This window comes from Microbacterium sp. CCNWLW41, from assembly GCF_037083505.1.
Genome location: NZ_JBAOJP010000008.1, coordinates 114176 through 171307, shown reverse-complemented (window position 1 = coordinate 171307; position 57132 = coordinate 114176). Strand labels below are relative to the sequence as shown.

53 protein-coding genes and 1 riboswitch (2 of these 54 only partly in view) are annotated in these 57132 nt (G+C 71.0%); of the genes, 24 read left to right on the top strand and 29 right to left on the bottom strand.

Annotation, left to right across the window (positions count from 1 at the left end; genetic code table 11):
• The 4 genes from V6R91_RS25425 to V6R91_RS25410 form a co-directional block, all read right to left on the bottom strand.
• On the bottom strand, positions 1 to 141 hold the 5' portion of the coding sequence (locus V6R91_RS25425; RefSeq protein WP_219086152.1) for a response regulator transcription factor. 525 nt of this gene lie to the left of the window's left edge; only the first 141 of its 666 coding nucleotides appear in the window; the start codon lies at positions 139 to 141; its stop codon lies off the left edge, out of view.
• Between the two features lie 34 nt (positions 142 to 175).
• The gene (locus tag V6R91_RS25420) at positions 176 to 787 is read right to left on the bottom strand and encodes a hypothetical protein (RefSeq protein WP_336397552.1); all 612 of its coding nucleotides are present in this window, start codon (positions 785 to 787) and stop codon (positions 176 to 178) included.
• A gap of 298 nt (positions 788 to 1085) precedes the next feature.
• Positions 1086 to 2216, bottom strand: coding sequence for a hypothetical protein (locus tag V6R91_RS25415; protein ID WP_336397551.1), 1131 nt, complete (start codon positions 2214 to 2216; stop codon positions 1086 to 1088).
• A gap of 214 nt (positions 2217 to 2430) precedes the next feature.
• On the bottom strand, positions 2431 to 3711 hold the full coding sequence (locus V6R91_RS25410; protein WP_336397550.1) for a class I SAM-dependent RNA methyltransferase: 1281 nt from the start codon (positions 3709 to 3711) through the stop codon (positions 2431 to 2433).
• 87 nt (positions 3712 to 3798) lie between these two features.
• On the opposite strand from V6R91_RS25410, the gene V6R91_RS25405 reads away from it, so the two are divergent.
• On the top strand, positions 3799 to 4449 hold the full coding sequence (locus V6R91_RS25405; RefSeq protein ID WP_067248787.1) for a Maf family protein: 651 nt from the start codon (positions 3799 to 3801) through the stop codon (positions 4447 to 4449).
• A gap of 105 nt (positions 4450 to 4554) precedes the next feature.
• Positions 4555 to 6327, top strand: coding sequence for an acetyl/propionyl/methylcrotonyl-CoA carboxylase subunit alpha (locus V6R91_RS25400; RefSeq protein WP_336397549.1), 1773 nt, complete (start codon positions 4555 to 4557; stop codon positions 6325 to 6327).
• A gap of 33 nt (positions 6328 to 6360) precedes the next feature.
• Here V6R91_RS25400 and V6R91_RS25395 read toward each other — a convergent pair whose 3' ends face one another.
• Positions 6361 to 7203: a hypothetical protein gene (locus V6R91_RS25395; RefSeq protein WP_336397548.1), complete on the bottom strand. Its 843-nt coding sequence runs from the start codon at positions 7201 to 7203 to the stop codon at positions 6361 to 6363.
• Between the two features lie 83 nt (positions 7204 to 7286).
• Entirely contained in the window at positions 7287 to 8726 is a 1440-nt protein-coding gene (locus V6R91_RS25390; RefSeq protein WP_219085095.1) for an NAD(P)H-quinone dehydrogenase, read from the bottom strand.
• 106 nt (positions 8727 to 8832) lie between these two features.
• Here V6R91_RS25390 and V6R91_RS25385 point away from each other — a divergent pair, with 106 nt between their 5' ends.
• Both V6R91_RS25385 and V6R91_RS25380 read left to right on the top strand, forming a co-directional pair.
• Entirely contained in the window at positions 8833 to 9663 is an 831-nt protein-coding gene (locus V6R91_RS25385; RefSeq protein ID WP_336397547.1) for a purine-nucleoside phosphorylase, read from the top strand.
• Positions 9660 to 11351, top strand: coding sequence for a phospho-sugar mutase (locus V6R91_RS25380; RefSeq protein WP_336397546.1), 1692 nt, complete (start codon positions 9660 to 9662; stop codon positions 11349 to 11351). The genes V6R91_RS25385 and V6R91_RS25380 overlap by 4 nt, the downstream gene beginning before the upstream one ends.
• A gap of 76 nt (positions 11352 to 11427) precedes the next feature.
• On the opposite strand, the gene V6R91_RS25375 is transcribed toward V6R91_RS25380, so the two are convergent.
• On the bottom strand, positions 11428 to 12387 hold the full coding sequence (locus V6R91_RS25375; protein ID WP_336397545.1) for a type IV toxin-antitoxin system AbiEi family antitoxin domain-containing protein: 960 nt from the start codon (positions 12385 to 12387) through the stop codon (positions 11428 to 11430).
• Positions 12388 to 12685: 298 nt separating this feature from the next.
• Here V6R91_RS25375 and V6R91_RS25370 point away from each other — a divergent pair, with 298 nt between their 5' ends.
• Positions 12686 to 13276, top strand: a complete 591-nt coding sequence (locus V6R91_RS25370; RefSeq protein ID WP_336397544.1) for a GNAT family N-acetyltransferase — start codon at positions 12686 to 12688, stop codon at positions 13274 to 13276.
• 43 nt (positions 13277 to 13319) lie between these two features.
• Complete coding sequence (locus V6R91_RS25365) at positions 13320 to 14042, top strand: TSUP family transporter (protein WP_271061985.1); 723 nt, start codon at positions 13320 to 13322, stop codon at positions 14040 to 14042.
• Between the two features lie 78 nt (positions 14043 to 14120).
• On the opposite strand, the gene V6R91_RS25360 is transcribed toward V6R91_RS25365, so the two are convergent.
• From V6R91_RS25360 to V6R91_RS25310, 11 genes are all read right to left on the bottom strand, one after another.
• Positions 14121 to 15353, bottom strand: a complete 1233-nt coding sequence (locus V6R91_RS25360; protein ID WP_219085090.1) for a Gfo/Idh/MocA family protein — start codon at positions 15351 to 15353, stop codon at positions 14121 to 14123.
• Between the two features lie 29 nt (positions 15354 to 15382).
• The gene (locus tag V6R91_RS25355; RefSeq protein ID WP_336397543.1) at positions 15383 to 17593 is read right to left on the bottom strand and encodes an FAD-dependent oxidoreductase; all 2211 of its coding nucleotides are present in this window, start codon (positions 17591 to 17593) and stop codon (positions 15383 to 15385) included.
• Positions 17594 to 17624: 31 nt separating this feature from the next.
• Positions 17625 to 19967, bottom strand: coding sequence for a hypothetical protein (locus V6R91_RS25350; protein WP_336397542.1), 2343 nt, complete (start codon positions 19965 to 19967; stop codon positions 17625 to 17627).
• A 79-nt stretch (positions 19968 to 20046) separates the two neighbouring features.
• A complete protein-coding gene (locus tag V6R91_RS25345; protein WP_336397541.1) occupies positions 20047 to 20916 on the bottom strand; it encodes a carbohydrate ABC transporter permease in 870 nt (289 codons plus the stop codon).
• On the bottom strand, positions 20916 to 21863 hold the full coding sequence (locus tag V6R91_RS25340; RefSeq protein WP_336397540.1) for a carbohydrate ABC transporter permease: 948 nt from the start codon (positions 21861 to 21863) through the stop codon (positions 20916 to 20918). Before V6R91_RS25340 ends, V6R91_RS25345 begins: the two co-directional genes overlap by 1 nt.
• On the bottom strand, positions 21860 to 23239 hold the full coding sequence (locus V6R91_RS25335; protein ID WP_336397539.1) for an ABC transporter substrate-binding protein: 1380 nt from the start codon (positions 23237 to 23239) through the stop codon (positions 21860 to 21862). The genes V6R91_RS25340 and V6R91_RS25335 overlap by 4 nt, the downstream gene beginning before the upstream one ends.
• Positions 23240 to 23273: 34 nt before the next feature.
• Positions 23274 to 24257 carry a LacI family DNA-binding transcriptional regulator gene (locus tag V6R91_RS25330; protein ID WP_336397538.1) on the bottom strand — a complete coding sequence of 328 codons (984 nt, stop codon included), beginning with the start codon at positions 24255 to 24257 and terminating at the stop codon, positions 23274 to 23276.
• A gap of 216 nt (positions 24258 to 24473) precedes the next feature.
• Entirely contained in the window at positions 24474 to 25346 is an 873-nt protein-coding gene (locus V6R91_RS25325) for a carbohydrate kinase family protein (RefSeq protein WP_336397537.1), read from the bottom strand.
• 17 nt (positions 25347 to 25363) lie between these two features.
• Complete coding sequence (locus V6R91_RS25320; protein ID WP_067246110.1) at positions 25364 to 25843, bottom strand: Lrp/AsnC family transcriptional regulator; 480 nt, start codon at positions 25841 to 25843, stop codon at positions 25364 to 25366.
• A gap of 29 nt (positions 25844 to 25872) precedes the next feature.
• Complete coding sequence (locus V6R91_RS25315) at positions 25873 to 27342, bottom strand: aldehyde dehydrogenase family protein (protein ID WP_336397536.1); 1470 nt, start codon at positions 27340 to 27342, stop codon at positions 25873 to 25875.
• A 38-nt stretch (positions 27343 to 27380) separates the two neighbouring features.
• On the bottom strand, positions 27381 to 28820 hold the full coding sequence (locus V6R91_RS25310; RefSeq protein WP_271060034.1) for an APC family permease: 1440 nt from the start codon (positions 28818 to 28820) through the stop codon (positions 27381 to 27383).
• Positions 28821 to 29010: 190 nt separating this feature from the next.
• On the opposite strand from V6R91_RS25310, the gene V6R91_RS25305 reads away from it, so the two are divergent.
• Positions 29011 to 30426, top strand: a complete 1416-nt coding sequence (locus V6R91_RS25305; RefSeq protein ID WP_271060035.1) for an NAD(P)/FAD-dependent oxidoreductase — start codon at positions 29011 to 29013, stop codon at positions 30424 to 30426.
• Between the two features lie 28 nt (positions 30427 to 30454).
• On the opposite strand, the gene V6R91_RS25300 is transcribed toward V6R91_RS25305, so the two are convergent.
• From V6R91_RS25300 to V6R91_RS25255, 10 genes are all read right to left on the bottom strand, one after another.
• On the bottom strand, positions 30455 to 30775 hold the full coding sequence (locus V6R91_RS25300; RefSeq protein ID WP_271060036.1) for a DMT family transporter: 321 nt from the start codon (positions 30773 to 30775) through the stop codon (positions 30455 to 30457).
• Positions 30772 to 31149: a DMT family transporter gene (locus V6R91_RS25295; RefSeq protein WP_271060037.1), complete on the bottom strand. Its 378-nt coding sequence runs from the start codon at positions 31147 to 31149 to the stop codon at positions 30772 to 30774. The genes V6R91_RS25300 and V6R91_RS25295 overlap by 4 nt, the downstream gene beginning before the upstream one ends.
• A 19-nt stretch (positions 31150 to 31168) precedes the next feature.
• Positions 31169 to 32299: an adenosine deaminase gene (locus V6R91_RS25290; RefSeq protein WP_336397535.1), complete on the bottom strand. Its 1131-nt coding sequence runs from the start codon at positions 32297 to 32299 to the stop codon at positions 31169 to 31171.
• Between the two features lie 127 nt (positions 32300 to 32426).
• Positions 32427 to 33719 carry a thymidine phosphorylase gene (locus V6R91_RS25285; RefSeq protein ID WP_336397534.1) on the bottom strand — a complete coding sequence of 431 codons (1293 nt, stop codon included), beginning with the start codon at positions 33717 to 33719 and terminating at the stop codon, positions 32427 to 32429.
• A complete protein-coding gene (locus V6R91_RS25280; RefSeq protein WP_219085079.1) occupies positions 33716 to 34114 on the bottom strand; it encodes a cytidine deaminase in 399 nt (132 codons plus the stop codon). The genes V6R91_RS25285 and V6R91_RS25280 overlap by 4 nt, the downstream gene beginning before the upstream one ends.
• A gap of 8 nt (positions 34115 to 34122) precedes the next feature.
• Complete coding sequence (locus tag V6R91_RS25275) at positions 34123 to 35397, bottom strand: ABC transporter permease (protein WP_336397533.1); 1275 nt, start codon at positions 35395 to 35397, stop codon at positions 34123 to 34125.
• Complete coding sequence (locus V6R91_RS25270) at positions 35394 to 36656, bottom strand: ABC transporter permease (RefSeq protein ID WP_174522530.1); 1263 nt, start codon at positions 36654 to 36656, stop codon at positions 35394 to 35396. The genes V6R91_RS25275 and V6R91_RS25270 overlap by 4 nt, the downstream gene beginning before the upstream one ends.
• A complete protein-coding gene (locus V6R91_RS25265; RefSeq protein ID WP_067246078.1) occupies positions 36653 to 38167 on the bottom strand; it encodes an ABC transporter ATP-binding protein in 1515 nt (504 codons plus the stop codon). The genes V6R91_RS25270 and V6R91_RS25265 overlap by 4 nt, the downstream gene beginning before the upstream one ends.
• 105 nt (positions 38168 to 38272) lie before the next feature.
• The gene (locus V6R91_RS25260) at positions 38273 to 39358 is read right to left on the bottom strand and encodes a BMP family lipoprotein (RefSeq protein ID WP_217996220.1); all 1086 of its coding nucleotides are present in this window, start codon (positions 39356 to 39358) and stop codon (positions 38273 to 38275) included.
• 186 nt (positions 39359 to 39544) lie between these two features.
• Positions 39545 to 40660 (bottom strand): mannose-1-phosphate guanylyltransferase, encoded by a 1116-nt coding sequence (locus V6R91_RS25255; protein ID WP_336397532.1) that lies wholly within the window; start codon positions 40658 to 40660, stop codon positions 39545 to 39547.
• Between the two features lie 168 nt (positions 40661 to 40828).
• Between V6R91_RS25255 and sdhC the strand changes: the two genes are divergently transcribed.
• From sdhC to trpS, 8 genes are all read left to right on the top strand, one after another.
• Complete coding sequence (gene sdhC / locus V6R91_RS25250) at positions 40829 to 41266, top strand: succinate dehydrogenase, cytochrome b556 subunit (protein WP_084344533.1); 438 nt, start codon at positions 40829 to 40831, stop codon at positions 41264 to 41266.
• Positions 41266 to 41715, top strand: a complete 450-nt coding sequence (locus V6R91_RS25245) for a succinate dehydrogenase hydrophobic membrane anchor subunit (RefSeq protein ID WP_067246070.1) — start codon at positions 41266 to 41268, stop codon at positions 41713 to 41715. The genes sdhC and V6R91_RS25245 overlap by 1 nt, the downstream gene beginning before the upstream one ends.
• Before the next feature lie 38 nt (positions 41716 to 41753).
• Positions 41754 to 43580 carry a succinate dehydrogenase flavoprotein subunit gene (gene sdhA / locus V6R91_RS25240; protein ID WP_336397531.1) on the top strand — a complete coding sequence of 609 codons (1827 nt, stop codon included), beginning with the start codon at positions 41754 to 41756 and terminating at the stop codon, positions 43578 to 43580.
• A complete protein-coding gene (locus V6R91_RS25235) occupies positions 43580 to 44341 on the top strand; it encodes a succinate dehydrogenase iron-sulfur subunit (RefSeq protein ID WP_067246065.1) in 762 nt (253 codons plus the stop codon). The genes sdhA and V6R91_RS25235 overlap by 1 nt, the downstream gene beginning before the upstream one ends.
• A gap of 48 nt (positions 44342 to 44389) precedes the next feature.
• Positions 44390 to 45586 carry a YihY/virulence factor BrkB family protein gene (locus tag V6R91_RS25230; protein ID WP_336397530.1) on the top strand — a complete coding sequence of 399 codons (1197 nt, stop codon included), beginning with the start codon at positions 44390 to 44392 and terminating at the stop codon, positions 45584 to 45586.
• 49 nt (positions 45587 to 45635) lie between these two features.
• The gene (locus V6R91_RS25225) at positions 45636 to 46475 is read left to right on the top strand and encodes an exodeoxyribonuclease III (protein WP_336397529.1); all 840 of its coding nucleotides are present in this window, start codon (positions 45636 to 45638) and stop codon (positions 46473 to 46475) included.
• Positions 46476 to 46629: 154 nt separating this feature from the next.
• Positions 46630 to 47178 carry a hypothetical protein gene (locus tag V6R91_RS25220; protein WP_271060044.1) on the top strand — a complete coding sequence of 183 codons (549 nt, stop codon included), beginning with the start codon at positions 46630 to 46632 and terminating at the stop codon, positions 47176 to 47178.
• Positions 47179 to 47278: 100 nt separating this feature from the next.
• The gene (trpS, locus tag V6R91_RS25215) at positions 47279 to 48283 is read left to right on the top strand and encodes a tryptophan--tRNA ligase (RefSeq protein WP_336397528.1); all 1005 of its coding nucleotides are present in this window, start codon (positions 47279 to 47281) and stop codon (positions 48281 to 48283) included.
• A gap of 30 nt (positions 48284 to 48313) precedes the next feature.
• Here the strand turns inward: trpS and V6R91_RS25210 are convergent, their stop codons facing one another.
• The gene (locus V6R91_RS25210; protein WP_336397527.1) at positions 48314 to 48973 is read right to left on the bottom strand and encodes a TetR/AcrR family transcriptional regulator; all 660 of its coding nucleotides are present in this window, start codon (positions 48971 to 48973) and stop codon (positions 48314 to 48316) included.
• A 72-nt stretch (positions 48974 to 49045) separates the two neighbouring features.
• On the opposite strand from V6R91_RS25210, the gene V6R91_RS25205 reads away from it, so the two are divergent.
• From V6R91_RS25205 to V6R91_RS25165, 9 genes are all read left to right on the top strand, one after another.
• On the top strand, positions 49046 to 49915 hold the full coding sequence (locus V6R91_RS25205) for an oxygenase MpaB family protein (protein WP_336397526.1): 870 nt from the start codon (positions 49046 to 49048) through the stop codon (positions 49913 to 49915).
• Between the two features lie 48 nt (positions 49916 to 49963).
• Positions 49964 to 50533, top strand: coding sequence for a GNAT family N-acetyltransferase (locus V6R91_RS25200; RefSeq protein ID WP_219085071.1), 570 nt, complete (start codon positions 49964 to 49966; stop codon positions 50531 to 50533).
• A 54-nt stretch (positions 50534 to 50587) separates the two neighbouring features.
• A complete protein-coding gene (locus V6R91_RS25195; protein WP_336397525.1) occupies positions 50588 to 51463 on the top strand; it encodes an Fpg/Nei family DNA glycosylase in 876 nt (291 codons plus the stop codon).
• Between the two features lie 68 nt (positions 51464 to 51531).
• Positions 51532 to 51684: riboswitch (FMN riboswitch) on the top strand.
• A 55-nt stretch (positions 51685 to 51739) separates the two neighbouring features.
• Entirely contained in the window at positions 51740 to 52789 is a 1050-nt protein-coding gene (gene ribD / locus V6R91_RS25190) for a bifunctional diaminohydroxyphosphoribosylaminopyrimidine deaminase/5-amino-6-(5-phosphoribosylamino)uracil reductase RibD (RefSeq protein ID WP_336397524.1), read from the top strand.
• Positions 52789 to 53460 (top strand): riboflavin synthase, encoded by a 672-nt coding sequence (locus V6R91_RS25185; RefSeq protein ID WP_336397523.1) that lies wholly within the window; start codon positions 52789 to 52791, stop codon positions 53458 to 53460. Before ribD ends, V6R91_RS25185 begins: the two co-directional genes overlap by 1 nt.
• Entirely contained in the window at positions 53457 to 54758 is a 1302-nt protein-coding gene (gene ribA, locus V6R91_RS25180) for a GTP cyclohydrolase II (RefSeq protein WP_336397522.1), read from the top strand. The genes V6R91_RS25185 and ribA overlap by 4 nt, the downstream gene beginning before the upstream one ends.
• Positions 54755 to 55231, top strand: a complete 477-nt coding sequence (gene ribH, locus V6R91_RS25175; RefSeq protein ID WP_271060050.1) for a 6,7-dimethyl-8-ribityllumazine synthase — start codon at positions 54755 to 54757, stop codon at positions 55229 to 55231. The genes ribA and ribH overlap by 4 nt, the downstream gene beginning before the upstream one ends.
• A gap of 47 nt (positions 55232 to 55278) precedes the next feature.
• On the top strand, positions 55279 to 55632 hold the full coding sequence (locus V6R91_RS25170; protein ID WP_271060051.1) for a hypothetical protein: 354 nt from the start codon (positions 55279 to 55281) through the stop codon (positions 55630 to 55632).
• 163 nt (positions 55633 to 55795) lie between these two features.
• Positions 55796 to 57132, top strand: partial view of an MFS transporter gene (locus V6R91_RS25165; RefSeq protein ID WP_271060052.1) — the 5' portion only. 118 nt of this gene lie beyond the right edge of the window; 1337 of the gene's 1455 nt are visible here — the first part of the coding sequence; it begins with the start codon at positions 55796 to 55798; the stop codon falls past the right edge of the window.

Here is a 57132-nt window from a genome sequence, read left to right as displayed (position 1 = left end):
CAGCCCGATCCGACGCCGGGCGTCGAGGTACTCCCCGACGCCGGCACCCGTGAAGAGGACCTCGAAGTCGGCCGCTTCGAGGGCGGCCGTGAGCCCGAGACGAACCGACTCGTGGTCGTCGATCAGGGCGACGCTGCTCATGCCTTCAGCCTACCGAGGCGACCGCGCCACGACGTCACCGCGCGCCGTACCTCCTCCTCTCGTCCTTGCCCGCACCTTCGCGGGGATCGACGGACAGTGATCGCTCGATGGCGCGTCGCCGCACCGCGACCGCCCCCTCTGCCACGCCCCAACCGATCCCTGCGACAGCGAGCAAGCCGGCAAGGCCCCAGGAGACAAGGAGAGAGAGTGCCCCGGAGGAGAAGATCATCGCGTAGGCATGGCTTTCCGCGACGGCGAGCGTGAGGAGAACAGGAATCCCGAGGAACGTCACGCCCGACGCGACGATGAACGCCCGCGCGGCTACGCGTCGGACGCCCTTTCGAGGAAGGAGAAGGTAGACGGCGCAGACGAATCCCGCCACGATGAGGACGGCGATCACGCCGCCGAGTGCCAGCCAGGTCGCGAGCCACCCGAGCACCTCACGGTCGGCTGAGGGGGGTCCGCAACTGGTCGCCATCGGCGCGAACGTCCACCGGAAGTCATCGTCAGGCGGTCCTGTGCACCTGTTGTTCCGGAACGAGACGTACCCGAACGCCGAGCCCACCATGCAGACGTAGAGCCCGCCCACGAGCGCTATCCACCCGGCCACGACCACCGGGAAGAAGAATCGTGCTGAGATTCTCATCGGATCGCACCTCGGCGAGACGCGACGATCCTCTCGACCGCGGCCCAAAAGACACCCACGACGACCAGGGTGAGCGCGACGCCCCAGGAAAGGACGAACCCGACGAATCCCTCGTAGACGCCGCGGAGGAGGCCCGATTCGAGGCCCCATGCCAGGATGACCGCCCCACCCGCGATCATTCCGCCGACGGCCACAATGAGGAAACCCGCCCCGCAAGCGTTCCAAGCCCCGAGGAGGCAGCGCGCGGTAGCGACACGCAAGCAGATGGCCCAGAACACTTGCTTGTGGAGCCGCACAACTACTGGGTGCACGACCAAAGCTGAGCCGGGGAGTCACCGTAATTCGGCGAGTACCAGCAGAGCGAAGGCGCCTTCCGACCGTTGACGCTGTTGAGCACCATCCGATTCTCCGAGCGACCGGGGCCTGGATACGTGCCCGGCGCCACACCCATGCAGTCCATCAACGGCATGTTCGGATACCTTTCACAATGCGTCCGACTCACGGGCTGCACGATCGCACCAAGGACGCTCTGCACGTCATCCCCCTTCTTCGGGTACATCGCCAGGGCGAGCTGGTTCGTCCCGGCAGTGCTATGAGGCATCGCCCGGGGGAACGCCATACCCACGGCGATTGTGCTCACGGTGCAGGGGTCGGACAGGTCGTTGAAGTCGCCATAGAGCCCCAGCCCGTTCGGCGCGACGATCTGGGAATCTCCACTGATGACCCACGCGAACCAGCTGAAGGGCCGAGTCGAAGCAGCGGCCCAGTCCTTATACGAAGGCATCGTCGTGCCGCAGTACGGGCGCTTTCCGTACAACGTCGGCGGTGGCCCCTGGTGAGGGCGCGCCTTCGTATAGAAGTCGAACTGGAACTCCATGCCCCAATGATCTGCCATGCGGGTCGGAGAAGCGAAGGGGTTGGTCCCATACCAGTTGTATTTCGCCCGGATAGCGAGATTGGTGCCAGAAGGCGTGACCATCGCTTCCGCGGTTGTGGGCTGCCACGTCTCATTCACGGCGAGCGGACCCACCTCGCCCGGCGCCTCGCTTTCGGTGGATGCCGGAGAGAGACCCTCCGACATCACTACCGGGTCGCCCGGCGGCGCGACATAGACCGGAAGCTCGGCCCCGAGGTGAGCGTCAGCGAACGGGCCGACCTCCGGTGCCCGCTTCGCGTGATCGGCGCTGTCCACGTAAGCGCCGACGACTTCCGGCGCCGTCCCCGTCGCCGCAGCGATCTCGGCCAGGAAGTCCTCCGCGCTGAGCCCCGCGTCCAGCCAGAAGTCCCCAGCGATGGAGGAACTCTCGAACCGATACCCCTCGACCCTGATCCCGTCGCCATCCGTGACGGTCAAAGCCGACTCGAGCGAGACGGGATGAGCGAACTCGAGCTCGACATAGGTCTCCTCCGCCTGATCATCTTGCTCCACCGCGGCATTGGCCGGTGACGACAGACTGGATCCCAGAAGGACCCCTACTGCCACCGTGATCGCCCCGAGCTTCCCGCATGTCATTTGCACCCCATGCTCCTTTGCATAGAGGGACCCGCGTGACGCAGTTCGGTCCCCGTGATGCCGACACTAGAGGCGGATCATCTTCCGGCACAAGCGAAATTTTGTGCATTGCATGCCAGATGGACTGAGGTCAGCGAGCGTCGACGGTCGGCACCAGGCGGGCGACGACCTCGAAATGGTGGGAGTTGGGGAACAGGTCGAACGCGCGGAGGTCCTCGACGTCGTAGCCGCGCGCGCGGAAGGTGCCGAGGTCCCGGGCGAAGGCGACCGGATCGCACGCCACGTACACGACCGCCGACGGCGCGAGCGCGACGACGTCCTCCACCACGGCCCGCCCGGCACCGGAGCGGGGCGGGTCCAGGACCACGGTCCCGCCGGCGTGCGCGCGCGCCGCGGTCTCGTCCCGGCGACGGTCCGCGAGGAAGCGATCGACCCGCGCGGTGATCGCTTCGGCGCCGAGATCGCCGAGGTTCTCGCGGGCGTGCGCGGTCGCGCGCGCACTCGACTCCACCGTCGTGATCGTCTTCGCGCCGAGACGACCGAGGGTGGCGGCGAAGAGCCCGACGCCGCCGTAGAGGTCGAGGTGGGCGGAGTCCGGGTCCACCCGGTCGGCGAGCAGGTCCGCGACGGCGGCGTCCAGCGTGTCGGCCGCCTCGGGATGCACCTGCCAGAAGCCGTCGGCGTCCACGCGGAACTCACGCCCCGCTGCTCGTTCGACGAGCACCTCGGGGACAGGACGCGGAGCGCGCGGGGCACGACGGCGCGCGCCCTTCCCCGCGGCCCCTTCTCGGGCGGCGGCGGCCTTCCGGAGGATCCGGACCTGCCCGTCCGACGCCTCGACCAGCTCGACGCGGCCCTCACCCCGGGCACGCAGGATCCGTGCGGCCGCGGCGATCGACGGGCGGGCCAGCGGCAGGTCCTCGACGGGGACGATCCGGTGGCTGCGCGCGGCATAGGGCCCGACATGGCCGTCGGCATCGGCGTGCAGCGTGACGCGCGTCCGCCAGCCGCCGTCGTGGTCGGAGACGGCGGCGACCTCGGGCGCATCGACCCCGCCGCCCGCGAAGCGATCGAGCGCTTCGGCGAGCACCTGGCGCTTGAGGGCGCGCTGACGCCGCGGGACGATGTGACCGAACTCCGCGCCGCCCGGGCGCGCCTCCGGATCCCGGTCGATCGACGCCTCCGCCCACAGATGCGGCCGGCGGTCCGACGACGACTCCAGGACCTCCACGGCGACCGCCCGCCAGAACGCCGGCTTGGAGGCATCCGTCACCCGGGCCCGCACGCGCTCGCCCGGGATCGCGTCGGCGACGAAGACCACACGCCCGTCATGGCGGGCGACACTCACCCCGCCATGGGCGATGCCGGTCACGTCGAGGTCGAGCAGGTCGCCGGAGTCCGCGGAAGTCACCTCCCGATGATCCCACGCCGACCGCGCGGGCGGCGGCCCGCGGCAGCGTCGCCGGCACCGTGGTCGCTCCCCGGCTAGCGTGGTCGCATGCGCGTCTGCCTCGCCTCCACCTCCCCCGCCCGCCTCGCCCTCCTCCGCCAGAGCGGCATCGAGCCGCTCGCCCTCGCGCCGGACGTCGACGAGGAGGCGGTCGCGGCGGACGAGGAGGCCCGCCGCGGGACTCCGCTCAGCCCGGCCGAGCTCGTCCTCCTCCTCGGGCGCGCCAAGGCCGCCGACGTCGTGGCCCGCGTGCGCCGGGAGCAGCCGGACTTCGACGGGATCGTCATCGGCGGCGACTCCATGTTCGAGATCGACGGACGCGTGTACGGCAAGCCGCACACCGCAGAGGCGGCCACCGAGCGGTGGGCCGGGATGCGCGGCCGCACCGGTGTGCTGCACTCGGGACACGGCGTCTTCCGTGTGCGCCCCGGCGCGGATCCCGTCGAGGCCCACGCGGTCGCGGAGGCGTCCGTCTCCTTCGCCGCCGACGTGTCGGACGAGGAGATCGCCGCGTACGTCGCGTCCGGGGAGCCGCTGCACGTGGCGGGCGCCTTCACGGTCGACAGCCTCGGGGGCGCCTTCATCGAGCGCGTCGAGGGCGACCCGTCGACCGTCGTCGGCATGTCCCTGTCCACCCTGCGACGCCTCGTCGGCGAGCTCGGGGTGACCTGGACCGACCTCTGGAACCGGACGGCCTGACACCGTCCCCCTGCGGAACGCTCGGAGGGAGACGACTACGACTCCGCGCGATTCTTGTGGAGGGTCGTCAAAAATATCGGACGTGCTCTCGCTAGGCTGACATCCATGCCTGAAATCGCCAAGGTGCTCGTCGCCAACCGCGGCGAGATCGCCGTCCGCATCATCCGTGCTGCGCGCGACTCCGGTCTCTCCTCCGTCGCCGTGTACGCGGACCAGGACCGCGATGCGCTGCACACCCGGCTCGCCGACGAGGCGTACGCCCTGGGGGGCGCCACCAGCGCCGAGACCTACCTGCAGATCGACAAGATCCTCTCCGTGGCCCGGCGCGCCGGCGCCGACGCCGTGCACCCGGGGTACGGGTTCCTCGCCGAGAACGCCGACTTCGCCCGTGCCGTGATCGGCGCCGGGCTGACCTGGATCGGCCCGTCCCCCGAGGCGATCGAGGCCCTGGGCGACAAGGTCACCGCCCGCCACGTCGCCGAGAAGGTCGGCGCCCCGCTCGCCCCCGGGACGCCGGGACCGGTCGAGAGCGCGGAGGAGGTCGTCTCCTTCGCGAAGGAGCACGGCCTTCCCATCGCCATCAAGGCCGCCTACGGCGGCGGCGGCCGGGGCCTGAAGGTCGCCCGCGAGCTCGACGAGGTGGCCGAGCTGTTCGAGTCCGCCACGCGCGAGGCCGTGGCCGCGTTCGGACGCGGCGAGTGCTTCGTGGAGAAGTACCTCGACAAGCCGCGCCACGTCGAGACGCAGTGCCTCGCCGACGCGCAGGGCAACGTCGTCGTCATCTCCACCCGGGACTGCTCGCTGCAGCGACGCCACCAGAAGCTCGTGGAGGAGGCTCCCGCGCCGTTCCTCACCGAGGAGCAGAACCGGGCGCTCTACGAGGCGTCCAAGGCGATCCTCCGCGAGGTCGGCTACGTCGGAGCCGGCACGTGCGAGTTCCTCATCGGCGCCGACGGCACGGTCTCCTTCCTGGAGGTCAACACCCGCCTGCAGGTCGAGCACCCCGTCTCCGAGGAGATCACCGGGATCGACCTCGTCCGCGAGCAGTTCCGCATCGCGGCGGGCGGCACCATCGACTACGACGACCCGCAGCCGCAGGGTCACTCCCTGGAGTTCCGGATCAACGGCGAGGACCCCGGCCGCGGCTTCCTCCCCCAGCCGGGCCCGATCCACGTCTTCAAGACGTTCGGCGGGCCGGGCGTGCGCCTGGACTCCGGCGTGACCGCGGGAGACGAGGTCTCCGGCGCGTTCGACTCGCTGCTCGCGAAGATCATCGTCACCGGCAAGGACCGTGCGGAGGCGCTGGAGCGCGCCCGCCGCGCCCTCGACGAGTTCGAGGTGTCGGGGCTTCCCACTGTTCTCCCCTTCCACCGCAAGGTCGTGCACGATCCCGCGTTCACGGCGGAGGACGGCAGGTTCGGCGTCTACACGCGCTGGATCGAGACCGAGTTCGTCAACGACATCCCCGCCTGGGACGGCGAGCTCAGCGACCCCGCGGCCGCCCCTGCACGCCACACGGTCGTCGTCGAGGTCGGCGGCAAGCGCCTGGAGGTCAGCCTCCCCGACCGCGTCGCCGCCGCGGCCGCCACAGCGGCCGGCGCCCGCCCCGCGGCGGTCCCGCCCTCGCGGCGCAGCCACGCGACGAGCGTCGCGGCGGGCGCGTCCGGGGACGCGGTGAAGTCTCCCATGCAGGCGACCGTCGTGAAGGTCGCCGTCGAGGACGGTCAGTCCGTCGTCAAGGGCGACCTCGTGGTCGTGCTCGAGGCGATGAAGATGGAGCAGCCCCTGCAGGCGCACAAGGACGGGGTCATCGGCAACATCAACGCCGCTCCCGGCGAGACCGTGTCCGCCGGGCACCGCCTGCTCACGATCGACTGACGCGCAGTCGCGGCCCCGGCCCGGCTGCGCGGCTCAGCGCCGCCCGCGACCCTGAGCGCCGGCCCAGGCGTTCCAGGCGACGAGCCTGCGCTGGCCGAAGGTCGTGCCGAGCTCCGTCCGTTCCTCGGGACGGGCGCGGTAGTGGGTCAGCACACCCCACACGACCCAGGGATGGACGCGGAGTCCCGCCGGGGTGAGCATCAGCACGCCCGGCATCTCGCCCTCGGTGCGCGCTGCGTCGATCCGCAGCTCGATCAGCGGCGCCGGCGGGGTGCGGGAACGGCTCGACTCGATCCGCCGCGGCGTGATCTCCGAGATCGCGTCCCACGGCACGTACAGCGGGTCGCCGAGCCGGATGAGGGCGATGCCCGACGGTCCGACGGCCAGCCCCACGGGTCGCCGCCCGAAGGACCCGAGCCGATGCTGTGCGAGCGTGCTGCGCACCGCCGCCACGAGGAACAGCGCGGCCATCGGCACCGTGACGACGAGTGTCAGCAAGGCGCTGTCACGGCCGCCCAGGGCGATGAAGATCGCCGCCGGCACCGCCGCGACCAGCACCAGGGCGAGCACCCAGAACATGATCAGCAGCGGCAGCCCGACGCGGCGCTGCCGGAGGAAGTGGACCCACGAGTCCGGGGGCGCCTGCTCCGCCTCGGTCAGGACGACCGCGTTGACGAACTCCGGCTCGCCGCGGCCGAACGGGCGACGAAGCCCCAGGACGAGGACCGCCGCTCCGATCAGCGCGAACGCGAACGGGCTGAGCGCGGCCATCCCCGCCTCCGTGACGCCCGGCAGCATCGCGAGGGACACGCCGAGCATCGCCGCACCGCCCACGACGAGGAACGGCGACCGGCCGCGGGCCGCCGGCCCCCACACGCGCGGCCAGACGACCGGGATCGGCTCCCCCCGACGCCTTGCCTCCGCGGACGGGCCCGGAACGGCCGACGGGGCCGGCGTCGTCACGAGATGTTGACGAGGTGCATCGCCCGGGTGGCGTCGGTGATGCTGCCCGACAGGGACGGGTAGGCGGCGAAGACGCGCGAGACCTGGTCGACGTTGAGGCGCCGCTCCACGGCGAGCGCGATCGGGTAGATGAGCTCGGACGCCTTGGGTGCGACGATCACGCCGCCGATGACGGTGCCCGACCCCTTGCGGGCGATGATCTTGACGAAGCCGTCCTTGATGCCCATCATCTTCGCGCGCGGGTTCGCAGCCAGCGGCAGCTTGAAGGCGATCCCGTCAGCGGCGCCGTCCTCGACGTCCTTCTCGGAGAAGCCGACGGTCGCGATCTCGGGGGCGGTGAAGATGTTCGCCGTGATCTTCCGCTGCTCGAGCGGGATCACGATGTCGCCGAGCGCATGGAAGACGGCGGTGCGCCCCTGCATGGACGCGACCGACGCGAGCGGGAAGAAGTTCGTGCAGTCGCCCACGGCGTAGATGTTCGGGACCGAGGTGCGGGCGACGCGGTTGACCCGGACGTGCCCGGACTCGGTGAGCTCGACGCCCGCCTCCTCCAGCCCCACCCCGGTGGTGTTCGGGATCGACCCCACGGCCATCAGGCAGTGACTGCCCTCGACCACACGTCCGTCGGAGAGTGTGACGACGACGCCGTCGTCCGTGCGCTCGACCCGGTCCGCGCGCGACTTGGACAGCACCTGCATGCCGCCTCGCTTGAACACCTTCTCCAGCACCTTCGCGGCGTCCTGGTCCTCGCCGGGAAGGACCTGGTCGCGGCTGGAGACGAGAGTGACCTTCGCCCCCAGGTTCATGTAGGCCGACGCGAACTCCGCGCCCGTGACGCCCGAGCCGACGACGATGAGGTGCTCCGGGAGCGCCTTCATGCCGTAGAGCTGGGTCCACGTGAGGATCCGCTCGCCGTCCGGCTTGGCGGAGTCGAGCTCGCGCGGGGACGCCCCGACGGCGACGACGAGCGTGTCCGCCTCGACGCGGTCGAAGTCCGTGCCGTCCGGGCTCGTGGACACCACGATCGCCCGCGGGCCGTCCAGCCGCCCGTGGCCGGAGAGGATGCGCACCCCGGCGTCGACCAGGGCCGAGCGCATGTCGTCCGACTGCTGGCGCGCGAGGGTCAGCAGTCGGTTGTTCACCGCGGCGAGGTTGATCGCGATCTGCGGCTTGAGGGGCTTGCCCTCGGCGCCCTTGGCGTAGAACTGCACGCCCAGGTCCGTCGCCTCCGAGATGGCGACCGCGGCGTCGGCCGTGGCGATGAGGCTCTTCGACGGCACGACGTCGGTGAGGACCGCCGATCCGCCCACGCCGACCCGCTCGACCAGCGTCACCTCGGCTCCGAGCTGCGCGGCGGCCAGCGCCGCCTCGTATCCGCCGGGACCGCCGCCGAGGACGGCGACGCTCTGCCTGTTCGCGAAGGGTGTCGAGGACATGCCCCCATTCTTCCCCACTCCTGCGCGCCGGCGCGCACGATCCCCGCCCGCATGCTCATCCGCGCCCGACCGCGCTCGAACGGGCACGGGGACCTAAAGTGATTGCATGGCTGACTGGAACAACCCCCTCGACGACCCCGCCGCGGACCCCTTCGCGATCGCCGCGGAGGCCGCCGCCGACCTGCACCGGCTGACCGGCGTCGAGAAGCACGACATCGCCGTCACCCTCGGCTCCGGCTGGGGCAAGGCCGCGGAGCTCATCGGCGAGACCGTCGCCACGATCCCCGCCACCGAGGTCACCGGCTTCTCCCGGCCCGCGCTGGAGGGCCATGTCGGAACGCTGCGCAGCATCCGCACCCCCGCCGGGAAGCACGTGCTGGTGATCGGCGCGCGCACCCACTACTACGAAGGCCACGGCGTCCGCCGGGTGGTGCACAGCGTGCGCACCGCCGCCGCCGCGGGCGCGGCCACGATGGTGCTGACCAACGGCGCCGGAGGCATCCGCGAGACCTGGCGCGCCGGACAGCCCGTCCTGATCAGCGACCACATCAACCTCACCGCCGACTCACCGCTCGAGGGCGCGACCTTCGTCGACCTCACCGACCTGTACTCGCGGCGTCTGCGCGACGTCGCCCGCTCGATCGACCCGAGCCTCGATGAGGGCGTGTACTGCCAGTTCCGCGGGCCCCATTACGAGACGCCCGCCGAGGTGCAGATGGCGAAGACGATCGGGGGTCACATCGTCGGCATGTCCACCGCGCTCGAGGCCATCGCCGCGCGCGAGGCCGGCATGGAGATCCTCGGCTTCTCACTCATCACGAACCTCGCCGCGGGCATCCAGACGACGCCGCTCAGCCACGCGGAGGTGATCGAGGCCGGACGAGAGGCCGAGCCGGTGATCTCCTCCCTTCTGGCCCGCGTGATCGGAGCGCTGTGAGCGCCGCGGCCGACCGCCTGGCCCAGGCGCGGGCGTGGCTGCGACAGGACCCGGACCCGGAGACGCGCGACGAGCTGGCGGGCCTGATCACCCGGGCGGGGTCGGGCGACGAGGCGGCGATCGCGGAGCTGGACGACCGATTCGGATCGCGACTCGCCTTCGGGACGGCGGGCCTGCGCGGCGAGCTCGCCGCGGGCAGCAACCGCATGAACCGCGTCCTCGTGGCCCAGGCCGCGGCCGGCTTCGCGGCGTTCCTCCTCGAGCGCTCCCCCGGATCCGCCCCGACCGTCGTCATCGGCTACGACGGTCGGCGCAACTCCCGTGTCTTCGCCCAGGACTCGGCCGAGATCTTCGCCGGCGCCGGTCTGCGGGCGATCCTGCTCCCGCGGCTTCTGCCGACCCCCGTCCTGGCCTTCGCGGTGCGGCACCTCGGCGCCGACGCCGGAGTGATGGTCACCGCCAGCCACAACCCGCCGAACGACAACGGCTACAAGGTCTATCTCGGCGGCGAGGATCACGGCTCCCAGATCGTCTCCCCCGCGGACGCGCAGATCGCCGCGCACATCCAGCGCGTCGCCGACGAGGGCGACGTGCGGGAGATCCCCCGCTCTTCCGCGTACGAGACGGCGGGCGAGGAGGTGCTGGACGCCTACGTGTCCGCCACCGCCGCCGTGGCGCCCGCCCCTGCCGGCGCCGGCGGGATGCGCTGGGTCTACACGGCCATGCACGGGGTGGGCTGGGAGACGGTCGAGCGGGTGCTCGCCGCCGCCGGCTACCCCGCCCCGTCGACGGTGGCCGCGCAGCTGCGACCGGATCCGACCTTCCGCACCGTGTCGTTCCCCAACCCCGAGGAGCCGGGGGCCATGGATCTGTCCTTCGCCCGCGCGCGCGAGACCGGGGCGGAGCTGGTGATCGCGAACGATCCCGACGCGGACCGCCTAGCGGTGGCCGTCCCGGATCCGTCCGCGCCCGGCGGGTGGCGTCGCCTGTCCGGCAACGACGTCGGCCTGCTGCTGGGCTGGCGGGCCGCCCGCGCCGCCCGGGACACCCGCGTCGAGGGGACCGCGAGCGCGTCGCTCGCCTGCTCGCTGGTGTCGTCGCCGGGGCTCGGTGCGATCGCCGAGCGCTACGGCCTCGACTTCCACGAGACGCTCACCGGCTTCAAGTGGATCTCCCGTGCCCCCGGGATCGCCTTCGGGTTCGAGGAGGCGCTCGGCTACCTCGTGAACCCGGACACCGTGCGGGACAAGGACGGGATCTCCGCGGCCGTCGCCCTGCTCGGGCTCGCCGCGGAGGCTCGCGGGCGAGGCGCGACCCTCGCCGACCTCCTCGACGAGCTCGCCGCGGAGATCGGCCACTACGCGAGCGACCAGGTCTCCATCCGGGTGGAGGACCTCTCGCTCATCGGCCGGATCATGTCCGCCCTGCGCGCCGACCCGCCCGCCGCGTTCGGGAGCGCGGTCGTCGCGTCCGCCGAGGACCTCCTGACCGCCGGCGACGGCGGCCCCGCCGGCGACGTGCTGCGCTACCGCCTGGCGGACGGCTCCCGCGTGATCGTGCGACCCAGCGGCACCGAGCCGAAGCTCAAGGTGTACATCGACGCCCGTGCGGAGTCGGCCGAGGCGGCGCGGACCGCCGTCGGCGCCCTCGCCGACGCCGTCCGGGAGCTGCTCGCCCGGTTGAGCTGAGTTCCGGTTCGGGGTCCGATTCGGTGCGAGAACGCCCCGACACGGGCCCCGACCCCCGGAAATCCGCCCCGAAACGTCACGGGGCGGCGATCCCGAACGCGGCCAACCGCGCGCCGAGGTGACGCGCCGTCCTCACGTGTGGCCATCCCCATCGAGCGAACCGACGCTGCGTGGTCCCACGGATCCAGTCCTCGCGCTGCTTCTCCTCGTCGAGCACCGCATCCGCCGCCCTCCCCGCCTGCATCCGACCGTCGACGTACTTGATCGCACCGTCGAACTCGCCCCACGCATCGGCCTCCTCGATCCCGAAGTCGACGAAGAAGCGGCTTCCCGGACGCGGCCCGACGACCTCGACCTGAAGCCGGATCCGGCGGAATCCGATCTCCGCGAGCCGGATGCGGCTGACGCTCTCACCGGGGAGCTGGGCGCGGCCGTCGGCGAAGGCGAGGACGCGACGCGCCCGTGCCCGCCCGTGAGCCGAGCGCTCCGCGATCTGCTCCGCCGCGCGGCGGAGACGACGCGACCGCTCAGGATCGTGACCGTGGTTACGCAGCTCGGCGACCCGGCGCAGCGCGGCGTCCGCGACGACGACCGCCTGCTCGTACGAGGCGGTGCGAGCCACATCGGCGACGGTGCGGGCCAGCGAGGTGCAGCGGACGCCGTGCACGGTCTCGAGCTCTCCCGCGGACAGCTCGCCGCGGTGCCGGATCGTCCCGCGCCCCGCGCCCGGTCGCTCCGGTCCCAATGTCACGTGGACGCGCTCCGGGTCCGGTCGCAGCAGTGGCAGGCCGTGCAGCGCCGCCGCGCTCTCATGGGACACGACGACGCCGTCCGACGAGCCCTGGACGAGAGCGACGGCGCGCGCGGCCACGCGGTCCTCCGGGGTCGCGGCGTCCCAGTCGTCGTCTCGGACATACACACCCGGCCGGATCCGGATCAGCGCTCCGTCGACGGACGGAGAGCGGAAGAGGTCGCCGACCGCACGGACGTCGGCGAGGGCGGCACGCGGGTACAGAGGAGGGATCACGAGAGGCATGCCAGCCATCCTCGGGACGCGCTCCTCCTCGTTCCCCGCACTGCACGCGATCCGTGGATCCCTCCCGATCCTTCCTCGCCTGTGGAGGACGAGCCCCCGGCCGATTCCGGGGTCCGGATCTGCGGTTCGGGGCTCATTTCGGGGGCGTGTCGCCCTGAGAAGGACCCCGAACCCCCAGGGAGGACCCCAAACACTGCGAGGGGCGGAGGGGCGAGGGGAGGGGCGGAGGGGGCGAGGGGTGGGGCGGGGCGAGGGGTGGGGCGGGACGGGGTGAGGGTGGGGCCGATACGCTCGGAGGATGGACTTCGTCACCTCCGTCACCCTCCAGAACGACCTCGTCCGGCTGGAGCCGCTGAGCGACGCGAACGCCGAGGAGCTCGCCGCGGCGGCGGCCGACGCGGTCCATCCCTGGTACACGCTCGTGCCCTCCGCCGAGGAGGTCCCGGCCGAGATCGCCCGGCGCCTCGCAGAGCATGCCGCGGGACGCATGAATCCGTTCGCGATCCGCCGCATCGCCACGGGACGACTGGTCGGGATGACGACGTACTGCAGCATCGACCAGCCGAACCGACGCGTCGAGATCGGCTACACGTGGCTCACCCGTTCCGCCCAGGGCACCGAGGTCAACGCCGCCGCGAAGCGCCTGCTCCTCCAGCACGCGTTCGAGGCCTGCGACGCCATCTCCGTCCAGCTCTTCACCCACGCGATGAACGGTCCCTCGCGCGCGGCGATCGAGCGGCTGGGCGCGAAGCTCGACGGCATCCTGCGCAGCCACCGCATCATGGCGGACGGATCCCTCCGCGACACCGCGGTGTACTCGATCCTCCCCCACGAGTGGCCCGCGGTCCGCAGCGGCCTGGACGCGCGCCTCGCCCGGCACCGCGCATGATCGGTCGCGCTCGCCTCGCCGCGCTCCGGCGACGCCGATCCCGATGATCCTTGCCCTCACGGCCGGCTCCACGCTGCTCGCCGGCGTTATCCAGCGCATCACCGGCCTCGGCTTCGCCCTCGTCCTCATCGGGCCCGCGGTGCTGGTCTACGGGCCCCTGGACGGGGTCACCCTCACGGTCCTGCTCGCCGTCGTCGCCTCGCTCTGCGCGCTGCCGCAGGCGTGGAAGGACGTGGACTGGCGACGCACGTCGGGTCTGCTCGTGGCGGGCATGCTCGTGGCGCCCCTCGGGGCGCTGACCGCCGGTGTCCTCCCGGAGCCGGCGTTGCTGCTGCTGATCGCGGCGATGGCGGTATTCGCGCTGGTCGCGCATCGCATCCGTGCGCTCGCGCCGGCACTGCGCGGACGCCGCGGCGGGGTCGTCGCAGGGGCGGCCGCCGGCTACATGCACGCGTCCAGCGGGCTGTCGGGTCCGCCGCTGGCGGCCTACGCCGTCGGCGACGGGTGGGGCCAAACCCGCTTCGCCGCCAGCGCACAGGTGATCTTCGTCGGCTACGGGACGCTCTCGGTGCTGCTGCGGGGGCTGCCGCCGCAGCCGATCCCCGAGGTCGTCCTGCTCGCGGCGTGCACGGCCGTCGGGATCCTGCTCGGCACCCTGCTCACGCGCAGCGTTCCGCCGCGCATCGCCCGCATCGCGATGCTCGCCTGCGCCTGGGCGGGAGCCGGAGTCGTCCTGGTGCGCGCGGTGCTTTCGATGCTCGCGTAGCCCGCGGCGCTCTTCGCGGATCGGCCTCGCCCTGGCCCTGCCTCGTCGCCCGCGCCGCGACGAGGCAGGGCCGGGGGGTCAGGCCGTCTCCGGGACCCGCTCCGGCGGCGACAGCACCGCGGGAGCGTCGCCGAAGTCGCGGATCGGGAGGCGTTCGCCGCCGCGCAGCGCCGACTCGTGAGCGACGATGCCGGGCAGCGTGTAGCGGGCCGCGACCCACGCGTTCACCGCGGGCATGGTGCCCGTGTCCACCGCGACGGCGAAGTCGTCGACGAGGAAGTGATGGGACCCCTCGTGACCGTTCGGTGCGCCGTCGAACTCCGCCGGCAGGCGGGATCGGTCGTGCACCGGTGCGCTGCCGGAGACGAAGGCGGCGCGCAGCGACGGCGAGACGTTGGCGAGTGCCGGATCGTCCTCCGACAGCGACGCATGGACCTCGAGCAGTTCCGAGACGTCGGTCACGGTCTCCTTGTCCTGCCACAGCGACACGGTCGCGAGCTGCTCGAAGGATCCCTCCGTCCCGAAGAAGCGGAACCGGGACTCGCGGATCGGCGACGGATAGCCGACCCGGCGCATCTCGTTCGTGCGCATGACGCCGCCGTCGGAGAGCTCGAACAGCGCCGAGGCGTTCGAGAAGTCGTTGCCGAACATGCTCACCCCGCGGTCGAACACGCCGTCCCCGCGGTCGTCGCGGACCCCGATGCAGCTCACCGAGACGGCGTGGACCGGGAGGACGCCGAGCACGCCGCCGATCGCGTGGGTGGGGTACAGCATGGGCGGGTAGCTCGCCGTCGCCCGCCACTGCTCGCCGCCGCTGTACTTGTAGGCGTCGTAGAAGCCGAGGTCCATGTCGTGGACGTAGTCCCCCTCCGCGTAGAAGACCCGCCCGAACGCCCCGTCCGCGAACTGGCGTCGCGCGTACACGGTCGCCGGGTTGTAGTGGCTGGTCTCCCCCATCATGTAGGTCAGCCCGGTCCGGCGCACCGCGTCGATGATCGCCTCGATCTCGGCCTCGCTGATCGCCATGGGCACGGCGGAGTACACGTGCTTCCCGGCCTCCAGCGCCTGCACGACGAGCGGCCCGTGGGTCCACCGCTGGGTGAAGATCGCCACGGCGTCCACGTCGCTCGCGAGCAGGTCCTCGAAGGTGGGGACGCTGCCGGCGAGGCCCAGGCGGGCGACCAGCTCCGCGGAGCGCTCCGGGAGCAGATCGGTGACGAGGATGTCGCCGACCCGCGGGTGCAGCTGGAACAGCTTCGCGAACTGGCCGGCGAACTGGCCGGCTCCGACGATGCCGAGAGAGAACGTCATTTCCTGATCTTTCCTTTCCGATGACCGTCTCACGCGAAGGCGCGGACGGCGACGATGCGGGCATGCGGGTCGCCGGCGGTGGCCCGCACGACGATGCGGAGGGCGGCGACAGGACCGTGTCCTCCGAGGTCGTGGATCCGCCGGCGGCGGCGGTTGTCGACGACCTCGTCGACGACGACCCAGCCGTCCGCGACCCGCGCCTCCACGCGGTAGTCGCGCACGAGCGTGAGCATGACCTCCTGGGGCGTCCGGTGGTGATGGAGGTTGATGAGGTCCTCGTTCGGGTCGTCGTCGAAGAGGATCTCGACGCGCCGCGGGGAGACCGGCTCCTCCCATGCGATCGTGAGCGCGGGCTCCGGGTCGCCCGCGTCGGCGGCCCACGCGTGGGGTCCGGCGAACGGCCGCAGAAGGCCGTCGGCGACACGCTCGGGCGCGAAGACGTCTCCCGCCGGGGCGTCGATGCAGAACCCGCCCCGCCCGAACGGACGGTCCGACCACTCGCGCAGCCGCTGCGGGCGCTCGTGGCGGGGGTCGAGCTCCTTCCACGTGAACGACAGCGTCCCCGGCGCGCGCTCGGCGGCGACGTGGACGCCGAGCCCCGGGTGGGCGTGCAGCACCACGAACACGTTCGCGTCCCGCGGCGCGCCCTCCAGCTCCAGGGACACCTCGGCCTCCTCCCCTGCGGGGACCTCCGCCGTCCGCGTCGCGAGCGCCTCGACGGGCACGTAGTTCTGCCCGCGGCCCGTGGAGTGGACCGTGTAGGTCAACGTGGTCGGCTCCGGCGCACGGAGCCGGATCCGCACCGGTTCCTCGGATCCCGTCGGGGGAAGGACGAAGCCGGCGTCGACGTCGAGGGCGTGCACGCGGATCGACGGCCCCGTGCGGAGGCGCTCGATCCGGCTCGTCGCCGAGATCCGCCCCGCCCGGACGAGGTCGCCCTCGCCGTCGTCCGCGAGGCCGAAGACCGAGCCGTCCGCGCGGAGAAGTCGCTGCTGGAGCGCCGGCGCGGGCACCTCGCGCGGCGAGACGCCCCGCTCGACGGCGAGCGCCGCCGCGGTCCCCGCCGCCTGCCCGATCGTGGCGCACGTCGCCATGACGCGCGTCGAGCCGAAGGCCACGTGCGAGGCGGAGATGTCGCGCCCGGCCATCAGCATGTTCTCGACGTTGCGCGAGTACAGCGAGCGGTACGGGATCGGGTAGATGCCGTCGGCGTAGGCCTGCTTGGCCCCGGCCTCGGTCGCGTACATGCCGCCGGGCGGGTGGAGGTCGATGGACCAGCCGCCGAACGCCACCTGGTCCGGCTGGTCCCGCTGACCGACGATGTCGTTCTGCGTCAGGACGTAGTCGCCGACGAAGCGCCGGTACTCGCGCTTGCCCGGGATCGACCCGACCCACTCCAGCGTCATGGTCTCCGCGTCGAAGCGGCCGGAGTTCTTGATGTGATCCCAGATGCCGTAGATCACCGACCACAGCTCGTCCCGGATCGCCTCGTTCTCGGTCACGGTGTCCAGCTCTCCGCCGAACTCGATCCACCAGTAGGCGCATCCGTCGTCGCCGGCGCGGATGATGCGGTTGTCCGGGATCGGGGTGGTGGTGATGTCCTTGGCGAAGGCGGGCGGGATGAAGCGGACGGGTTCGCCGGCGTCCTTCGTGTAGAACAGGAGCGTGCTCCCGAGCGTGATCGTGTCGGCGGTCCCCGGCGCCCACGGCTCGCCGTACTCCGCCCGCGCCTCCCGGCCGATCCGGTGCTCGGCGCCGGCGAGCGCCCCCACGAGACCGTCGCCGGTGGCGTCGATGAAGACGTCGCTGCGGAACTCGGTGAGGAGCTCGGATCCCATCGTCCACCCCGTGACGGCGTCGATGCGCCGATGGTCCGGCTCCCCGCTCGCCGTCACGAGACGCACATCGGTGTTCAGGTGCAGGGAGATGTTCGGCTCGGCACGCACCGTCTCCAGGATCAGCGCGTCCCACAGGTAGGGGTTGCCCTGGGGGTTGCGATACTGGTTCTCCACGAAGAGCTCGCCCATGATCCCGCCCTCCCGTGCGAAGTGGTTGTAGCCGTGCGCCGTGGCGCCGACCACCCACACCCGCACCTCGGACGACGAGTTCCCGCCCAGCACCGGCCGGTTGGTGATCAGGGCCACCGTCCGCCCCTCCCGGGCCGCCGCGACCGCGGCGCACACACCCGCGAGGCCGCCGCCGATCACCGTGAGGTCGGTCCGGCTCGTGCGCTCCTGCATCGTGTCTCCTGTCCTCTCCTGCGCCGTCGGCTCAGTCCTCGGTCGCGTCGCAGTCGCGGACGAGACCCCACACCAGCAGCGGCGCCCCGTCGAGCACGAGCGTGACGTGCCCCTGCTCCACCGGGATGCTCCGCTCCTGGCCGATCACGTCGATCACGCGGACCTCCTGCCCGGTGGCGGCCAGCCGCACCGGCGTCTTCGTCTGCCACGTGTCGATCCACGGCTCGGGGGACGCGTAGTCCGATCCCGCCCCGTGGTCGGCGTTGAGGACGTACCCGTCCTTCCGCGACCAGAGGACGGCCAGGTGGTCGCCGCCCTCGCCGGCGAACGACAGGCCGCGCAGGTCCGCGTCGGCGAACTCCAGCCGGCGCAGGAAGCTCGTGCGGTCGAACTGGCGCGCGGCCGTCGCGTAGGCCAGCAGCGACGCCTTGGGCGAGGTGTCGCGGTTCATCAGGCCGTAGTGGAACTCGGGGTTCGCGGGGTCGGCTTCCTGCGGGTGGTGCACGGTCGTGTCGTGCAGCTGGTACCAGTTGACGCCGTTGACCCCCTCGGACAACGCCAGCGCGAACGTCAGGACGACGTTCTCCGCCGCGTGCCGATGCGTGTCGTGCCACCAGGAGTTGGGCTTCGTGCACGCGTACGCCTCGGTCAGCCACAGCTCCTTCCCGCCGCCCTGCTCCGCGATCAGGCGCTTGGCCTCCTGCACGGAGCCGAGGAAGTTCCAGTAGAGCCCGTTCGCACCCGGGTCCCAGTCCTCCACGGGCGGGGCGAAGTCGGGCGTGAAGTTCCCGCGTCCGGGGTGGATCGCGAGACCGTCGATGAGGTCCCATCCCCCGGCGTCGATGAAGTTGCGCAGCCACACCACGTCCATCCCACCCGTGCCGGCGTTGAGCACCTTCATGTCTGATCCGGCGGCTGTCAGCGCGTCGACGGCGGGCCGGAGCCCCTGAGCCACGTACTCCGCGGCCTTGAGCCCCTGCATCCAGGGACTGTTGACCTCGTTGCCCACCTCGAACCACTGGGCGCCGGAGGCGATGGCGCTCGCGACGTTGGTCGCCGCCCACGCCTGGCCCTCCGCCGGGGTGCCGTCGATCGGGATGCGTCCGAGCTGCGTGTTGTGATCGATCCCGGCCGCGTCCAGCACCGCGGGATCCATGCCCTCGGTGTAGCCCATCGCGTTCCCCGGCTCGTAGGCGATGCGGACGCGGCGGACGCCGATCCGCTGCATGAGGGCGACGAGGTCCGCCGCGCTGGGCACGTGCAGCCACGGGTAGTTCGCGATGCCGAACACGCTCTCGGCGCCCGCGAGGTAGGTGAACGGCGGCAGCACGGCAAGGGTCGTCCGCGCGAAGGAGCTCCCCTGGGCCGACTCGGCCACCGCCTCCACGAAGGCGATCCCCGAGGCCAGCGGCACGGCGAAGTCGGCATCGACGACGCCGCCCGGATCCACGGTGAACGACTGCGTGGTCGAGGTGAGCGTGCGCCCCTCGAAGTCCCGGGCGGTGAGCGTGATCGCGACGGAGGACGCCGCGGTCGTCCCGTTGCACGCCTGGGTGTGCACGGTCAGCGGAGCCGCGCCGTCGTCCCAGATGTTGAAGGGCCGATCGGTCCACAGCTCCACGCCGGTGGGACGGGCGGCGGCGATCGTCCGCGCGGCGCCGGGTCGGACGTCCGCGAGCACGAGCGACGCGGTCGTCACCGCGGTGCCCGCGGCGTCCAGAGTCCCGGGAGCGTGCACCCAGGAGGCGCTCGTGTACCGCGGGTCCGTCTGCTCCAGCCCGAGGTACGCGCGGGTGGCGGCGAACGTCTCCTGGTACACGCCGCCGTCGGCGACCTCGAAGGGGATCCCCGCCGCGGGGCGCGTCCAGCGGTTCAGGGGCGTGTAATGCTCGTCGTCGGTGTTGCCCACCAGCGTCCGGTTGATCATGAACCCGCTCGGCAGGAGCGTCGCCGGGCCGGTGACCTCCCACCGGAGGTTCGCCCGGCGTGCGGTGACGTCGACGGTCCCGACGACGGTGATCGCGGCGGCAGCGGCGGCCATGCGGTAGGCGAGCCGCAGGCCCGGGCGCCCGTCGGGGAGCGTGATCTCGGTGACCGTCGCCCCGTAGGTGCGCTGCTGGCCGAGTGCGGAGTCCTTCACCATCACGTGGGTGATCCGGATCCGCTCACTGCCGCCCTCCTCCATGAAGGACAGAGTGCCGTCCGCGGCGGCCTCCACCCGGATCCCCGGGGCCGTCAGCGTGAACGCGGCCGCGGCGCGGGCGGGCGAAGCGTTCAGCGCCGAGATCGGGACGATGAGTCCGGCCAGCCCGATCGCGGTGCCGGTGAGGACAGCGCGGCGGGAGACGGTCAGGGACGTCGTCGGCTCTGCCATGTCTTGCTCCTTCGTTCGTCGTTCGTGCGTCGTCGGTCGTGCGGGTCGTGCGGAAGAGGGGTGTGCGCTCGCTCGGGGGTCAGCCCTTGAGGCCGGTGAAGCCCAGGCCCGCGACGATCTGCCTCTGGAAGAACAGGAACAGCACCACCGGCGGGAGCAGGGCCATGAGCATGGTCGCGATGAGGACGTCCTGCGGCGCCTGCGGCGCGAGGTTGACCAACGCGACGCTGATCGGCTGACGCGAGGGCTCGGTGAGCACCACGAGCGGCCAGATGAAGTCCTTCCACGCGTGGGTGATGGCCAGCAGGCTCACCACGGCGAGGATCGGACGGCTCAGCGGCATCGCGATCCGCCACAGGATCGTCCACGTGCTCGCCCCGTCCACGCGCGCCGCCTCGAACAGCTCCCGCGGCAGCGTGTCGAAGAAGTTCTTCGCCAGCAGCACGTTGAAGGCGTTCGCCCCGGCGGGCAGCCAGATCGCCCAGTACGTGTTCGCGAGGTTCACGTGCAGCAGCGGAAGGTCGACCACCGTCATGAAGAGACTCACCATGGAGACCGTGTACGGCACGAACATGGTGGCGAGGATCGCTGCGTACACGACGCCGCCGAAGCGCGGGCGGAGCACCGACAGCGCATATCCCGCGGTGACGGCGACGATGAGCTGGACGGCCCAGGAGCCGATCACGACCCACAGCGTGTTCATCAGGTAGGAGCCGACCTGGAGCTGGCCCAGGGCGATCCCGAAGTTCTCCCAGCGCGGGTCCTGCGGCCAGAGGGCGAGCGGGTCCGCCGCCATCTCGGCCGGGGAGGTCAGGGCGCCCTTGAGCATCCAGAACAGCGGGCCGATCCCGAAGAGGACGAGCAGGAGCAGGGTCACGGCGTGCACGAGGCGGACGACGATGCGGGAGGCCCCCGTGCGGTACTCGTGGTCGGAGATGAAGCTCGACATCAGCGACTCCACCTCCTCGTGACCCGCAGGTAGACGGCGGACAGGATCCCGAGCGCGATCGCCAGGAGGAAGGACAACGCGGCGGCCTGGCCGTAGTCACCGTTCACGAAGGCGTACCGGAAGACGAGCAGCAGCACGGTCACCGTGGCGTCCTGCGGGCCGCCGCCGGTGAACACGTACGGCTCGGTGAAGACCTGGAGGGTGTTGATGAGCTGCATGAGCAGGAGCAGCCCGATCACGAAGCGCAGCTGCGGCAGGGTGACGTGCCAGACGCGGCGGAAGATGCCGGCGCCGTCGAGCTCGGCGGCCTCGTACAGCTCCGAGGGGATGCCGACGAGGGCGGCGAGGTAGATGAGGACGCTTCCGCCCATGCCGGCCCAGGTCGACTCGATGACGAGGCTCAGCATCGCGGTCGAGGGCGACTGGAGCCACGGGAAGGGGCCGGCGCCGATCAGCGCCAGCAGGTTGTTGAACAGCCCGCTGTCCGGCTCGTAGAACCACTTCCACAGAAGCACCGACACGACCGGCGGGATGACGACCGGCAGATACACGAGGAACCGGTAGGCACCGCCGCGTCGGCGCACGGTCGACATGACCGCGGCCAGGACGATCGGCAGGGGGAAGCCGATGAGGACCGCGAGCCCCACGAACAGGAGGGTGTTGAGGACCGCGGTGCCCAGGAGCGGATCCGCGAACAGGCGCTGGAAGTTCTCCATCCCGACCCACAGCGGCTCGTCGATGAGGTTCGTGTCCTGGAAGCTGACGAGCAGCCCCCGGATGATCGGCCACCAGGAGAAGAGCCCGAAGATGAGCAGCGCCGGGATCAGGAACACCCAGCCCGTGAGGTCCTGCCGGGTGAGCGCCCTCCGCGGGCGCGGAGGCGGTTCAGGGGTGCCGTCCGCCGCCGCCGGGGCCGACGGCGACGGACGGGTCTGGGTCAAGGTCACTTCGCCCCCGAGGCGATCTTCTGCGCGGCGTCGCCCTCGGCCTTGGCGAGCAGAGCGTCGATGTCGGTGTTCTCGTCGGACAGGACGGCCTGCACCACGGTGTCGAGGATGCCGTACACGGCCTGCGCCGCCGCGGCGGGCTCCGCCTTGAGCTCCAGCGCCGGCGTCCCCTCCTTGTACGGGGCGAAATGAGCGAGCTCGACGTTCACGAACGGCGCGATCGCCTCATCGATCTTCGCCTGCTGCGCCTCGTCGAACATCGGCATCGCCGGCACGCCCACGGCCGAGGTCGGGTCCTGGGCGAGCGCCTCGGCCTGCGCGGCGGCGACCTCGGGGTCGTAGGCCGGCTGCGCATAGGCGAAGACGAGCCACTTCACCGCCGCGTCGAGCTTCGCCCCCTTCACGCCCGCGGGCACCATGAAGACCTGACCGCCGGTCAGCGTGGCGTCGCCGCCCGCCTGCGGCATGGCGGTGATCCCGAAGTCGTCGGGGTTCGGCATGCCGAAGTTGACCTTCGCGATCTTGTAGGTGCCCGGGGTGCCCATGTACATGCCGACCTCGCCGGCGGCGAACGCCTTGATGACGTCGTTCTGGTTGTTCAGGTGGCTGGTGCCCATCGACTGGTCCGTCCAGCGCATGTCGGCCAGCAGTTGCAGGGCCTTCGTCGTCTCCGCCGAGTCGAAGGCGGGGGCGTACCCGTCGCCCTCCTTCTTCTCCATCTCGCCGCCGAACGCGTAGTTCATCATGGCGAGCTGCCAGCCGCCCTGGTTCTCCTTCGACTCGATGAGGAACCCGACCTTGCCGGTCTTGTCGTGGATCGCCTTCGCAGCGGCGCGCACCTCGTCCCAGGTCTGCGGCGGCGAGTCCGGATCGAGCCCGGCCGCCTCGAACAGCGCGCGGTTGTACACGAGCCCCTGCGCGTACAGCGTGCGCGGGATCCCGTACACGTTGCCCTCGTCGTCGCTCAGCGGGGCGAGCGCCTGGGGGTTCAGCTCGTCGGCGTGGTCCCAGTCGGCGAGCGCCTCGTCGATGGGCGTCACCTGGCGGCGGTCGATCAGGCCCTGCGGCTCGGTGAGCGGCACCTCGATGACGTCCTCGATGCCGCCCCCGGCGAGCTTGGCCGAGAAGGTCATCGGATCCCACACGTTCGTGGATCCCTCGACGGTGATGTTCGGATACTTCTCCTCGAAGTCGGCGATCATCTGCTCGAACTGCGCCACGCCCGCCTGATCGGTCGCCGCCGGCATGCCCTGCACCTTGAGGGTGATCTTCTCGTCACCGCCCCCGGCGTCGCCGGCGGGGGCGCTCGCGCCGCAGGCGGTCAGGCCCAGGACCAGCCCGGCGGCGAGGGCGCCGGTCAGGATCTTCTTGCTCACGATTTCTCCTTCGAAATGGATGCGGTGGGGATCGTCAGGCCGCGGGCCCGCTCGACGCCCGAGGGATGAAGCGGGTGGACACGACGTGCGGGGCCGATGTGGCCCGCGCGCTGCCCGGGTCTCCGGAGAGCTCGGCCAGCAGGGCGTCGGTGGCCGCGGCGGCGACGGCCTCGGGGTCGATCCGGACGGTCGCCAGGCCCGGGGTGGCCGTGGCCGCGAGAATGGTGTCGTCGATGCCGACGACGCTCACGTCCCGGGGCACGGAGACGCCCAGCGCCGCGAACTGCTGAAGCAGTCCCAGCGCCACGAGGTCGTTGTGCGCCACCACGGCCGTGGCGCCCGCGGAGAGCACGAGCGGGGCCGCGTGCACGCCGGTCTCGAAGCGCGCCTCGTACGGGCCGAACTCGACCACGTCCAGACCGGCGTCCGACAGCGCCCCGCGGATGGAGGCGGCACGCGGCGAGTCCGTCTCGTGCGCGTTCACGAACGCGCACCGTCGGTGACCGTACGCGACCAGGCTCTCCCCCGCCTGCGCCACCCCCGGGGCGAGGTCGATGTGCACCTGCGGGAAGCCCTCCAGCTCGCGGTTGATGAGGACGACGGGGGTCTTGGCATGGATCTGCGCCAGCGTGTCCGCGTCGACGGTCGGAGACCACAGCACGAGCCCGTCGACCCGGGGCCGGAGGACCTCGATCGCGTCGAGCTCGGCGTCGGGGTGCTCGTCGCCGTCCGCGACCAGCACGGTCTGCCCGTGCCGGCGGGCCCGCACCTGGATGGCCTTGAGGATCGGCGCGAAGAACGGGTTGGTGATGTCGGGGATGATGAGCCCGATCGATCCCGAACGACCGCCCCGCAGCAGCCGAGCCGCCTGGTTCGGCTGGTAGCCGAGCCGCTCGGCGATCACCCGCACCCGCTCCCGTGTCGACAGGTTCACGACCTCGGGGTTCGAGAACGCCCGGGAGACCGTGGAGATCGACAGACCCGCCTCGGCGGCGACCTCGCGGATGGTGACGGTCATGCGACCCTCTCTCGTCGGTGAGCGGATGTGACGACCAGCATTGCAAACGTTGTCATTCATGTCAATGGCACTTCCGACAATGTCCCTCATGAGTCATGGAATAGTCGTCAGGGCCGGACTGCGCAACGTTTTCATTCCACGCAGCAGGACACCGCCTCGCGGTGCGAGGGGTCCCCGATTCCGCGGCCGGACGCGGACCCGGCGCGGGGTCGCCCGCTAGGGGCGGAGGACGAGGTCGTCGAGCAGCGGGTGCAGGTGGCGCGAGCCGAGCACGGGCACCGCGGCGGCGGCCGCCGCCCGCAGCGCCGCGTCGAGGTCCCGCTCGTCCAGGACCGCGTCGAGGAGTCCGGCGAAGAACGCGTCCCCGGCGCCGTTGGTGTCCACGACGTCCGCCGGCGCCGCCGGGACCTCATGGATCCCGCCGTCGGCGTCGAGGGCGATGGCGCCGTCGGCGCCGCGCGTGCAGACCGCCAGTCGCGCACCGCCGGCGATGCACCGGCGCAGGAAGAGCACGGGGTCCGGGAGCCGGTCACGACTGCACAGCACCGCGTCCGCCGCCTCCAGGAACGGCCGGTGGAACGCCGCCTCGCCGTCGTAGTCGTGCAGGTCCACCCAGATCGGCACCCCGGAGTCGGCGGAGACCTCGCGGGCCGCGGGGAGCAGACGGAGCCCCTCTGCGGACAGGTCGATCACGATGGCCGCCGAGCGGGCCATGGCCGCCACGACGTCGGGATCCACGGGACCGTCCAGCGCCGCAGCGGCCGACAGGTACAGCGAGACGCGCTCCCCCGCCGCGGTCATGAGGTTCAGGTGCCGCTCGGAGGCGCCGGACGCCCCGCCCCGCACCGTGATCCCGGCGTGCGCGAGAGCGGCGCGGATGCGCGCACCGGCCTCGTCCGCGCCGACGACGGTGTGCAGATGCACCTCCCGCCCCAGGGCGCGAAGGCTCAGCGCCTTCCCGGCGCTGGTGCCGCCGAGGCTCTGCCAGTCGGCCTCGGCGAACTGCATGTGCGGGACCGGTTCGGGCAGACGGTCCAGCAGGACGAGGGTGTTCCACGAGACAGGACCGGCGACGAAGACGGGGCGCACACCGTCATTCTGCCCGCTCAGTCCGCGCTGGAGACCTCCGGCACGCCCCAGCCGTAGGCGAGCTTGTGCACCTCGAGCACGAAGAACGACTCCGTCGCGACCACCTCGTCCAACGCGCCGATCTTGTTCTCCAGGACGTCGACGATGTGCGCGACGTCGCGGCAGATCACCTCGACGAGCACATCGAAGCGACCGCTCGTGAGCACGACGTAGCTCGTCTCCGGCAGGGCGGCGAGGGCGGTGCAGACCGCCCTCGCCGTGCCCGGCCGGACACTGACCCCGATCATCGCCAGCCGGTCGAAGCCGATGGCCAGGGGGTTCGCGATCCCGACCACCTGCAGCACCCCGTCGTCCTCGAGGCGCTTGAGCCGGTAGCGGATCGAGGACGCGGGCACCTCGAGCTCCTCCGCCAGGGTGGAGAAGGTCTTACGTCCGTCCACCTGCAGCGCGGCGATGATGCGGCGGTCGAGGTGATCCAGTCCGTCGATCTCGTTCACGTGTCGAGGCTATCGCGCGGGGCCGGGGATCAGCGCAGCCGGATCACGCCGGTGCGCAGGTCGCTCATGTCGATGAGCGTGTGCTTGCCGCCGATCCGTCCCCAGCCGGTCCGGGTTCCCCCTGCGCCGCCGAAGGGCATGTTGATGTCCCAGAATCCGTTGCTCTCGTTCACCACGACCTGACCGGTGCGGATCTCCTCCACGAAGCGGTAGGCCCGGGCGATGTCCTGCGTGAAGACGGCGCCCTGCAGTCCCAGCGCGTCCTCGTTCGCCAGCCGCAGCAGCTCGTCGTCGGAGTCCGCGGACACGATCGGGACGACCGGGCCGAAGGTCTCCGCGATGCTCAGCTGCGCGTCCGGAGCCACGCCGTCCACGATCGTGAAGTCGTAGTACAGGTCCGTCGGGTAGCCGGAGGCACGCCCGCCGCCGAGCGCGATGTCGAACCCGCGCTCGCGCGCCTCCGCGAGGTGCCGATCGACCTTCGCCGCCGTCGCCTCGTTGTTCATCGGGCCCAGGGTCGTCGCCGAATCGAACGGGTCGCCGAGGACCGCCTCGCGCGCGGCGACCTTCGCCGCCTCCAGGAACTGCTCCCTGACCCGGCTGTGCACGAGGACGCGCCCGGTGGCGCAGCACACCTGGCCCGCATTGAAGTACGCGCCGCGGACGGCGGCCCGCGCGGCCGCGTCGATGTCGGCGTCGTCCAGCACGATGACCGGCCCGTTGCCCGAGGCCTCGATGATTGAGCGCTTGAGCCCGGCGGTCGCGACGATCTTCTCCGCCGTCGCGGACGACCCGATGAACCCGATCGCGTCGATGCCGGGGTGGCTGACGAGGTCCGCGCCGAACGCGCCCTCGCCGGGGAGGATGCTGACCAGCCCCGCGGGGACCCCCGCGTCCTCCAGGACCTCGACCGCGGCCAGGAGCGACAGGGCCGTGTGTGTCGGGGGCTTCACGACCACGGCGTTGCCGGTCGCGAGGCCGGGGGCCACGAACTCCGCGAACATGAGGACCGGGAAGTTCCACGGGATCACGATCGCCCAGGTGCCCACGGCCTGGTAGAACGTCCACATCCTGATCCCGCTGTCATTCGCCGGCAGGGTCTCGCCGTGCAGGCGCACCGCGTCCTCGGCGTGCAGGTGGAACAGCTGCGCGGTCTCGTCGATGTCTCCGTACGCCTCGCTGAGGGGCTTGCCCTGCTCCAGGGTCAGCAGGCGCGCGAGTCGGTCGCGGCGCTCGGAGATGAGGTCGCCGACGCGGTGCATGATCGCGGCGCGCTGCCAGACGCCGGTCCGGCTCCACGCGCCCTGCGCGGCACGGGCGGCGGCGACCGCGCGGTCCAGGTCCTCCCGGCCCGGCACCGCCACGGAGGCGATCACCTCGCCGGTGACGGGGCTGGTGACGTCGGTCGTCTCCCCCGAGGCGGCATCCACGTACTCGCCGGCCAGGAACAGGCGGGTGTGCGGGACCTCGACGTCGGCGGCGGTGATCTGTGCGGTCATGGTGATTCCTTTCAGAGGGCGGTTCGGGTGGGCCGGGGTCAGGGTTCGGGATCGGGAACGGCCGCGCCGGCTCGCCGGCGATCGGCGGCGCGGACGAACGCCCAGATCACCACGCCCAGCGCGAGGATCCCGAGCGCGATGCTCAGCTCCAGGATCCCGCCGTATCCGGTGATCGAGAAGCCCGTCGCGCCGACGACGAGGATGACCGCGAGCAGGATCGCGAGGACCACCGACACCGGCACGAAGAAGCGAGGAAGGCGGATCGGGCGCACCGCGTCGGGGCGGTCCTTGCGCAGCAGGGCGAATCCGGAGACCGCGAGCACGTGCGTGAGCACGTAGCCGAGGTTCCCGGTCACGATGATCGCGAGCGGCTGCTGGAGGACGACGAGAAGGACGACGTTGAGCACGAGCATGACGTTGAGCGCCCGCATCGGGATCCCCCGGCGATCGAGGCGCCCGACGGCGCGGACCGTCACCCCTTCCTTCCCCATGTTGAACAGCACGCGGGACGAGTCCGCGACCGAGGTCAGCATCACGAGCACGAGGGAGGCGATGAGGCACAGCACCATGACGTTCGCGGCGGCCTCCGAGCCGACGAGCTTCGCGAACGCCGCGACGAAGAAGGTGGCCGGGTCCTCCGCGATGGCGGCCTCTCCCGCGAACCCGCCGAGCGTGATGGGGACGAGGAAGAACACGCCGAGGCAGAACAGCGCCGCCGCACGGATGGCCCGCGCGGTGTCCTTGATCGGGTCGCGGTACTCGGAGGCGAACGTGGTGCACACCTCGACGCCGAGGGTGGTCCAGGCCATCACGTACAGCCAGACGAGCGCGGTGTGCACGCCCTCCCAGCCCTGGAGGTTCCAGCTGAGCTCCATCGGGTGCCACCCGCTGTTGAACAGCGGCAGCACGATGAACACGAACAGCGGGACCATGAGGATCGCCGCCGTGACGTACACGAAGGTCATCGTGACGCGCACCCCGATGGCGTTGATCGCGTAGAGGACGAAGATGACGACGAGGCCGATCACGATCGGGAAGCTGAGGTGGATCGGCCCGAGGTCGAGCTGCCATGTCTGATCGGGGAACCACTGCGACTGGATGATCAGGCCGGTCAGCGCTCCGTAGGTTGCGAGGTTGGATCCCCACGGCAGCCAATACCCGACGCCGGCGACCGGGGCGAGCCACGGCGCGCGGGTCTTCCAGGCCTCGGCCGCGAACCCGGCGATGCCGCCCGAGGACTCGGGGAACATGGTGGACAGCTCGATGTAGATCCAGTTCACGGCGAAGGCGATCACCATGGAGACGGCCCAGAGGAACGCGGCCCCCCAGCCGCCGAGGCCCGCGATCGACGCGCCGAGCGTGGCGATCAGGGCCGCCGGCATGGTCATCGACATCGCGAAGGCGTCGTACCACCGCAGCTTGCGCGGCAGCTTCTCCTGCTCGCCCGGTGCCACAGCGGCGTCGGCGGTGCTGCTCATGTTTCCTCCATTGGTCCCATGACGGATGCGGAGCCGGATCTGCCGTGTCTCCACCCAGACGCAGGCGGCTTCGCCTGCATGACAAACATCCTGGCTACTCTTTGCGAAATTGGCAAGTGTTGATCTAGATTTACTCTCGATCGGCATACGAGAGCCGGCGAGGTCGCCGCTTTCGGGAACAGGAGCGCCCATGCCCTCGACCGTCTTCGAACGCCGGCCGGCCCCGGCCGCCGCCGTCGCACACGCCCTGAGCGGCACGGCTTCGCGCGTGCTCTGGCAGGAGGACGCGCCCCGGGAGGAGCACCCGGCGCTCACGGCGGACACCACCGCGGACCTCGTGGTCGTCGGCGGCGGCTATCACGGGCTGTGGACGGCGCTGCTGGCCAAGGAACGCGACCCCGGACGACGGGTGGTCCTCCTGGAGGCGAACCGGATCGGGTGGGCGGCGTCCGGACGCAACGGCGGCTTCTGCGAGGCGAGTCTCACGCACGGATACGACAACGGGTTCCGCCGCTGGCCGGAGGACATGCCGACGCTCGAGCGCATGGGTGCGGAGAACCTCGACGAGATCGCGGCGACTGTCGAGCGGTACGGCATGGACGTCGACCTGGAGCGGACCGGCGTGATCAAGATCGCCACCGAGGAGTACCAGCGGCGCCAGCTGCAGCAGGCGCCGAGCGACGACCGGCACATCTTCCTGGACGGCCCCGATCTGCGCGCGGAGATCGCATCGCCCACCTACGCCGCCGGCCTCTGGGACCGCGACGGCAACATCCTCGTGCAGCCGGCGAAGCTCGCCGCCGCACTCGCGCGGACCGCCGCCGGACTCGGGGTGGAGATCCACGAGCGCTCCCTCGTCCGAGGGGTCGAGCGTCAGGGTGACGGCGTCTCCGTCGTGACCGACGGCGGGACGGTCCGTGCCCGGCAGGCGGTGCTCGCGACGAACGTGTTCCCGTCGCTGCTGCGCCGCAACCGCCTGATGACGGTGCCGGTGTACGACTACGTGCTCGCAACGGAGCCGCTCTCGGCGGAGCAGCGCCGCGCGATCGGATGGCAGGGACGCCAGGGGCTGGCCGACATCGCGAACCAGTTCCACTACTACCGGCAGACCGCCGACCACCGCATCGTCTTCGGCGGCTACGACGCGATCTACCACTACGGCGGCCGCGTCCGCCCCGAGTACGAGGAGCGGCCCGCGTCCTTCCGCCGACTCGCCGAGCACTTCCTCACCACGTTCCCGCAGCTGGAGGGCATCCGCTTCACCCACCGGTGGGCCGGAGCCATCGATTCCTGCTCCCGCTTCTGCGCGTTCTACGGGACGAGCCACGGCGGTGCGGTCGCGTACGCCGCGGGCTTCACGGGCCTGGGGGTGGCGGCGACCCGTTTCGCCGGCAACGTCGTGCTCGACCTGCTCGACGGCGCCGACACGGAGCGGACCCGTCTGCGGATGGTACGGGAGAACCCGATCCCGTTCCCGCCCGAGCCCGCCGCGTCGGTCGGCATCAACGCGGTGCGGTGGTCCATGGACCGCGCCGACCACCGGGAGGGCCGACGCAACCTGCTGCTGCGCACGCTCGACGCGCTGGGCATGGGCTTCGACTCCTGAGCCGCACGCCGCCACGGGCACACACCGGTCAGTGCGTGCCGAGCTCCACGAGCACCACGCCGCCGACGATCACGGCGAGGCCGATGGCGGTGAGGGTCGAGATGTGGTCCTGGAAGAGCACCCGTCCGAGTACCGCGGTGGCCGCGACGCCGAGAGCCGCCCACACCGCGTACGCGATGCCCACCGGCATCCCCAGGGCGAGCACCGCGCCCAGGAGCACGTAGGACGTGAGGTACCCGACGACGATCACCGGGATCCACTTCTTCACCCGGAAGCCCGAGGAGGCCCGGAGGGACAGCGTCGCCGTCACCTCGCTCACGATCGCGCCGATCAGCAGGATCCAGGTCACGGCGCCCGCTCCCCCGCGTGGCGACGGCCCAGCTCCGCCATCAGCACCCCGGCCATGATGACGACCAGCCCCACCAGGGAGAGCGGGCTGAGCAGCTCGGAGAACAGCGCCGCGGCGGCCAGCGCCGTGAGCGCGACGCCCACCGCCGACCAGATGCCGTAGGCCACGCCCACCGGCATGCCCCGGGTCAGCACCATGCCGAGCAGCCAGAACGCCCCGCCGTAGCCGATCACGGTCGCGATCGCCCACCACGGCGCGCCGCCCGTCGCCACCGTGCGCAGACTCAGCGTCGCCGCCACCTCCAGCACGATCGCCAGCAGCAGCGGCGGCCAGGCGCTGCCCCGTCGCTGCGGGGGCGGCGTCTCGGCGGTCATCGACGCGGATCCTCCCGGCTCAGGCGTCGAAGCCCTCGGCGATGATCTCCACCAGCTCCTCGCGCTCCTCGACGGGGAGGAACGCGCCGGCGGCGGCGTTGAACTGGAAGGACTCCAGGTCCTCCAGGTCGTACCCGAACGCGTCCACCAGAAGGCTCAGCTCGCGGGTGAGCGAGGTCGCGCTCATCGTGCGGTTGTCGACGTTCACGGTCACGGCGAACCCGAGCTGGTAGAGCAGATCGAAGGGGTGGTCCGCGAGCTCGGTCCCCCAGGCGGCGATCGCACCGGTCTGCAGGTTCGACGACGGCGACAGCTCCAGGGGGATCTCCCGGTCGCGCACCCAGCGGGCGAGGTCGCCGAAGCGCACCTGCACCTCGTCGCCTTCTCGACCCATGATCTCCAGATCCTCCGCGATCCGCACACCGTGCCCGAGGCGCAGCGCACGGCCGTCGATCAGGGCCGAGCGGATCGAGTCGGGTCCGGCCGCCTCTCCGGCGTGCACGGTGACCGGGAAGAAGTTCTCCGCCAGGTGGTCGAACGCCGCCCGGTGCCGCGACGGCGGGAAGCCGTCCTCGGGGCCGGCGATGTCGAAGCCGACGGCACCGCGCCCGCGGAACGCCACGGCCAGCTTCGCGATCTCCAGCGAGCGGTCCGTGTGACGCATGGCGGTGACCAGCTGGCCGACGCGGATGCTGCGTCCGGACCGGTCGACGATGTCCTCGCCCTCCTCGATGCCGGCCTGCACGGCCTCGACGGCCTCCTCCAGGCTCAGGCCTCGCGCGAGATGCTGCTCGGGCGCCCAGCGCACCTCGCCGTAGATGACTCCGTCGTCGGCGAGATCCTCGACGAACTCCCGCGCGACCCGGGTCAGCCCCTCCCTGGTCTGCATGACCGACGTCGTCAGGTCGAAGGTCTTCAGGTACTCCACGAGCGAGCCGGAGTCGCTCTGCGCGGCGAACCAGCGCCCGAGCGCCGCGGGATCCGACTCGGGCACCTCGAGCCCGATCGCATCCGCGAGCTCGATGATCGTGGCGGGGCGCAGGGCACCGTCGAGGTGATCATGCAGCGAGATCTTCGGCAGGCTCCGCAGCGAGACCCCCTGGACGGTGGCGTCACCCGTGGCGTCGATTCCGGTCGCGTCGGTCGGCATGGCGGATCCTCTCGGATGAGTGACGGCGCTGTCAGCGGCTGGGGATGACGCACGCGGCGTCCGGGATCAGCCTAGTCATCCCGGAACGCCTCCGACACCGTCCGCCCGACAGCCCGCCCGCGGCGGCTCAGGCGGTGATGCGCTCGCGCACGAGCGGCGACGCCGCCGGCTTCTCCACACCGATCTCCCACGCTCCCGCGACGGCGTCCAGCGCACGCGAGAAGCGTGCCGCGTCGTCCGCCGACAGGGTGAACAGCGGGTCTCCTGCGCGGACCTGATCCCCGGGCTTCACGTGCAGATCGATGCCGGCGGCGTGCACGACGGCGTCCTCCGCCCGCGCCCGTCCGGCCCCGAGCCGCCACGCGGCGATCCCGAACGGAAGGGCGTCCATCCGCGTGACGAAGCCCTCGGCCTCGGCCGTGACCGTGTGCGTCTCGCGCGGGGCCGGGAGCGACGCCGTAGGGTCGCCGTCCTGGGCGCGGATCATCGCGTTCCACACGTCCATCGCCCGGCCGCCGGCCAGCGCCTTCTCCACGTCGGCGTCCGGGTGCCCGCTGAGCGCGAGCATCTCGCGGGCGAGCGCCAGGGTCAGCTCCCGCACGTCGGCGGGACCGCCGCCGGCGAGGACCTCCACCGACTCGCGCACCTCGTTGGCGTTGCCGATCGCGCGCCCCAGCGGGACGTTCATGTCGGTCAGCAGCGCGGTGGTGGACACGCCGGAATCGGTGCCGAGCTCGACCATCGTGCGGGCGAGCTCTCTGGCCCGCTCGATGTCCTGCATGAACGCGCCGGAGCCGAACTTCACGTCCAGGACGAGCGCGTCGGTGCCCTCGGCGATCTTCTTCGACATGATGCTCGACGCGATCAGCGGGATCGCCTCGACGGTGCCCGTCACGTCCCGCAGCGCGTAGAGCTTCTTGTCCGCGGGAGCGAGCCCCGAGCCGGCCGCGCAGATGACCGCGCCGACCTCGCCCTGGAGCTGCGCGAACATCTCCTCGTTGCTCAGCGCCGCGCGCCAGCCCGGGATCGCCTCCAGCTTGTCCAGCGTGCCGCCCGTGTGGCCGAGGCCGCGGCCGGACAGCTGCGGGACGGCCACGCCGAACGAGGCGACCAGCGGCGCCAGGGGCAGGGTGATCTTGTCGCCCACTCCGCCGGTGGAGTGCTTGTCGACCGTGCGCTTGCCCAGCGCGGCGAAGCTCATCCGCTCCCCCGACGCGATCATGGCGTCGGTGAGGACGCGGATCTCGTCCCGCTGCATCCCGCGCTGGAACACCGCCATCGCGAAGGACGCCATCTGCGCGTCCGAGACGTAGCCGCGCGTGTAGGCGTCGACCATCCAGCGCAGCGCGTCCTCGGGGACCGCTCCCCCGTCGCGCTTGGCGCGGATCACGTCCACGGCGTCGAACGGCTCCACGGTCATCGTGCCTCCTCCAGATCCCTGGGCCCGAACGCGTCGGGCAGGACCTCGTCGATCGTGCGGATCCCCGAGACGGTCTCCAGGAGCATCCCCGGCATCGCGTGCTCGAACAGCAGCTGACGGCAGCGCCCGCACGGCATGATCGTCTCGCCGTCGCCGTTCACGCAGACGAACGCGACGAGGCGCCCGCCGCCGGACATGTGCAGGTCGCCCACCAGGGCGCACTCGGCGCACAGGGTCACGCCGTACGACGCGTTCTCCACGTTGCAGCCGGCGACGATGCGTCCGTCCCCGACGAGGGCCGCGGCCCCCACCCGGTACCGCGAGTAGGGCGCGTACGCCTTGCGCATGGCGTCCTCGGCGACCTGGCGCAGCTCGTCCCAGTCGATGTCGGTCATGTCCCTCCTCAGGACTTGATGTAGGGGTCGCCGTCGGCGGCCGGCGGACGCGAGCGCCCGACGAGGCCGGCGACCGCGAAGATCGTCACGACGTAGGGCAGCATCAGCATGAACTGGCTCGGCACCGGCGACCCGATCACGCTCAGCACACCCTGGAGGTTGGAGGCGAAACCGAACAGCAGCGCCGCCAGCGTGGCCTTGATCGGATCCCACTTGCCGAAGATCACGGCGGCCAGCGCGATGAATCCGGCCCCCGCGGTCATCTCCGGATTGAACCGCGGCACCGACACGAGCGTGTAGAATGCCCCGCCCATACCGGCGATCGCGCCCGCGATCATCACGTTCATGTAGCGGGTCCGTGCGACGTTGATGCCGACCGTGTCCGCCGCCTGCGGGTGCTCGCCGACCGCGCGCATCCGCAGCCCCCACCGCGTCCGGTACATGCCGAACCAGACCGCGAACACCACCAGGTACATCAGGTAGACGACGATCGTCTGCCGGAACAGGATCGGGCCGAGCACGGGGATGTCGCCCAACAGCGGGATCGGGATCGGCGCGAACGGCGTCACCGTGTTCATCGTCGCCTGGTTGGGAGCGAGCACCTGTCGGAACAGGAAGGTCGTGACGCCGATGACCAGCACGTTCAGCACGACGCCGACGATCACCTGGTCGACGTAGTAGGTGATCGCGAAGACACCGAGCACGAGCGCCACCAGCACGCCCGCGACCATCGCGGCGATCAGTCCCGCCCACGGCGTCCCGGTCAGCGACCCGACCACCGCGGCGCTGAAGGCGCCCGCCAGCAGCTGCGCCTCGATGGCGATGTTGACGACGCCGGCCCGCTCTCCGATCACGCCGCCCAGCGCGCCGAAGATCAGGGGAGTCGCCAGGGCCAGCGCACCGCCCAGCAGTCCGACCATCGGAAGCGTGCCGGAGCTGCCCGCGGCCGCCCAGGCGAGGAAGCCGAACACGAGCACGACGACGAACACGGCGATGAGCCACAGCGGCACCGCTCGTCGCTGCCGCGACAGCACGACGGAGACCACCGTCACGACGGCGAGGATCACGATGCAGGTCCACGCGGTGGCCGTCCCCGGCACCACGAGATCCGGCAGGGTGAACAGGTCGCTGCCCGCGGAGAAGCGGAAGGTGGCGTCTCCCGGACGGGGGACGATCACCGGCAACAGGGAGAACAGCACCGTCACGACTGCGAAGATGATCGGCGTCTTCCAGGAGACGACCGAGACGGTGCGCGGCTGGGCGTCCAGCGTCTGCACGCTCATGCCGCCACCTCCTTCTTCATGGCGCGCCGCGTTCGGCGGTTCGCGCGGCCGGGCTGGGGCAGACCGAACATCGCACGCACCATCGGAGGTGCGGCGATGAACAGCACGATGAGCGACTGCACGACCAGCACGATCTCGATCGGCACGCCCTGCGAGGCCTGCATGGTGAATCCACCGGTCTTGAACGCGCCGAACAGGATGCCGGCGCCGAGGATGCCCAGCGGGCGGGATCGCCCGAGAAGGGCCACCGTGATCGCATCGAAGCCGATCCCGGCGTCGATCCCGCCGCTGAAGCCCTTCGGCTCCGTGCCGAGGACCTGGCTGACTCCGGCGAGGCCCACGAGCGCGCCCGCGATCACCATCACCAGGAAGTACATCCGCCCGACCGAGATGCCGGCCACGCGCGCCGCGGCGGGGTTCTCCCCCACCGCGCGGAAACGGAAGCCGAGGCTGGAACGCTCGAGCAGCCACCACGTGATCGCGACGGCCACGAGCGCGAACAGGAACCCGAGGTGCAGCTTGTACATCGGTCCGAGGATCTGCGGGAGCACCGCGGTCTCGTCCATCGGCGCGGTCTTCGGGTTCTGCGACCCGGGCGCCTGCAGCACGCCCTGCGTGGCGAGCATCCAGGCCAGCAGATACACCGCGATGTGGTTGAGCATGATCGTCACGATCACCTCGTGCGCCCCCGTGCGGGCCTTCAACAGGCCGGCGATCCCGGCCCACAGCGCGCCGGCGAGGACGCCGGCGACGAGGGCCGCGACCATGTGCAGCGGGAATGGCATGTCCAGAGCGGTGGCGACATAGCCCGCCGCGGCGGCGGACATGAGCATCTGCCCCTGACCACCGATGTTGAACAGTCCGGCGCGGAACGCGAGCCCGACGCCGAGCCCCGCCGCGATCAGCGGCGTGGCGAACTTGAGCGTCTCGGTGAGGGGCCGGATGCCGACGGCGAAGCTGTCCGCGTTGACGTTGTAGATCGAGCCGCGGAACAGCGCCGCATAGGCGCCCGCCACCGCATCCCAGATCGCGCCGAATGTGTCGCTCGGCCGCTGGAAGAAGTATCCGGCGGCGGCCTGCACGTCCTTGTCCGTGGCGGCGATCATGATCGATCCGACGATCACTGCGGCGATGACGGCGAGAACCGAGATGATCGCGTTGCCCCTGACGACCTGCTGCACCGCGATGCGCCACCGCGAGGGCGGCGGCACGTCGGCCGTGCCCTTCGGCGCCGGAGTCTGCGTCTGCGCGGCGGTCATGCCGTGGCTCCTTCGTTCGCGGCGCCCGCCATCATCAGGCCGAGCTGGTCGCGCGGCGTGTCGCCGGGCACGATGCCGACGATGCGTCCGCGGTACATCACCAGGATCCGGTCGGCGAGCGCGGTGACCTCGTCCAGCTCCGTGGAGATGACGATCACGGGCACGCCGGCGTCGCGGGTGGCGACCACCCGCTTGTGGATGAACTCGATCGATCCGACGTCGACGCCGCGCGTGGGCTGGGCGGCGACGAACAGCGACAGGTCGCGGCTCAGCTCACGGGCGAGCACGACCTTCTGCTGGTTGCCTCCGGACAGACGCCCGGCGGCCTGGGACGGCCCTTGCGTGCGGATGTCGAACTCGTCGATCTTCTCGCGGGCGAACTGATCGAGCGCTTTCAGCTGCAGCGCCCCCGCCTTCACGAACGGCGCGCCCGAGGAGCGGTCGAGCATCAGGTTCTCCGCGATGGAGAACTCCTTGACCAGCCCGTCCACGCCGCGGTCCTCCGGGACGAATCCCACTCCGGCGTCGAGGATGTCGCGGACCGATCGCCCGACGAGCTCCTCTCCGTTCAGACGGATGCTGCCGCGGACGTGGGGCTGCAGGCCGACGATGGCCTCGGTCAACTCCGTCTGGCCGTTCCCCTGCACTCCGGCGATCGCGAGCACCTCGCCGCCGCGGACCTCGAAGGACGCTTCGTCGACGAGGACCGTCCCGGCGGCGTCCGTCACGGTCAGGTTCTCCACCACCAGCGCGTTGCTGCGCAGGTTCGGCGCGTCCTTGTGCACGGTCAGCTCGACCGCGCGGCCGACCATCAACGAGGCGAGCTCGGCGTTGGTCGCGTCGGGCGACGCCTCGCCGACGACCTTGCCGAGCCGGATGACCGTGATGCGGTCCGCCACCTCGCGGACCTCGCGGAGCTTGTGCGTGATGAAGACGATCGCGGTGCCCTGCTCCTTCAGACTCCGCATCGTGGCCATGAGCTCGTCCGTCTCCTGCGGCGTGAGCACGGCGGTCGGCTCGTCGAAGACAAGGATGCTCGCGTCCCGGGACAACGCCTTGATGATCTCCACGCGCTGCTGCACGCCGACCGGGAGATCCTCGACGATCGCATCCGGATCGACGTCGAAGCCGAACCGGTCGGAGATCTCCCGCACGCGCGCCCGCGCGGCTCCGAGGTCGAGCCGACCGCCGAACGTGGTCTGCTCGTGGCCGAGCATCACGTTCTCGGCGACCGTGAAGACCGGGATCAGCATGAAGTGCTGGTGCACCATTCCGATCCCTGCCGCCATCGCGTCACCGGGGCCGGAGAAGTGCTGCACCTCGTCGTCGAGGAGGATCTGGCCCTCATCCGCCTGGTAGAGGCCGTACAGCACGTTCATCAGCGTGGACTTGCCGGCACCGTTCTCGCCGAGGAGGCAGTGGATCTCGCCGGGCCGGACGACCAGGTCGATGTGATCGTTGGCCGTCAGCGCGCCGAACCTCTTCGTTATGCCGCGCAGTTCGAGCTTCATGTGTCGATCCTATTCGGGCGTGCTCAGACGCCGTGGGGTCGGGTGGGAAAGCGGAAAAGAGGGGAGGTCGGCATGACGCCGACCTCCCCTGCGCCTCTCCGAGCGTTACTCGGAGAGGTAGGACGTGACGGTGATCTTGCCGTCGATGATGTCCTTGGTGACCTGGTCGACCTTCGTCATCAGCGCCGGGTCGACCTTGCTCTCGAAGTTGTGCAGCGGCGCGATGCCGACGCCCTTGTTCTCGAGGGTGCCGATGTACGGCTCGCCGGAGAAGTCGCCCTTCGAGCTCGCCATGACGGCCTCGTACGTGGACAGGTCCATCGCCTTCAGCACCGAGGTGAGCACGACGTCGGCCGTGGTCGGGTCGGTGACGAACAGGTCCGCATCCGCGCCGATGAGGGCGATCTCGCGGCCGGACTCGTTGATCGCCTGCAGCGCCGACTGGTAGATCGGGCCGCCGACGGGAAGGAGCACGTCCACACCCTGGTCGATGATGTTCTTCGCGACGGTCTTGGCGTCCTGGTTGGCTTCGAAGCCGCCGGTGAAGGAGCCGGTCTTGCCGTCCCAGCCGACGACCTGCACGGCCGTGCCGTTCTCCTGGTTGTAGTGGTCGACGCCCTGCTTGAAGCCGTCCATGAAGATCGTCACGGTCGGGAACTCCATGCCGCCGAAGGTGCCGACCTTCCCGGCCTTCGAGTAGCCCGCGGACAGGTAACCGGCCACGAACGCCGCCTCGGCGGTGTTGTAGAGCAGCGGCTTGACGTTGTCCGGCTTGCTGTCGCCGCCCGCGTCGTCGACGAGGATGAAGTCGGTGTCGGGGTTGGCCGAGGCCGCGTCGACGGTGGCCTGCGACAGGGCGAAGCCCACCGCGACGATGGCGTTGCAGCCCTCGGACACCATGTTGTCGACGTTCGGGCCGTACTCCGTCTCGGCGTTGGACTCCGCCTTCTTCAGCGTGACGCCCAGTTCGTCCGCGGCCTTCTGCGCGCCCTCCATCGACAATTGGTTGAACGACTTGTCGTCGAAGCCGCCGAAGTCCGAGACGATGCACGGCAGGAACTCGGATCCGCCGCCGTCACCGCCGCCGGCGCCCGGCTTCTCGGTCGGCGCCTGGCCGCAGCCGGCGAGTGCGATCGCGACGGCGGCGACGAGCGTCGCGCCGAACAGCTTCTTGGTGGTTGAGATGGTCACTCAGGCCTCCCCTGCACGCACCCGCGGCCATCGCGGGTCGATCAAAGTTACCCAGTGTGACGGCGCGTGCGCATCCGCGCTTGCCCTGGCGGCGAGGAATGGTTATCAAGCTGAAACCATATGAGCCCCAACGTGCTCATTTGAGCAGCGGCCCCTCTGATCTACCGGATTCAGAGCAGGGAATGCTCAGAGCACGTCACCGCGACCGGTGAGCTTGAGAGACTCCACGACGCCCTTGACGCGCTGGGCGTGCTCCGTCGTCGTCACCAGGAGCGCGTCGGGGGTGTCCACCACGACGATGTCCTTCACCCCGACGAGGCTGATGACCCGCGACGTCTGGCTGACCAGGATCCCGCTGGCCGCGTCGCTGAGCACGCGCGCCTTCGGGCCGAGCACGGCGAGGTCGTTCTTGCGGCCGTTGGAGATGAGCTTGGTCAGCGACGCGAAGTCCCCCACGTCGTCCCAGTCGAAGTGCCCGGGGACGACGGCCAGGCGTCCGCGCTCGGCCGCGGGCTCGGCCACGGCGTAGTCGATCGCGATCTTCTTCAGCCGCGGCCAGATCCGGTCCACCGCCGGCCCGCGCCGGTCCCGGTCGTCCCACGCCTCGGCGAGCTCGAGCAGGCCCGCGTGCAGCTCGGGCTCGTTCACCGCCAGCTCGTCGAGCAGCACCCCGGCCTTCGCGATGAACATGCCCGCGTTCCAGAGATAGGTCCGCTCCGCGAGGTACGCCTTGGCGGTCTCCAGGTCGGGCTTCTCCACGAAGCGTTCGACCAGGGCCGCCTCCCGGGCGCCTTCGACGAGGAGCTCCTCGCCGCGCTTGATGTACCCGAACCCCACGGCGGGTTCCGTGGGCGAGATGCCGATCGTGCAGATGTACCCCTCCCGCGCCACCTCCACCGCGTCGCGCACGGCGAACTCGAACACCCGCGTGCCGCGGATCACGTGATCCGCGCTGAAGGAGCCGATGATGACGTTCGGGTCCCGGCGGTGCAGGATCGCCGCGGCCAGGCCGATGGCCGCCGCCGACTCCCGGGGCTCGGACTCGAGGAACACGTTCTCGTCGGCGATGCCGGGCAGCTGCTCCTCGACGGCGGCACGATGGGCGCGCCCGGTCACCACCGCGATCCGGTCACGACCGGTCAGCGGCTCGAGGCGATCCCAGGTGTCGCGGAGGAGGGATTGCCCGGAGCCGGTGAGGTCGTGCAGGAACTTCGGCGCATCGGCACGCGACAGCGGCCAGAGCCGGCTTCCGATGCCCCCCGCGGGGATGACGGCGTAGAAGTCCTCGATCGGCTCGCGCATGGCACCCAGCGTAGCGAGCGCGCCCGGAAGGACGGGGCGGGAGATTATCTCGATGTCGAGATACTTAGGGTCCCCTTCGTCGCTCCCCGAGGGCCGACGGGAATAGGATGGACGCGATCGCGCGCGCCGCCATGCGCGCCGGGCCCGCTTCGACCAGGGAGGACGACCGTGTCCGCAGGCACTCGCTTGACACCGTCGATTTCGGAAACCACGTCCAAGACCCCGCGCGGCACCCTTTACCGGGGGCGCGAAGGCATGTGGTCGTGGGTGCTTCACCGCATCACCGGGATCGCGATCTTCTTCTTCCTCCTGGTGCACGTGCTCGACACCGCCCTGATCCGGGTCTCCCCCGGCGCGTACGACGCGGTGATCGGCACCTACAAGAACCCGATCATGGCCTTCGGCGAGGTCGTCCTCGTGGCCGGCATCGCCTATCACGCCCTCAACGGGCTGCGCATCATCCTGGTCGACCTGTGGTCGAAGGGCGCCCGCTTCCAGCGGCAGCTCTTCTGGATCGTCATCGGCGTGTGGCTCGTGATCATGGCCGGCTTCGTGCCGCGTCACCTTGCGCTCGCGTTCGCCGGCTTCGGCGAGGGAGGACACTGATGACCGCTCAGGCTCCGGCACAGCTCGCCGCCCCCCGCCGCCAGCGCGGGTTCAACCTCGAGAAGTGGGGATGGGTGTTCATGCGCGCCTCGGGCGTCGTGCTCGTGGTGCTCATCTTCGGCCACCTCTTCGTCAACCTCATGCTCGGCGAGGGCATCCACGCCCTCGACTTCGCCTTCGTCGCCGGCAAGTACGCCACGCCGTTCTGGCAGTGGTGGGACGTCATCATGCTCTGGCTGGCGCTCATCCACGGAGCCAACGGGATGCGCACGGTCGTCAACGACTACGTGACGCACTCGGGCGTCCGCAAGACCCTGCTCGGCGCGCTCGGCCTGGCCGCCGCGCTGCTCATCATCCTCGGCACCCTGGTCGTGTTCACCTTCGACCCGTGCAACGGCGTGTTCGAGGACGGCGCGATGTGGGAGACCTGCCAGGCCCTGGTCAAGTGACCGCCCGGCAGCGCGAGAAGACAGATAGGCATAAGAGAGTGACCACGCAGACTCAGGATTCCGTCGTCAAGAACGGCGTGCACCACCACGAGTTCGACATCGTCATCGTCGGCGCCGGCGGCGCCGGGATGCGAGCGGCGATCGAGGCCGGGCCCGGCGCCCGCACGGCCGTCATCAGCAAGCTGTACCCCACGCGCTCCCACACCGGCGCGGCGCAGGGCGGCATGGCCGCAGCGCTCGCGAACGTCGAGGAGGACAGCTGGGAGTGGCACACCTTCGACACCGTCAAGGGCGGCGACTACCTCGTCGACCAGGATGCCGCTGAGATCCTCGCGAAGGAGGCCATCGACGCGGTCATCGACCTCGAGAACATGGGCCTGCCCTTCAACCGCACGCCCGAGGGCAAGATCGACCAGCGCCGCTTCGGCGGCCACACCGCCGAGCACGGCAAGACCCCGGTGCGCCGCGCCTGCTACGCCGCAGACCGGACCGGTCACATGATCCTGCAGACGCTGTTCCAGAACTGCGTCAAGCTCGGGATCAACTTCTTCAACGAGTTCTACGTGCTCGACCTCATCACGGTGAAGAACGACGAGGGCAAGACCGGGATCGCCGGCGTGGTCGCGTACGACCTCGCCACGGGCGAGCTGCACGTCTTCCACGCCAAGGCCGTGATCTTCGCGACCGGCGGCTTCGGCAAGATCTTCAAGACGACCTCCAACGCGCACACCCTCACCGGTGACGGCGTCGGCATCGTCTGGCGCAAGGGGCTGCCCCTGGAGGACCTGGAGTTCTTCCAGTTCCACCCGACCGGGCTCGCCGGACTCGGGATCCTCCTCACCGAGGGCGCACGAGGCGAGGGCGCGATCCTCCGCAACGCGTCCGGCGAGCGGTTCATGGAGCGTTACGCCCCCACCATCAAGGACCTCGCCCCGCGCGACATCGTCGCTCGCTGCATGGTCCAGGAGGTCGCGGAGGGCCGCGGCGCCGGCCCGCACAAGGACTACGTGCTGCTGGACTGCACGCACCTGGGCGCTGAAGTCCTGGAGACCAAGCTGCCCGACATCACGGAGTTCGCCCGCACCTACCTGGGCGTCGACCCCGTGGTGGAGCCGGTCCCGGTCATGCCGACGGCCCACTACGCCATGGGCGGCATCCCCACCAACAACAACGGCGAGGTGCTCGCCGACAACGACACGATCGTCCCCGGCCTCTACGCCGCGGGCGAGTGCGCCTGCGTCTCGGTGCACGGCGCGAACCGTCTCGGCACCAACTCGCTCCTGGACATCAACGTGTTCGGCAAGCGCAGCGGTCGCAATGCCGTCGAGTACGTCAAGACCGCCGAGTTCCTCCCCCTCCCGGAGGACCCCGCCAAGGACGTCCGCGACATGATCGAGGGGCTGCGCACCAACACCGGCACCGAGCGGATCGCCGTGCTGCGCAAGACGCTGCAGGACGAGATGGACCGCGGCGCCCAGGTGTTCCGCACCCACGACTCGCTGCAGCACGTGCTCGGCGTCATCGCGGAGCTGCGCGAGCGCTATAAGAACGTGCACGTCGACGACAAGGGGCACCGCTTCAACACGGACCTTCTCGAGGCCGTCGAGCTCGGTTTCCTCCTCGACATCGCCGAGGTCGTCGTCTACGCCGCACAGAACCGCGAGGAGAGCCGCGGCGGCCACATGCGCGATGACTTCCCCCAGCGCGACGACGAGAAGTACATGAAGCACACCATGGCGTATCTGACCGGCGACCCGCACTCGTCCGATCCGAGCGACCACATCCGTCTCGACTGGAAACCGGTCGTGTTCACGAAGAACGAGCAGGGCGAGCTGAACTACCCGCCGATGGAGAGGAAGTACTGATGTCCACCGCCGTCGTGGAGCAGGAGGTCGTCGAGGACACCGGCGTGCAGTCGTACCTCGTGACGTTCATCATCCGCCGCTTCGATCCCGAGGTCGACGCCGAGCCCCGCTGGGTGGACTACGACGTCGAGATGTACTCGACCGACCGCGTGCTCGACGCGCTGCACAAGATCAAGTGGGAGGTCGACGGCTCGCTGACCTTCCGCCGCTCGTGCGCGCACGGCATCTGCGGCTCGGACGCCATGCGCATCAACGGTCGCAACCGGCTCGCCTGCAAGACGCTGATCAAGGACCTGGACATCTCCAAGCCGATCTACGTCGAGGCCATCAAGGGGCTGCCGCTGGAGAAGGACCTCGTCGTCGACATGGAGCCGTTCTTTGCGGCGTACCGCGAAGTCAAGCCGTTCCTCATCGCCAACTCCGAGCCGGAGAAGGGCAAGGAGCGCATCCAGTCGATCGCCAACCGCGAGATCTTCGACGACACCACCAAGTGCATCCTGTGCGCCGCCTGCACGTCGTCCTGCCCGGTGTTCTGGACCGACGGGCAGTACTTCGGCCCGGCCGCGATCGTGAACGCACACCGCTTCATCTTCGACTCGCGCGACGACGCCGGCGGCGCCCGCCTGGACATCCTCAACGACAAGGAGGGCGTCTGGCGCTGCCGCACGACCTTCAACTGCACCGAGGCGTGCCCCCGCGGCATCGAGGTCACCAAGGCCATCGCCGAGGTCAAGCAGGCGGTCCTTCGCGGCGGCCGCTGATCCGCACCCGCTTCCGACACGTCCCCATCCTCTCGCTAGGGTGGGGACGTGTCCGCGTCCGCCCCTCGTGATCCGGTGCCGGGGAATCCGGGCGCGGTGATCGCCCGGCTCGAGAAGCCGCTGGACCGCGCCGCCGCCCTCACCCGCCGGACGATGGCGGCGTTCCCGGTCCGGGTCTGGCGGCACTTCCTGCGCAACAACGGCTTCCTGCTCTCGGCCGGAGTGAGCTATCAGGGCCTCTTCGCTCTGTTCGGGCTCGTCTACATCGCCTTCGCCGCCGCCGGGATCTGGCTCGGCGGGAGTGCGGAGGCCGTCGACGCCCTGATCGGGATCGCCAACGGCTACATCCCCGGTCTCATCAGCGAGCGCGGTCTCGCCTCCCCCGCCGACGTCCGACAGATCGCGCAGGCGTCGGGAGGGGTGCTCGGGATCACCGGCGCGATCGCCGTGGCCGCGGTGCTATGGACCGCGATCACCGCGGTGACCTTCACCCGACGCGCGGTGCGGGACATCTTCGGCCTCGGCCAGGATCCGCGCAACGCCGCCCTGCTGAAGCTGCGGGACCTCCTCGCGGCCGCGGCCTTCGGGCTGTCCCTCCTCGTCGGGGCGGCTCTGTCGCTGCTCGGCGTCTGGGCTCTGACCGGGCTCTTCGACGTGCTCGGGTGGAGTACCGCCTCCTGGGCGTTCGGGCTCGGCGTGCGCGTCGGATCCATCCTGGTGATCTTCCTCGTCGACGCGCTCGCACTGGCCCTGCTCGTGCGCTTCCTCACGGGCATCGCCCTCCCCTGGCGCACGATCGTCCCCGGCGCTGCCCTCGGCGGCGCGGCAGTGACCGTGCTCCAGCTCGGCGCGGGGCTGCTGCTGTCGCGGACCCCGACGAATCCGCTGCTCGCGACCTTCGCCGTGGTCATCGCGATGCTGCTGTGGTGCCGCTGGGTGGCGGTCGTCGTCCTGGTGGCCTGCTCGTGGATCGCGGTGGCGGCCGCGGACCGCGACCAGCCGCTGGAGCAGGAGGACGAGACTGCCGCGCGCCGGGCCGAGCAGGAGGCCCTCGTGCTCGCCGCCGCCGTACGGCGACGCCGCGCGGCCGAGGCGCTCGACGCCGCGCCGTGGCACCGCCGGGCCGGGGCGCGCCGCGTCCTCCGCCGGGCGGAGGAGGAATGGGAGCGGGCCGTCGCCGACGCCGAGGTCTCCGACGAGACCCACCGCCGCACCGCCTCCCGCCTCGGCGACGCGATCGGCTGACCGCACCCGCCCGGTCCGCCGTGTCCGAGGCCGTCGTTAGGCTGGAGACATGCCTCATCTGCGTGTCGCCTCGGTCAATGTCAACGGGATCCGCGCGGCGGTCCGCAACGGGATGCACACCTGGCTCGATGCCGCGGACGTCGACGTGCTGACGCTCCAGGAGGTCCGCGGGCAGGACGAGCACCTCGAGGCGGCGTTCCCCGGCTGGTCCGTCGTCCACCACGAGGCCACGGCCAAGGGCCGCGCCGGGGTCGCCATCGTGAGCCGCGAGCCCGCGCTCGCCTCTCGCACCGACTTCGGCGACGAGGACTTCGACTCGGCGGGCCGCTGGATCGAGGCGGACTTCCTCCTCGGGCAGAGGCCGCTCACGGTCGTGAGCGCCTACGTCCACACCGGCGAGGCCGACACTCCGAAGCAGCTCGAGAAGTGGCGGTTCCTCGACGCCATGACCACCCGTCTGGGCCAGCTCGCGGAGAACGACGCCCTGGCGCTCGTCACCGGCGACCTCAACGTCGGCCATCGCGAGCTGGACATCAAGAACTGGCGGGGCAATCGCACCAAGGCCGGGTTCCTTCCCCGCGAGCGGGCGTACTTCGACCGGTTCCTGGGCGCCGTCGGCGAGGAGATCACGGGTGTCGACGGATCGGTGGGTCCGGGCCTGGGCTGGATCGACATCGGTCGCACGGCGCACGGCGAGATCGACGGCCCGTACACGTGGTGGTCGATGCGCGGCAAGGCGTTCGACAACGACAGCGGCTGGCGGATCGACTACCACCTGGCGACGCCGTCCCTCGCGGCCCGCGCCGGCGGCTACCACGTGGCCCGTGCGGCGACCTACGCCGAGCGCTGGAGCGACCACGCCCCCGTCATCGTCGACTACTCGTACTGAGGCCACTGACGCGGCGACTCGCGACCAGGGGACCCGCTGACCCAGGGAACCGACACGGCCGCCGTGGACGGCCCTTCGACGGGCGGGCTTTCCCGAAAACCCCGGAGGGATGTCCCGGTGTCCCCGACGTCGCGCTCACGGGATGCTCGGAACTGTGAATCCCTCCGTCCTGCTCAGGTCCTGGTTCGGCTGTCTGCTGGGCGGCCTTCCTCTTCTCGCCCTGCTTCTGACCCCGGCGCTGATGCGGAGCCGCGCCGGCGGCGAGGGGCTGCTGGGAATCGGAGTGCTGCTGCTCGCGGCTCTCCTCACCGGGGCGTTTCTGCTCGCCCCGACCATGACCTCCTGGTTCGCACCGGCACGCGGGTCCTGGGCACCGCCGACCGCTCACCGTGCCGCGCGGGCGGTGTGGCGCGAGCACACCGGTCCGGCGGTCGTCGCGCTCCTTCTCGGGCTCGGGGTGTACGCGCTCGGACAGGTCGCGGGCTACGCCGTCGGCATCGTGCTCCCGCCCGTGCTCGACGACCCGACGGCAGGCCCCGGGCAGTCGCCCTGGGTCATCGACTACCCCGCTTACGCCATCCAGGCCGCGGTCGTCTACCTCGTCACGACGGCGGCGATCGCGCTCTACGGCGTGCGGCTGCGCATCCTGCATCTGCACCACCACGCCGGTGCGCGCACGCGGCCGGCGGACCGCACGCGGTGAACCAGGCCCGGATGAGCACGTCTGCGAACACCGCCCCGGCGATACCGCCCGCCCCGAATGCCGACGAGAAGCGCTCCCGGCCCCGCATAGGATTGAGAGCGTGACGAAGCCCCGCCTCTACTCCGGAATGCAGCCCTCCGCCGACTCCCTCCAGGCCGGCAACTACATCGGGGCGCTGCTGCAGTGGCGGGACCTGCAGAGTTCCTACGACGCCTTCTTCTCCGTGGTCGACCTGCACGCCCTGACCGTCGCGCAGGACCCGGCGGAGCTGCGGGAGAAGACCCGGCGCACGGCCGCGCAGTACATCGCCGCGGGGATCGAGCCGTCGCAGTCCACGCTCTACGTGCAGTCGCACGTCCGTGCGCACGCCGAGCTCGCCTGGATCCTGAGCACCATCACGGGCTTCGGCGAGGCCGGGCGGATGACGCAGTTCAAGGACAAGTCCTCGCGCTACGGCGCGGACGCGACCTCGGTCGGCCTGTTCACCTACCCCGTGCTCATGGCCGCGGACATCCTGCTCTACCAGACCGATGTCGTCCCGGTCGGCGACGACCAGAAGCAGCACGTCGAGCTCACCCGCGACCTCGCCGAGCGCTTCAACTCCCGCTTCGGAACGACGTTCACGGTTCCGATGCCGGTGATCCAGAAGGACACCGCCCGCATCTACGATCTGCAGAACCCGACGTCGAAGATGTCCAAGTCCGCCGAGAGCGACGCCGGCGTCCTCTGGCTGCTGGACGACCCGGCGAAGTCCGCGAAGAAGATCATGCGCGCGGTGACCGACACCGAGGGCAGCGTCCGCTATGACCGGGACGAGAAGCCCGGGGTCTCCAACCTGCTCACGATCTACGCCGCGCTGACCGGACGACAGGTCGCCGCGATCGAGGACGAGTACGCGGGCCGCGGCTACGGCGACTTCAAGAAGGGTCTCGCCGAGGTCGTCGTGGAGGAGTTCGGGCCCGTGCGGGAGCGTGCGCAGGAGCTGCTCGCGGACCCGGCCGAGCTCGACCGCATCCTCGCGGCGAACGCCGCCCGCGCCGACGAGGTCGCCGACGCGACCCTCGCCGACGTCTACGGCAAGGTCGGCCTGCTCCGCCGCGTCTGACGCTCCGCCGGGCCGGCGCCCCCGACCGCGTCAGCCGTGCGCGGCGAGGACGCGCTTGAGATCGGCGAGTCCCCGTTCGAAGTCCGCCGTCCCCGCCGCGAACGTGCCGGCGTCCTCCGCATCCGCCCACTGGTCCATGAGGACGGTCGCGACGGCTCCGGACGCGTTCGCCAGCAGCAGCGCCTCCCGCACCACCCGGCCCTCGCCGAGAACGCGACGCTCCGGGTGCGCGAGCAGCCACCGGGCGGTGAGATCGACGAGCTGATGCCGCAGCGTCGAGAAGGTCTCCTCCCAGCGCCCGAGGGTCTCGGGCTGTTCGCGGACGAGCCGACGACGACCGGCCATGACCAGGGGATCGACCGTGTCGCTGCCGACCGAGGCCAGTGAGACCACGTTCAGCGCACGGGGGATGTTCCCGGGGTCGGCGTCGAGGATCGCCATCGCCTGCTCCTCCGGGATCATCCGGAGCCCGGGGCCGAAGACGGCGGCGTCGACGGAGGCGACGTAGTTGAAGAACGTGCTCCGTGCGACGTCGGCACGTGCACAGATCTCGGCGACCGTCACGGAGGCGTAGCCGTATTCGCAGGCGATGCCGATCGCCGCGCGCTCGATGGCCCGCAGCGTGCGCCTCCGATTCCGCTCGCGCCTTCCGGTAGCGGCGGGACTGGGACCTTCGCTAATGTCGGACATAGTCCAAGTATGGACATAGTCCACCAATATGGTGGAGTGGACCGCCGCGTTGCGCCGAACCCCAGGAGTGCCATGTCCCCTGCCGTCGATCCCGTCACCGCGTCCGCCGTCTCCGCCCGCGAGGATGAGGGATACTTCGGACCGGAGAGCGTCTCCTGGCGTGTCTTCTCCGACCCCGCCACCAAGCTGGGCGGCATGGCAGCCCTCCTGCTCCAGGCGCTCAACCCGAACATGATGCGCCTCTTCGACCATGCGACCGCCGCGTACGACGACCCCGCAGGGCGCAGCGAGCGCACGGGCCGGTTCCTCGAGACCACGGTGTTCGGGGACCGCGCGCACGCCGACGCCGCGGCCGCATCGGTCCGGCGGATGCACGCCCACGCCGTCTGGACCGACCCGCACTCCGGGCAGACGCTCCGCGCCGACGAGCCGGCCTGGCTCGACTGGACCCACAACACTCTCGTGTTCGCTCTCCTTCGTTCGTCGGAGGCCTTCGGCCTGGAGCTGACGCCGGACGAGCAGGACGCCTTCGTCCGCGAGCAGCACATCGCCGCGGGTCTCGTCGGCTGCGAGGTCACCGGGCTGCCCGCCTCCCGAGCCGACCTGGAACAGTACATCGACGACCAACGGCACTGGATGGCGCTCACCCTGCCCGCCGCCCAGGTGACCCGGACTCTCCGCGCGCCGCGCCTGCGCGGCAACCCGATCGCGGTGTGGACGTCCGTCGTCGTGCAGGACGGGGTGCTCTCCCTCCTGCCGGACTGGGCGCTTCTCCTCTACGGCGTCGAGGGGCGACCGATGAACCTGCGGCGGGCCGGACGCAGCACCCGGCGCCTGATCGGACTCGCGCGTCGGAACCGCCCCTACGATCGGCTCATCACGGAGATCACCGACCGCGTGGACACCCACCCTTACCGCAAGGTCCGCGCCGCCCGGCGCTGACCGGGGTCGGGAACCGGGGTGGCGGCCCCTCCGAGATATCCTGGAGGGATGGATTCCGTCGTGCTGCACACCGATCGTCTCGTCCTCCGCCCGCCGACGGAGACCGACGTCGACGCGATCACCGCAGCATGCCAGGACCCCGAGATCCCGCGCTGGACGACGGTCCCCAGCCCGTACTCCCGCAAGGACGCGGAGGACTTCGTCGCCTTCGTCGCACAGGCCTGGGACGACGGCAACGAGGCCGTCTGGGGCGTCTACCGCGACGAGTCACTCATCGCGTGCGTCGGACTGCACCACATCACCGAGCACCGCGCGGGCGGGCACGCGGAGCTCGGGTACTGGACCGCTCCCGCCGCACGCGGGCACGGCTACCTCAGCGAGGCGGCCCGCGCGGTCGTCGACTGGGGTTTCCGCGACCTCGGCCTCGCCCGCATCCAGTGGCAGGCGGTGGAGGGAAACATCCCGTCGGCCCGCACCGCCCGCGGCCTCGGCTTCCGCTTCGAGGGCACGCGTCGTCAGGCCCTCGTCAGCCACCGCGGCCGCGACGACGGCTGGACGGCGGGTCTGCTGTCGACCGACGACCGCTCCCCCGTCGACTGGCCGGTGGATCTGGGCTGACCGAGCGGGGACGAGACCGGCACGGATGTCGGCGTCCGGTGGCAGGATGGGCGCATGCCCGAGATGCCGGAGGTCCAGGGTCTCGTCGACTTCCTCGCCGAGAGGACGACGGGTCTGACACTCACGCGCGCCGCGGTGTCCGCCATCGCCGCGCTCAAGACCTTCGACCCGCCGCTGACGGCGCTGCCCGGCGCCGCCGTGCGGGGCGTGCAGCGACACGGGAAGTTCATCGACCTGGACCTCGCGGCGCCGGGCGGCGAAGGCCTGCACCTCGTGTTCCATCTCGCCAAGGCCGGGTGGCTCCGCTGGTACGAGCAGATGCCGACCACACCGGTCCGCCCCGGCCGCTCGCCGATCGCCCTCCGTGTCGCCTTCGACGACGACAGCGGCTTCGATCTCACCGAGGCGGGCACGAAGAAGTCCCTGGCCGTGTACGTCGTCCGAGACCCCGCAGAGGTCCCCGGGATCGCCCGGCTCGGCCCTGACCCCCTGGATCCCGCCTTCACGAGGGAGGCGTTCGCCGCGCTCCTCGAGGGGCGACGCACGCAGATCAAGGGACTCCTGCGCGATCAGGGGGTGATCGCCGGGATCGGCAACGCGTACTCGGACGAGATCCTGCACGCGGCGCGCATGTCGCCGTACGCGGCGGCCGCCTCTCTCGGCCCGGAGGACGTGACCCGGCTCTACGACGCCATGCACTCCACCCTGGCCGAGGCGGTGGCCGCCGCCTCCGGAAAGCCCCCGGCGGACCTGAAGGACGCCAAGCGGCGCGGGATGCAGGTCCACGGCCGACGCGGCGAGGCCTGCCCCGTCTGCGGGGACACCGTGCGCAGCGTCTTCTTCGCGGACCGGTCCCTGGAATACTGCCCGACCTGTCAGACCGGTGGGAAGACGCTCGCCGACCGCCGCCTCTCGCGATTGCTCAAGTAACCCGGAGACGCGGGAAAGATGCAACGGAATAAGATCGGGGGTGATGCGTTGAGGAGACTCAGAGCATCAACGTGCTCCGGGGTCGGTGAGAATCCGAACCGGCGGTGAGAGTCCGCGAACCGAGGACGCGCCCCGCGCGACCGAGGCCGATCCGGTGGAATTCCGGAACCGACGGTGATGCGAGGCAGAGCCTCGTCAGTCCGGATAGGAGGCAGCACGCGAGTATTCGACGTGCGTCCCCGGAGCCATCGATCAGGTCGGAAAGGGACGACGCACATGACGACGACGGCGGCGGAGCGCGCGGCGATGACGCGCGCCATCGAGCTGGCCCGTCGCGGTCCCCGCGGCGTCAATCCGCAGGTCGGCGCCGTTCTGCTCTCCCCTACGGGTGAGACCCTTGCGGAAGGCTGGCATCGCGGCGCCGGCACCCCGCACGCCGAGGTCGATGCCCTGTCCCGCCTCGCCCCCGGCGCCGCGCACGGCGCCACCGCGGTCGTCACCCTCGAGCCGTGCAACCACACCGGTCGCACCGGCCCGTGCGCGGTCGCCCTCATCGAGGCCGGAGTCTCGCGCGTCGTCTACGCGCTGGACGACCCGGGAGAGCTGTCGGGGGGCGGGGCCGAGCGCCTGCGCGGCGCCGGCGTCGACGTCGAGGCCGGCGAGCAGGCGGACGCCGCCAGGGAGGTCGTCGCCGACTGGATGACCGCCCAACGTCTCGGGCGCCCGCACGTCACCGTGAAGTGGGCCCAGAGCCTGGACGGACGCGCGGCCGCGGCCGACGGGTCGAGCCAGTGGATCACCGGCGCCGCCGCGCGCGCCGACGTGCACCGCCGTCGTGCCCGGGCGGATGCGATCGTCGTGGGCACGGGAACCGTCCTCGCCGACGACCCTGCGCTCACCGCGCGCGACGGCGGCCGCCTTCTCGACCACCAGCCGGTCCCTGTCGTGATCGGCGGCCGTGCGGTCCCCGCCGACGCCGCACTGCGACAGCACCCGCACGAGCCGATCCTGATCCCCGGACACGACCTCCGCGAAGCGTTGCGGCTGCTGCATGACCGCGGCCTCCAGCGCGTCTTCGTCGAGGGCGGCCCGACGCTCGCCAGCGCGTTCGTCGCCGCCGGGCTCGCGGACGCCGTCCTCGCCTACATCGCGCCGGTCCTGCTGGGAGGCCCCCGGCTCGCCCTGACGGACATCGGCGTCGACGACATCTCCGGGGCGCGGCGCCTCGTCGTGGACGAGTGGCTGCCCCTCGGAGCGGATCTGCTCGCGATCGCCCGGCCCGCCTCGCCCCACGACCACGACGGACCCCCCGAAGGAGCAGCCTGATGTTCACCGGAATCATCGAGGAGGTCGGCGAGATCACCGCGATCGTCCCGGCCGGAGACGGCTGGCGGCTCACCGTGCGTGCTCCCCGCGCGGCCTCGGACGCCGTGCACGGGGAGTCGATCGCGGTGAGCGGGGTGTGCCTCACCGTCGTGGGCTCCACGACGGACGCCTTCGACGCCGATGTCATGAAGCAGACCCTCGACGTCTCGGCGATCGCCGACGCGCAGGTCGGCACGCGGGTCAACATCGAGAAGGCGATGCCCGTCGGCGCCCGCCTGGGCGGGCACATCGTGCAGGGGCACGTGGACGGCATCGGCACGGTGCTCGACGTCCGCCCGGGTGCGCAGTGGAGCGTGCTGCGCGTCTCCCTGCCTGCGGACCTGGCGCCGCTGGTGGTGGACAAGGGGTCGATCAGCGTCGCCGGAACCTCCCTCACGGTCAGCGCCGTGAGCGCCCCCACGGTCGCAAGCGGACACTGGTTCGAGGTCTCCCTCATCCCCGAGACGCTCGCCGCGACCACCCTCGGCGCCCTCCGGGTCGGCGACCGGGTCAACCTCGAGACCGACGTCCTCGCCCGTCACGTCGAGCGCCTCCTGGCGTTCCGCGCGCACACTCCGGCAGCTCAGACCCCCGGCGCACCGGACGCCGGCACGGAAGGAGGCTCGCGATGAGCCTGTCCACCATCCCCGAGGCCCTCGACGCGCTGCGCGCCGGACGGCCCGTCATCGTCGCCGACGACGAGAACCGCGAGAACGAGGGCGACGTCATCCTGTCGGCCGAGCTGGCCACGCCCGAGTGGGTGGCCTGGACCGTGCGCTGGTCTTCCGGCTTCCTGTGCGCGCCCATGCCCGCCGACATCGCGGACGCCCTGAACCTCCCCCCGATGGTCGAGGTGAACGAGGACGCCCGCTCGACCGCGTACACGGTGAGCGTGGACGCCGCCGCCGGCGTCACCACCGGCATCAGCGCCTCGGACCGCGCGCGCACGCTCAACGTGCTCGCGGATGCCGCGTCGACGGCCTCGGACCTCATCCGCCCGGGCCATGTCCTCCCGCTCCGCGCCGTCGACGGCGGGGTCCGCGAACGCAGCGGCCACACCGAGGCCGCCGTCGAGCTCATGCGACTGGCGGGTCTGCGTCCGGTCGGGGCGATCGCCGAGGTCGTGGCGGAGGACGGCAGCATGATGCGGCTGCCCGGCCTCCAGGAGCTCGGCGCCCGCGACGGGGTCCCCGTGATCACCATCGAGCAGCTCATCGCCTACCTCGACGAGCACGAGCCGCGGGAGGAGTCCTCGCCGGCGGCGACGAGCCGGCGGCGGGTGAGCCTCCGCGCCGACGCAAACGTCCCGACGACTCACGGCACGTTCCGGTTCCTCGCCTACAAGGATCGCGTGACGGGCACCGACCACATCGCGGTCGTCTCCGGCGAGCCCGGGGAGACGGCGCTGGTGCGCGTGCATTCCGAGTGTCTGACGGGCGAGGCGTTCGGCTCGCTGAAGTGCGAGTGCGGTCCGCAGCTCGAGGCCGCCCTCGACGCGATCGAGCAGGACGGCGGCATCGTCATCTACATGCGCGGCCACGAGGGGCGCGGCATCGGCCTCATCAACAAGCTGCGCGCTTACAGCCTCCAGGAGGAGGGGCTGGACACCGTGGATGCGAACATCGCGCTGGGCCTGCCTGCCGACGCGCGCGACTACGCCGCGGCGGCGGGGATCCTCGCCGACCTCGGCGTGTCCAAGGTGCGTCTGCTGACGAACAACACCGACAAGGTCTCCCAGCTGCGCGAGCTGGGTCTCGACGTGGTGGAGCAGGCCCCCCTCATCGTCGGCGTCGGACCGAACAACCACCAGTACCTGGCCACCAAGCGCGACCGGATGGGGCACATCATCGGCGAGGCGGAGCTGGCCGCCGCCCTCGCGCGCACCGAGGAGATCGCCGACGGCGAGCACGAGCTGAAGGAGCACGCATGAGCGGCGCAGGAGCACCCGAGACCGGCGGCATCGACGCGAAGGGCACCCACGTGGTCGTCGTCGCGGGGACGTGGCACGACACCATCACCAACGGCCTGATCGCCGGGGCGCAGCGTGTCCTCGACGCGGCCGGGGCCACGCATCGCCTCGTCCGCGTCCCCGGTTCGTTCGAGCTCGCGGTGGCGGCGCAGGCCGCCTTCGCGGGCGGGGCCGACGCGGTGGTGGCGCTCGGGGTGATCATCCGTGGCGGCACGCCGCACTTCGAGTACGTCTCGGCCGCGACGACCGACGGGCTCACCCGGGTCGCGCTCGATGCCGGACGCCCGGTCGGATTCGGCGTCCTCACCCTGGACGACGAGCAGCAGGGGCTGGATCGCGCCGGTCTCCCCGGCTCCCGCGAGGACAAGGGCGCGGAAGCGGCGGACGCCGCGCTGCGGACGGCCCTCGTGATCCGCGAACTGCGCGGCGCCTGAGGCTCGCCTTCCTAGCGCCGGTGCGGCGCCAGGCCTAGGCTTCCGCCATGGAGACCCTGCGCCTGATCGTCGTGTTCGTCCATCTCATCGGCTTCGCCGTGCTCTTCGGAGCATGGGCCGCCCAGGCCTTCGGCGGCGAGCGCCGCATCACCAAGCTCATGGACTGGGGCCTCGCGATCGCCGGTGTCGCCGGACTCGCCCTCGCCGCTCCGTGGGGCATCTCCTACGACCTCAACTACGTCAAGATCGGAGTGAAGCTCGTCGTGCTGCTCGTGATCGGCGCCATGCTCGGCATCGGCGCCGCGCGCCAGAAGCGCGGTGAGGCGGTGCCGTCCGGAGTGTTCTGGCTGATCGGTCTGCTCACGCTGGCCAACGCCGGGATGGGCCTGCTCTGGCGCTGACCCCCTCGTCGTCGATGCGGCCGGTTCCGGGAACGGACCGGCCGCATCGTCGTCTGCGATATTCCGCGTCGGTCGCGGTCCGCACGGTTCTTCGGCCGTAGACTCCCTCTGCTCACCGAGAGCAGCCTCGAGGGGGAGGCTTCATCACCGACCGGAGGAACCGATGGCCACCGTCGCCACACCTGCCAACCCGCGCTCGCGCGTCATCCTCGCCAGCCTCATCGGCACGACGATCGAGTTCTACGACTTCTACGTCTACGCGACGGCCGCCGTCCTCGTCTTCCCCGCCCTGTTCTTCCCGACCGGCAACGACACCACCTCGCTGCTGTCGTCGTTCGCGGTGTTCGGCGCCGCCATGGTCGCCCGCCCGATCGGCGCCGTCGTCTTCGGCCACTTCGGCGACAAGTTCGGACGCAAGGCCACGCTCGTCGCCTCGCTCCTGACGATGGGCATCGCGACATTCCTCATCGGACTGCTCCCGACGTTCCACGACATCGGCGTCTGGGCCGCGCTGCTGCTGCTCATCCTCCGCCTCGCTCAGGGGTTCGCGCTCGGCGGCGAGTGGTCGGGGGCGGCGCTCGTGGCCACCGAGAACGCCCCGCAGGGCAAGCGCGCGTGGTACGGCACGTTCCCGCAGCTCGGCGCGCCGCTGGGCTTCATCATCGCCAACGGCCTCTTCCTCATCATCAACGCGCTGCTCCCGCACGAGTCCGACCCGAGTCTCAAGTCCGAGGCGTTCCTGAGCTGGGGCTGGCGCGTGCCGTTCCTGTTCTCGGCGGTCATGGTCGTCATCGGGCTGTGGGTGCGGCTGAAGCTCGTGGAATCGGAGACCTTCACGCGCGCCGCGGACCGGGGCGTGATCCGCAAGCTCCCGCTGGCGACGGTGTTCCGACACCACGGGAAGCAGCTGATCCTCGGCACGTTCATCATGCTGGCCACGTACGTCCTCTTCTATCTGATGACGAACTTCACGCTGTCGTACGGGACCAAGCCCGCGTCGCTCGAGGTCGCCTCGGCCGCCGCGCAGAAGGCGGCGGAGGCAGCGGGCGGGACCTTCGATCCGGAGGCGTTCGCCGCGCAGTTCTACCCGGGGCAGGGCTTCGGGTACACGCACTTCGTGATCATGCAGATCATCGGCGTGGTCTTCTTCGGGATCTTCACCCTCGTCTCCGGCCCGCTCGCCGACCGGTTCGGCCGCCGACGCCTGCTGCTGTGGGTGACCGCCGGGATCATCGTGTTCGGCCTGACCTTCTCGCTGTTCCTCCTCCCTCAGGCGACCCCTGAGCTGACGACGATCCTCACCCAGTGCTTCCTCGTCCTCGGCTTCCTGCTCATGGGCATGACCTTCGGTCCGATGGGGGCGCTCCTGCCCGAGCTGTTCCCGACGAACGTCCGCTACTCCGGCTCGGCGATCTCGTACAACGTGTCCTCGATCCTCGGTGCGGCGGTGGCGCCGCTGATCGCCGTGTGGCTGTGGGCGCTCGGCGACGGCTCGCCGTG

Excerpts from the sequence above, each read along its gene's own strand:
- V6R91_RS25420 (WP_336397552.1), bottom strand. The coding sequence starts at position 787 with ATGAGAATCTCAGCACGATTCTTCTTCCCGGTGGTCGTGGCCGGGTGG.
- V6R91_RS25405 (WP_067248787.1), top strand. The coding sequence starts at position 3,799 with ATGCGCGTCTGCCTCGCCTCCACCTCCCCCGCCCGCCTCGCCCTCCTC.
- V6R91_RS25400 (WP_336397549.1), top strand. The coding sequence starts at position 4,555 with ATGCCTGAAATCGCCAAGGTGCTCGTCGCCAACCGCGGCGAGATCGCC.
- V6R91_RS25390 (WP_219085095.1), bottom strand. The coding sequence starts at position 8,726 with ATGTCCTCGACACCCTTCGCGAACAGGCAGAGCGTCGCCGTCCTCGGC.
- V6R91_RS25385 (WP_336397547.1), top strand. The coding sequence starts at position 8,833 with ATGGCTGACTGGAACAACCCCCTCGACGACCCCGCCGCGGACCCCTTC.
- V6R91_RS25375 (WP_336397545.1), bottom strand. The coding sequence starts at position 12,387 with ATGCCTCTCGTGATCCCTCCTCTGTACCCGCGTGCCGCCCTCGCCGAC.
- V6R91_RS25370 (WP_336397544.1), top strand. The coding sequence starts at position 12,686 with ATGGACTTCGTCACCTCCGTCACCCTCCAGAACGACCTCGTCCGGCTG.
- V6R91_RS25365 (WP_271061985.1), top strand. The coding sequence starts at position 13,320 with ATGATCCTTGCCCTCACGGCCGGCTCCACGCTGCTCGCCGGCGTTATC.
- V6R91_RS25360 (WP_219085090.1), bottom strand. The coding sequence starts at position 15,353 with ATGACGTTCTCTCTCGGCATCGTCGGAGCCGGCCAGTTCGCCGGCCAG.
- V6R91_RS25355 (WP_336397543.1), bottom strand. The coding sequence starts at position 17,593 with ATGCAGGAGCGCACGAGCCGGACCGACCTCACGGTGATCGGCGGCGGC.
- V6R91_RS25350 (WP_336397542.1), bottom strand. The coding sequence starts at position 19,967 with ATGGCAGAGCCGACGACGTCCCTGACCGTCTCCCGCCGCGCTGTCCTC.
- V6R91_RS25345 (WP_336397541.1), bottom strand. The coding sequence starts at position 20,916 with ATGTCGAGCTTCATCTCCGACCACGAGTACCGCACGGGGGCCTCCCGC.
- V6R91_RS25330 (WP_336397538.1), bottom strand. The coding sequence starts at position 24,257 with ATGACCGTCACCATCCGCGAGGTCGCCGCCGAGGCGGGTCTGTCGATC.
- V6R91_RS25315 (WP_336397536.1), bottom strand. The coding sequence starts at position 27,342 with ATGACCGCACAGATCACCGCCGCCGACGTCGAGGTCCCGCACACCCGC.
- V6R91_RS25310 (WP_271060034.1), bottom strand. The coding sequence starts at position 28,820 with ATGAGCAGCACCGCCGACGCCGCTGTGGCACCGGGCGAGCAGGAGAAG.
- V6R91_RS25305 (WP_271060035.1), top strand. The coding sequence starts at position 29,011 with ATGCCCTCGACCGTCTTCGAACGCCGGCCGGCCCCGGCCGCCGCCGTC.
- V6R91_RS25295 (WP_271060037.1), bottom strand. The coding sequence starts at position 31,149 with ATGACCGCCGAGACGCCGCCCCCGCAGCGACGGGGCAGCGCCTGGCCG.
- V6R91_RS25290 (WP_336397535.1), bottom strand. The coding sequence starts at position 32,299 with ATGCCGACCGACGCGACCGGAATCGACGCCACGGGTGACGCCACCGTC.
- V6R91_RS25285 (WP_336397534.1), bottom strand. The coding sequence starts at position 33,719 with ATGACCGTGGAGCCGTTCGACGCCGTGGACGTGATCCGCGCCAAGCGC.
- V6R91_RS25280 (WP_219085079.1), bottom strand. The coding sequence starts at position 34,114 with ATGACCGACATCGACTGGGACGAGCTGCGCCAGGTCGCCGAGGACGCC.
- V6R91_RS25275 (WP_336397533.1), bottom strand. The coding sequence starts at position 35,397 with ATGAGCGTGCAGACGCTGGACGCCCAGCCGCGCACCGTCTCGGTCGTC.
- V6R91_RS25270 (WP_174522530.1), bottom strand. The coding sequence starts at position 36,656 with ATGACCGCCGCGCAGACGCAGACTCCGGCGCCGAAGGGCACGGCCGAC.
- V6R91_RS25265 (WP_067246078.1), bottom strand. The coding sequence starts at position 38,167 with ATGAAGCTCGAACTGCGCGGCATAACGAAGAGGTTCGGCGCGCTGACG.
- V6R91_RS25255 (WP_336397532.1), bottom strand. The coding sequence starts at position 40,660 with ATGCGCGAGCCGATCGAGGACTTCTACGCCGTCATCCCCGCGGGGGGC.
- V6R91_RS25245 (WP_067246070.1), top strand. The coding sequence starts at position 41,266 with ATGACCGCTCAGGCTCCGGCACAGCTCGCCGCCCCCCGCCGCCAGCGC.
- V6R91_RS25235 (WP_067246065.1), top strand. The coding sequence starts at position 43,580 with ATGTCCACCGCCGTCGTGGAGCAGGAGGTCGTCGAGGACACCGGCGTG.
- V6R91_RS25225 (WP_336397529.1), top strand. The coding sequence starts at position 45,636 with ATGCCTCATCTGCGTGTCGCCTCGGTCAATGTCAACGGGATCCGCGCG.
- V6R91_RS25210 (WP_336397527.1), bottom strand. The coding sequence starts at position 48,973 with ATGTCCGACATTAGCGAAGGTCCCAGTCCCGCCGCTACCGGAAGGCGC.
- V6R91_RS25205 (WP_336397526.1), top strand. The coding sequence starts at position 49,046 with ATGTCCCCTGCCGTCGATCCCGTCACCGCGTCCGCCGTCTCCGCCCGC.
- V6R91_RS25200 (WP_219085071.1), top strand. The coding sequence starts at position 49,964 with ATGGATTCCGTCGTGCTGCACACCGATCGTCTCGTCCTCCGCCCGCCG.
- V6R91_RS25195 (WP_336397525.1), top strand. The coding sequence starts at position 50,588 with ATGCCCGAGATGCCGGAGGTCCAGGGTCTCGTCGACTTCCTCGCCGAG.
- ribD (WP_336397524.1), top strand. The coding sequence starts at position 51,740 with ATGACGACGACGGCGGCGGAGCGCGCGGCGATGACGCGCGCCATCGAG.
- V6R91_RS25185 (WP_336397523.1), top strand. The coding sequence starts at position 52,789 with ATGTTCACCGGAATCATCGAGGAGGTCGGCGAGATCACCGCGATCGTC.
- ribA (WP_336397522.1), top strand. The coding sequence starts at position 53,457 with ATGAGCCTGTCCACCATCCCCGAGGCCCTCGACGCGCTGCGCGCCGGA.
- ribH (WP_271060050.1), top strand. The coding sequence starts at position 54,755 with ATGAGCGGCGCAGGAGCACCCGAGACCGGCGGCATCGACGCGAAGGGC.
- V6R91_RS25170 (WP_271060051.1), top strand. The coding sequence starts at position 55,279 with ATGGAGACCCTGCGCCTGATCGTCGTGTTCGTCCATCTCATCGGCTTC.